This is a genomic window from Kitasatospora sp. NPDC001539 (assembly GCF_040298565.1).
GTDB lineage: Bacteria > Actinomycetota > Actinomycetes > Streptomycetales > Streptomycetaceae > Kitasatospora.
On sequence record NZ_JBEPAK010000010.1, the window covers coordinates 1 to 56,262 of the forward strand.

At 72.8% G+C, this 56,262-nt stretch carries 53 protein-coding genes; 24 read left to right on the top strand and 29 right to left on the bottom strand.

The genetic code is table 11. The features are described 5' to 3' along the window. Positions 1-893: 893 nt before the first annotated feature. Positions 894-1,487, top strand: a complete 594-nt coding sequence (locus ABT247_RS03870) for a DUF6585 family protein (protein WP_350737603.1) — start codon at positions 894-896, stop codon at positions 1,485-1,487. 240 nt (positions 1,488-1,727) lie between these two features. Here ABT247_RS03870 and ABT247_RS03875 read toward each other — a convergent pair whose 3' ends face one another. From ABT247_RS03875 to ABT247_RS03905, 7 genes are all read right to left on the bottom strand, one after another. Then, a complete protein-coding gene (locus ABT247_RS03875; protein WP_350737433.1) occupies positions 1,728-2,165 on the bottom strand; it encodes a nuclear transport factor 2 family protein in 438 nt (145 codons plus the stop codon). 322 nt (positions 2,166-2,487) lie between these two features. Continuing rightward, positions 2,488-2,733, bottom strand: coding sequence for a hypothetical protein (locus ABT247_RS03880; RefSeq protein ID WP_350737436.1), 246 nt, complete (start codon positions 2,731-2,733; stop codon positions 2,488-2,490). 598 nt (positions 2,734-3,331) lie between these two features. Beyond that, positions 3,332-3,967, bottom strand: a complete 636-nt coding sequence (locus ABT247_RS03885; RefSeq protein ID WP_350737440.1) for a LysE family translocator — start codon at positions 3,965-3,967, stop codon at positions 3,332-3,334. 248 nt (positions 3,968-4,215) lie between these two features. Further along, positions 4,216-4,722, bottom strand: a complete 507-nt coding sequence (locus ABT247_RS03890; RefSeq protein ID WP_350737443.1) for a GNAT family N-acetyltransferase — start codon at positions 4,720-4,722, stop codon at positions 4,216-4,218. A gap of 1,070 nt (positions 4,723-5,792) precedes the next feature. Beyond that, the gene (locus tag ABT247_RS03895; protein WP_350737446.1) at positions 5,793-5,990 is read right to left on the bottom strand and encodes a hypothetical protein; all 198 of its coding nucleotides are present in this window, start codon (positions 5,988-5,990) and stop codon (positions 5,793-5,795) included. Positions 5,991-6,350: 360 nt separating this feature from the next. Next, positions 6,351-7,730, bottom strand: a complete 1,380-nt coding sequence (locus ABT247_RS03900; protein WP_350737449.1) for a UDP-N-acetylmuramoyl-tripeptide--D-alanyl-D-alanine ligase — start codon at positions 7,728-7,730, stop codon at positions 6,351-6,353. A gap of 236 nt (positions 7,731-7,966) precedes the next feature. Next, positions 7,967-9,547, bottom strand: coding sequence for a serine/threonine-protein kinase (locus ABT247_RS03905; RefSeq protein ID WP_350737451.1), 1,581 nt, complete (start codon positions 9,545-9,547; stop codon positions 7,967-7,969). 816 nt (positions 9,548-10,363) lie between these two features. Between ABT247_RS03905 and ABT247_RS03910 the strand changes: the two genes are divergently transcribed. After that, on the top strand, positions 10,364-10,870 hold the full coding sequence (locus ABT247_RS03910) for a SigE family RNA polymerase sigma factor (protein WP_350737454.1): 507 nt from the start codon (positions 10,364-10,366) through the stop codon (positions 10,868-10,870). 35 nt (positions 10,871-10,905) lie between these two features. Continuing rightward, positions 10,906-12,126, top strand: coding sequence for a hypothetical protein (locus tag ABT247_RS03915; protein ID WP_350737457.1), 1,221 nt, complete (start codon positions 10,906-10,908; stop codon positions 12,124-12,126). Between the two features lie 111 nt (positions 12,127-12,237). Here the strand turns inward: ABT247_RS03915 and ABT247_RS03920 are convergent, their stop codons facing one another. The 3 genes from ABT247_RS03920 to ABT247_RS03930 all read right to left on the bottom strand — a co-directional run bounded on the left by ABT247_RS03920 (position 12,238) and on the right by ABT247_RS03930 (position 16,533). Further along, the gene (locus tag ABT247_RS03920) at positions 12,238-12,750 is read right to left on the bottom strand and encodes a hypothetical protein (protein WP_350737459.1); all 513 of its coding nucleotides are present in this window, start codon (positions 12,748-12,750) and stop codon (positions 12,238-12,240) included. Between the two features lie 16 nt (positions 12,751-12,766). Continuing rightward, complete coding sequence (locus ABT247_RS03925; protein ID WP_350737605.1) at positions 12,767-16,285, bottom strand: CHAT domain-containing protein; 3,519 nt, start codon at positions 16,283-16,285, stop codon at positions 12,767-12,769. Positions 16,286-16,389: 104 nt separating this feature from the next. Continuing rightward, positions 16,390-16,533 (bottom strand): hypothetical protein, encoded by a 144-nt coding sequence (locus tag ABT247_RS03930; RefSeq protein ID WP_350737462.1) that lies wholly within the window; start codon positions 16,531-16,533, stop codon positions 16,390-16,392. Between the two features lie 53 nt (positions 16,534-16,586). On the opposite strand from ABT247_RS03930, the gene ABT247_RS03935 reads away from it, so the two are divergent. Then, positions 16,587-16,736 carry a hypothetical protein gene (locus tag ABT247_RS03935; protein ID WP_350737464.1) on the top strand — a complete coding sequence of 50 codons (150 nt, stop codon included), beginning with the start codon at positions 16,587-16,589 and terminating at the stop codon, positions 16,734-16,736. 1,170 nt (positions 16,737-17,906) lie between these two features. Here the strand turns inward: ABT247_RS03935 and ABT247_RS03940 are convergent. After that, positions 17,907-18,869 (bottom strand): pirin family protein, encoded by a 963-nt coding sequence (locus ABT247_RS03940; RefSeq protein WP_350737466.1) that lies wholly within the window; start codon positions 18,867-18,869, stop codon positions 17,907-17,909. Positions 18,870-18,927: 58 nt separating this feature from the next. Here ABT247_RS03940 and ABT247_RS03945 point away from each other — a divergent pair, with 58 nt between their 5' ends. From ABT247_RS03945 to thrS, 3 genes are all read left to right on the top strand, one after another. After that, a complete protein-coding gene (locus ABT247_RS03945) occupies positions 18,928-19,464 on the top strand; it encodes a carboxymuconolactone decarboxylase family protein (RefSeq protein WP_502892376.1) in 537 nt (178 codons plus the stop codon). A 166-nt stretch (positions 19,465-19,630) separates the two neighbouring features. Next, positions 19,631-20,362 (top strand): leucine-rich repeat domain-containing protein, encoded by a 732-nt coding sequence (locus ABT247_RS03950; RefSeq protein WP_350737471.1) that lies wholly within the window; start codon positions 19,631-19,633, stop codon positions 20,360-20,362. Positions 20,363-20,592: 230 nt separating this feature from the next. Then, entirely contained in the window at positions 20,593-21,837 is a 1,245-nt protein-coding gene (thrS, locus tag ABT247_RS03955) for a threonine--tRNA ligase (RefSeq protein WP_350737474.1), read from the top strand. Positions 21,838-21,917: 80 nt separating this feature from the next. On the opposite strand, the gene ABT247_RS03960 is transcribed toward thrS, so the two are convergent. Beyond that, positions 21,918-22,328, bottom strand: coding sequence for a VOC family protein (locus ABT247_RS03960; RefSeq protein WP_350737477.1), 411 nt, complete (start codon positions 22,326-22,328; stop codon positions 21,918-21,920). Positions 22,329-22,443: 115 nt separating this feature from the next. Here ABT247_RS03960 and ABT247_RS03965 point away from each other — a divergent pair, with 115 nt between their 5' ends. Continuing rightward, a complete protein-coding gene (locus ABT247_RS03965) occupies positions 22,444-22,920 on the top strand; it encodes a MarR family winged helix-turn-helix transcriptional regulator (protein WP_350737480.1) in 477 nt (158 codons plus the stop codon). Between the two features lie 154 nt (positions 22,921-23,074). On the opposite strand, the gene ABT247_RS03970 is transcribed toward ABT247_RS03965, so the two are convergent. Beyond that, on the bottom strand, positions 23,075-23,716 hold the full coding sequence (locus ABT247_RS03970) for a C40 family peptidase (protein ID WP_350737483.1): 642 nt from the start codon (positions 23,714-23,716) through the stop codon (positions 23,075-23,077). A gap of 255 nt (positions 23,717-23,971) precedes the next feature. Here ABT247_RS03970 and ABT247_RS03975 point away from each other — a divergent pair, with 255 nt between their 5' ends. Beyond that, positions 23,972-24,376, top strand: a complete 405-nt coding sequence (locus ABT247_RS03975) for a RidA family protein (protein ID WP_350737486.1) — start codon at positions 23,972-23,974, stop codon at positions 24,374-24,376. 20 nt (positions 24,377-24,396) lie between these two features. Here ABT247_RS03975 and ABT247_RS03980 read toward each other — a convergent pair whose 3' ends face one another. Together ABT247_RS03980 and ABT247_RS03985 are read right to left on the bottom strand one after the other, a co-directional pair. Further along, a complete protein-coding gene (locus tag ABT247_RS03980; protein WP_350737488.1) occupies positions 24,397-24,882 on the bottom strand; it encodes an SRPBCC family protein in 486 nt (161 codons plus the stop codon). Beyond that, entirely contained in the window at positions 24,863-25,495 is a 633-nt protein-coding gene (locus tag ABT247_RS03985; protein WP_350737491.1) for an ArsR/SmtB family transcription factor, read from the bottom strand. Before ABT247_RS03985 ends, ABT247_RS03980 begins: the two co-directional genes overlap by 20 nt. 301 nt (positions 25,496-25,796) lie before the next feature. Here ABT247_RS03985 and ABT247_RS03990 point away from each other — a divergent pair, with 301 nt between their 5' ends. After that, entirely contained in the window at positions 25,797-26,543 is a 747-nt protein-coding gene (locus ABT247_RS03990; protein WP_350737494.1) for a ScbR family autoregulator-binding transcription factor, read from the top strand. A 187-nt stretch (positions 26,544-26,730) separates the two neighbouring features. Here ABT247_RS03990 and ABT247_RS03995 read toward each other — a convergent pair whose 3' ends face one another. Further along, positions 26,731-27,540 carry a MerR family transcriptional regulator gene (locus tag ABT247_RS03995; RefSeq protein ID WP_350737497.1) on the bottom strand — a complete coding sequence of 270 codons (810 nt, stop codon included), beginning with the start codon at positions 27,538-27,540 and terminating at the stop codon, positions 26,731-26,733. A 163-nt stretch (positions 27,541-27,703) separates the two neighbouring features. Next, positions 27,704-28,825: a serine hydrolase domain-containing protein gene (locus tag ABT247_RS04000; RefSeq protein WP_350737500.1), complete on the bottom strand. Its 1,122-nt coding sequence runs from the start codon at positions 28,823-28,825 to the stop codon at positions 27,704-27,706. 233 nt (positions 28,826-29,058) lie between these two features. Here ABT247_RS04000 and ligA point away from each other — a divergent pair, with 233 nt between their 5' ends. Continuing rightward, a complete protein-coding gene (ligA, locus tag ABT247_RS04005; protein ID WP_350737503.1) occupies positions 29,059-31,170 on the top strand; it encodes an NAD-dependent DNA ligase LigA in 2,112 nt (703 codons plus the stop codon). Between the two features lie 353 nt (positions 31,171-31,523). Further along, positions 31,524-32,315, top strand: coding sequence for a putative protein N(5)-glutamine methyltransferase (locus ABT247_RS04010; protein ID WP_350737506.1), 792 nt, complete (start codon positions 31,524-31,526; stop codon positions 32,313-32,315). Between the two features lie 143 nt (positions 32,316-32,458). On the opposite strand, the gene ABT247_RS04015 is transcribed toward ABT247_RS04010, so the two are convergent. The 4 genes from ABT247_RS04015 to ABT247_RS04030 all read right to left on the bottom strand — a co-directional run bounded on the left by ABT247_RS04015 (position 32,459) and on the right by ABT247_RS04030 (position 36,323). After that, the gene (locus ABT247_RS04015; protein ID WP_350737509.1) at positions 32,459-32,887 is read right to left on the bottom strand and encodes a PPOX class F420-dependent oxidoreductase; all 429 of its coding nucleotides are present in this window, start codon (positions 32,885-32,887) and stop codon (positions 32,459-32,461) included. Positions 32,888-33,067: 180 nt separating this feature from the next. Then, positions 33,068-34,465: a pyridoxal phosphate-dependent decarboxylase family protein gene (locus ABT247_RS04020; RefSeq protein WP_350737512.1), complete on the bottom strand. Its 1,398-nt coding sequence runs from the start codon at positions 34,463-34,465 to the stop codon at positions 33,068-33,070. Positions 34,466-34,596: 131 nt separating this feature from the next. Further along, a complete protein-coding gene (locus ABT247_RS04025) occupies positions 34,597-35,931 on the bottom strand; it encodes an RNA polymerase sigma factor (RefSeq protein WP_350737608.1) in 1,335 nt (444 codons plus the stop codon). Beyond that, positions 35,904-36,323, bottom strand: a complete 420-nt coding sequence (locus ABT247_RS04030) for a YciI family protein (protein WP_350737515.1) — start codon at positions 36,321-36,323, stop codon at positions 35,904-35,906. Before ABT247_RS04030 ends, ABT247_RS04025 begins: the two co-directional genes overlap by 28 nt. Before the next feature lie 467 nt (positions 36,324-36,790). Here ABT247_RS04030 and ABT247_RS04035 point away from each other — a divergent pair, with 467 nt between their 5' ends. The 3 genes from ABT247_RS04035 to ABT247_RS04045 all read left to right on the top strand — a co-directional run bounded on the left by ABT247_RS04035 (position 36,791) and on the right by ABT247_RS04045 (position 39,232). Next, a complete protein-coding gene (locus tag ABT247_RS04035; protein ID WP_350737518.1) occupies positions 36,791-36,946 on the top strand; it encodes a DUF6131 family protein in 156 nt (51 codons plus the stop codon). Positions 36,947-36,995: 49 nt separating this feature from the next. Further along, positions 36,996-38,282 carry a carboxylate-amine ligase gene (locus ABT247_RS04040; RefSeq protein WP_350737521.1) on the top strand — a complete coding sequence of 429 codons (1,287 nt, stop codon included), beginning with the start codon at positions 36,996-36,998 and terminating at the stop codon, positions 38,280-38,282. Positions 38,283-38,368: 86 nt separating this feature from the next. Then, positions 38,369-39,232, top strand: a complete 864-nt coding sequence (locus tag ABT247_RS04045) for a 2OG-Fe dioxygenase family protein (RefSeq protein ID WP_350737524.1) — start codon at positions 38,369-38,371, stop codon at positions 39,230-39,232. 76 nt (positions 39,233-39,308) lie between these two features. Here the strand turns inward: ABT247_RS04045 and ABT247_RS04050 are convergent, their stop codons facing one another. Continuing rightward, positions 39,309-40,628 (bottom strand): MFS transporter, encoded by a 1,320-nt coding sequence (locus ABT247_RS04050; protein ID WP_502892377.1) that lies wholly within the window; start codon positions 40,626-40,628, stop codon positions 39,309-39,311. Positions 40,629-40,692: 64 nt separating this feature from the next. After that, positions 40,693-41,286, bottom strand: coding sequence for a helix-turn-helix domain-containing protein (locus ABT247_RS04055; protein WP_350737530.1), 594 nt, complete (start codon positions 41,284-41,286; stop codon positions 40,693-40,695). A gap of 228 nt (positions 41,287-41,514) precedes the next feature. Here ABT247_RS04055 and ABT247_RS04060 point away from each other — a divergent pair, with 228 nt between their 5' ends. Further along, positions 41,515-42,492: an alpha/beta fold hydrolase gene (locus ABT247_RS04060; protein ID WP_350737533.1), complete on the top strand. Its 978-nt coding sequence runs from the start codon at positions 41,515-41,517 to the stop codon at positions 42,490-42,492. 120 nt (positions 42,493-42,612) lie between these two features. On the opposite strand, the gene ABT247_RS04065 is transcribed toward ABT247_RS04060, so the two are convergent. After that, a complete protein-coding gene (locus ABT247_RS04065; protein WP_350737536.1) occupies positions 42,613-43,197 on the bottom strand; it encodes a helix-turn-helix domain-containing protein in 585 nt (194 codons plus the stop codon). Between the two features lie 120 nt (positions 43,198-43,317). On the opposite strand from ABT247_RS04065, the gene ABT247_RS04070 reads away from it, so the two are divergent. Continuing rightward, entirely contained in the window at positions 43,318-44,154 is an 837-nt protein-coding gene (locus ABT247_RS04070; protein ID WP_350737539.1) for an EamA family transporter, read from the top strand. 163 nt (positions 44,155-44,317) lie between these two features. After that, positions 44,318-45,025 (top strand): B3/B4 domain-containing protein, encoded by a 708-nt coding sequence (locus tag ABT247_RS04075; RefSeq protein WP_350737542.1) that lies wholly within the window; start codon positions 44,318-44,320, stop codon positions 45,023-45,025. A gap of 88 nt (positions 45,026-45,113) precedes the next feature. Here the strand turns inward: ABT247_RS04075 and ABT247_RS04080 are convergent, their stop codons facing one another. Next, positions 45,114-46,061: an alpha/beta hydrolase gene (locus ABT247_RS04080; RefSeq protein ID WP_350737545.1), complete on the bottom strand. Its 948-nt coding sequence runs from the start codon at positions 46,059-46,061 to the stop codon at positions 45,114-45,116. A gap of 41 nt (positions 46,062-46,102) precedes the next feature. Between ABT247_RS04080 and ABT247_RS04085 the strand changes: the two genes are divergently transcribed. Beyond that, the gene (locus ABT247_RS04085; protein WP_350737547.1) at positions 46,103-46,585 is read left to right on the top strand and encodes a MarR family winged helix-turn-helix transcriptional regulator; all 483 of its coding nucleotides are present in this window, start codon (positions 46,103-46,105) and stop codon (positions 46,583-46,585) included. Positions 46,586-46,809: 224 nt separating this feature from the next. Beyond that, positions 46,810-47,553 (top strand): class I SAM-dependent methyltransferase, encoded by a 744-nt coding sequence (locus ABT247_RS04090; RefSeq protein ID WP_350737550.1) that lies wholly within the window; start codon positions 46,810-46,812, stop codon positions 47,551-47,553. Positions 47,554-47,694: 141 nt separating this feature from the next. Here ABT247_RS04090 and ABT247_RS04095 read toward each other — a convergent pair whose 3' ends face one another. Further along, on the bottom strand, positions 47,695-49,020 hold the full coding sequence (locus ABT247_RS04095) for a M1 family metallopeptidase (protein WP_350737553.1): 1,326 nt from the start codon (positions 49,018-49,020) through the stop codon (positions 47,695-47,697). Positions 49,021-49,425: 405 nt separating this feature from the next. On the opposite strand from ABT247_RS04095, the gene ABT247_RS04100 reads away from it, so the two are divergent. Together ABT247_RS04100 and ABT247_RS04105 are read left to right on the top strand one after the other, a co-directional pair. After that, entirely contained in the window at positions 49,426-50,052 is a 627-nt protein-coding gene (locus ABT247_RS04100; protein ID WP_350737556.1) for a class I SAM-dependent methyltransferase, read from the top strand. Between the two features lie 6 nt (positions 50,053-50,058). Continuing rightward, on the top strand, positions 50,059-50,208 hold the full coding sequence (locus ABT247_RS04105; protein ID WP_350737559.1) for a hypothetical protein: 150 nt from the start codon (positions 50,059-50,061) through the stop codon (positions 50,206-50,208). Positions 50,209-50,308: 100 nt separating this feature from the next. On the opposite strand, the gene ABT247_RS04110 is transcribed toward ABT247_RS04105, so the two are convergent. Then, the gene (locus ABT247_RS04110; protein WP_350737562.1) at positions 50,309-50,701 is read right to left on the bottom strand and encodes a hypothetical protein; all 393 of its coding nucleotides are present in this window, start codon (positions 50,699-50,701) and stop codon (positions 50,309-50,311) included. Between the two features lie 369 nt (positions 50,702-51,070). On the opposite strand from ABT247_RS04110, the gene ABT247_RS04115 reads away from it, so the two are divergent. Together ABT247_RS04115 and acs are read left to right on the top strand one after the other, a co-directional pair. After that, on the top strand, positions 51,071-51,844 hold the full coding sequence (locus ABT247_RS04115) for an acetate uptake transporter (RefSeq protein ID WP_350737565.1): 774 nt from the start codon (positions 51,071-51,073) through the stop codon (positions 51,842-51,844). A 2-nt stretch (positions 51,845-51,846) separates the two neighbouring features. Then, the gene (gene acs / locus ABT247_RS04120) at positions 51,847-53,856 is read left to right on the top strand and encodes an acetate--CoA ligase (RefSeq protein WP_350737568.1); all 2,010 of its coding nucleotides are present in this window, start codon (positions 51,847-51,849) and stop codon (positions 53,854-53,856) included. Between the two features lie 111 nt (positions 53,857-53,967). Here the strand turns inward: acs and ABT247_RS04125 are convergent, their stop codons facing one another. Both ABT247_RS04125 and ABT247_RS04130 read right to left on the bottom strand, forming a co-directional pair. Continuing rightward, entirely contained in the window at positions 53,968-55,056 is a 1,089-nt protein-coding gene (locus ABT247_RS04125; RefSeq protein ID WP_350737571.1) for a mechanosensitive ion channel family protein, read from the bottom strand. Between the two features lie 616 nt (positions 55,057-55,672). Then, positions 55,673-56,068, bottom strand: coding sequence for an SsgA family sporulation/cell division regulator (locus ABT247_RS04130; RefSeq protein ID WP_350737573.1), 396 nt, complete (start codon positions 56,066-56,068; stop codon positions 55,673-55,675). Positions 56,069-56,262: the final 194 nt, after the last annotated feature.

Sequence of the window (56,262 nt, forward strand, 5' to 3'; positions counted from 1 at the left end):
GACCCTGATCAACTCGATTCCGTCCGCCGTACGCAGTGACTCCATGAGGCGGAGTAGGTCAGACTGGGACAAGGCCATCGCGCACCTCTCACTCAACGAGCATGCCTACTCGGAGAGTTGCGCGATGGCTGCCTTATGACCAGGGGTTACGCCAAGATCTCTGCTACACCACTCCACGGGACGCCATCGCGCCAGGGCGAACGAAGCACCCACCAAGGTGTGACGAAATCCTCGGGCTGCCCCTCTGCGACACCTCGCCGGCCGTCTTCTGCCGCAGCCGGGCAGGCGAGCAGGACGTGCGTGCTTGAGGAATGCCGGGGTCGGACGTCATCCGCTCTGCTGTTCCGGGGTGCCTGCGGTGGACGGGGCGCGCGGTGGTGATATCCCCGAACTGATGGACATCCGGGCCCCGGACGCCCGGAGTGACCGCCCGGTCACGCCTTCGTGGTCCGGCCGAGTTAACCTGTGGCGGTGGGGACTTGGGGATGGGCCGCAGTGGTTCCGGACGGAGATGCACCCAATGGCTTCAGGGTGACCTTCAATGCTCGGCTCTTCGGCACCGAGGCCGAGGCCAGGAAGCATCTGCAAGAGCATCTCGATGCGCGCGCGGACGGGGACGGCGGGATCAAGGTCGCGGCCGAGCGGCTTCAGGCCGTCTACTTCTCGCTGCACACCCACACGCACGCCCCGGACGGTCGAGGCTGGCACGTCCTGGCCGCGGACAAGGAACTGTGCCGACTCGTCGTCGACCGCGGCGGCGTCGTGCGCCGCGTCCGCTTTCGGCGGCCCGGCTGGTCCGCCTTCGCCTCCCAATCGGCTGACGTGCCGCCCGGATCGCCCGGATCGCCGGTGAGCGGCGGCTCGGCCGGCACTGCAAGACCCTCGCCATTCCGCTGGTCGCCGCCCCCGGTCAGCAGGTCTCCGGGAACCGGGTCTACGAGTTCGAGCACGGCCTTGTTCGGCACGACCAGGGGGTCGCTCCGCTGGCGCTGCGTTGGGACGAGACGACAGAGCTGTTCCGGGACGTCACCGTCACGCGCCACCCGCAGCTGAAACGCGAGTCGATGTCCTTCTCGTACACCCTGATCGGATCGAACGGCGCGAAAATACCGATCATCGGCTCCTGCGACGAGCATGCGGAAGGTACCAATTCGCCAGCCCGCCAGTACGCCCTCCTCGGCAGGCGGGCCGAAGAACAGGTCACCCGCGCCCTGATCTCCAGCGCGCGAGCAGCGCTGGACGACGGACAGTCCCTGACCTTCGGGAAGTTCACCATCAGCGAGGCCGGGATCCGGGGAAAGCGGGGCCTCATCCCCTGGAGTGAGGCCACGGTGTCGACCAAAGGCGGCCGCGTAACCGTCAGCAGAACCGGCAAGCTCTTCTCGGCCGCTTCCGAACGAGTAGCCGACATCCCCAACGTATCGCTGTTACTCACGATCGTTGACGCGTACCGGCGAGGCGCCGACGCGCCGAGCAGCGGCGGGTAGGCCGGCTCGGTCAGAGCGGGGACCGGCGCCCGGCGGGAGGCGTATCGGTCGGCCTGCACCGAGAGCGGTGTTGCCCAGACCACGGTGGTTCTGTGGCGTGCCTCGCGGCGCAGCCGCGGCAGCGCACGCGGTGTTGGGCCAACGGGCGGCCGCCCGACTGGGGCACAGGCGTCAGCCGGGGAGAACCGCATTCCGTTGTCTCGCAAGACCTGGACAGGCCCATTCGCGAATGCGTGCGAGTTAGGAAGCACCCTTGCGCAATGACGCGATGAGACGGTCGAGATCCCCACGCGCCGTGTAAGTACGGATCGGGTCAATGTAGTCGCGTGACTCGATGATCTGACCGTCCCGGACACGCATGACGAAGACGCAGGGCACCTTGGCCACGGAGCCCTCCGGCAACGTGAACTCATAGGCGAACTCGGCGACGATCACTTCAGGATCGGTGGTCTCGTGAACGATGACATCGACGACACGCCTCTTCGGCAGGGACTCCCGAACTTCTGGCGGCACCGTGAAGTGCTCCTGGAGCGCACGCCGAGTCGTCAACGGCTCGGACTCCGGCGTCGCCATCGGATGCCGGACATCGGTGACCTCGCCGTACAGGTCAGCCAGCTCGTTCAAGTTCCCGTCGGCGACCCCATGAACGAGGTGGAGAAACACCTCGCGCGGACTCATACTCACACGACCTCCCCAAGTAGTACGCGCAGCCAGCTGTTGATCATTATTGCCTGGCTTGCGTCGGTCTCGCAGGGGTTTCGATCAGAAGCGTCCCATCCACCTCACCGACGGTCCCCCAACCGTCGCCCGGGCCGCGGGAACGGAATGCAGGCCGGTACGTCTCACCTCAGAAGTGACCCTTCGACAACAACGGCCCGGATCCTCGACAAGCTCTATCGCTGCAGCGTAAGAGAATTGCCCGCGTCTCTGATCAAACGCTAGATGGCATCCCTCGTGAAAGCCTGAGGCCCCACCTGGTGGGACGACCTAGGGTCACAAGCTACGGGAGCCACGAGGTGAGCGGGTCATGGCATTGCGACACGTCCGGCTGCTCCGCGCACTTCTGGAAGGCGCGTTCCGCAGGCAGTCGGGACAACGCGAGCATGACGAGAGGCGCCGCCGCGACAATCAGCACCGTGCCCACCACGACGATCCTCATGGCTCGGTGCAGGGCGTTGCCCTTCCTGTCCGGCGTGACCCGCCGGGGAATTCTCGCCGTCACAGGCGGTGTGTTCGACTTTCTCACGGACACAGGGTAGGCCAGGGAAGTGGTGGGCCGAACGGCAGAGCGGAACCCCGCTACCTCGCGGCGCCTTACCAGTGCAAGGTCGATCCGGTGCTCCGCTCAGAAGTGGTGGTCTCGACCGGATTGGCCGCTCCGGCTCCTGCTCCAGTGCACCGGTGCGGGCTTGGGCGGCCGCGGCCTCCGGGGGTCGTGCCAGGGGGTCGGCATCGTGAGGGGAGCGGTCCGATCGACGACACCGGCGTCTTCACAGTCACTGTCCGGGACAGTGTCGCGGGGCCTGCGGTGGAGTGTTCGGGGGAGCTCGTCCTTCGGGGTTGACTGCGGGTCTCGTGTTGCAGGGAGTGTTCGTAGCAGGTGCTGCGGGCGTGGTAGTACCGAGGCTCTATCTGCCCCGATTCCGCTGCAGCACCGGTGAGTGGTCGGAGCGTGCCAGGCGTATGCCTCGACGCACAGGGCGCAGCCCTGACCAAGGCGGAGGCCGGCCAGCAGGCCGTACAGACCCACAGCCGAGGGCCTCGGACAGGCCGGGCAGGACGCCGCCAGGCGCGCCCCGCGAGCAGGTCCCAAACGGGGCCTGTGGTTGCCGGTCGGCGAACCTCTACTTCGGTGCGGCGAGCAGGCGCACGGCCAGACCGCTGAAGATCGTGCCGCTGAAGATGTTCAGCCCTCGCGCAAACCGGCGGCTGCGGCGCAGTAGTGCGGCAAGGCGCCCCGACAGCAGCCCGACGGATGTGTCGATGGTCAGCCCGATGAGGACCATCGTCAGGCCCAGGATGAGGAACTGCACCGGGACGTGCCCCAGAGCGGGACGGACGAACTGCGGCAGGAACGCGACGTTGAACAAGATCACCTTGGGGTTCAGCACGTTCGTCAGCATGCCCTGGCCGAAGGCTCGCCACCGGCTGGGAGCCGGCGATCCCGCCCGTCCTTCCTCGCCGTCGAGCGGGGCCTTGTCCCGGAATGTCTTCACGGCGAGGTACAGCAGGTACGCCGCGCCGGCCCAACGCAGTGCGTAATACAACGTTGGGAACGCCAAGAACAGTGCAGACAGGCCCAGCATCGCTGCGAACACGTGGAGAAGGGCACCGCATGCGACCCCAACCGCTGCGAGCACCCCCGTCCTCGGACCACCGCGGCCTCCCATCGCCACGATGAACATCATGTCCGGCCCCGGCGACACGCACAGCAGAAGGGCGGCGGCGAAGAACGCGGCATAAAGACTCGAGTCAACCATGGCCCCTATGCTCACTCACCGGCTGAGGCAGCACACCTGAATTTCGAACCGCGAGACCGTCGCTGAGCGGTCCTTCACCCGACAACCACTGTTTGCCCAGAAGGGAGCCCGGAGGATTGGCTTCAGGACATCCCCCGCGGCAGGGAGGCGCGGGGAGAGCCTGCCTCGGGCAACAGCTCAGGGGCAAGCACTGTGCCGCAACCTGCGGCGCGACCGCGACGCCTACCGGCACTCGAGGCGCCGCAGCTTCAGTTGGTCGGCAGGACGCGGCGGTAGCGGAGCTTGGTGATCGGCATCCCGTCGCTGCACTCCCGCAGCACGGTGCCGTCATGCGTCCAGCCCTGGCCCTGGTAGAAGGTCCGGGCACGCAGGTTGTCCTCGAGGACCCACAACGACGCCGACCTGAATCCTGCCTCGGCCATGGTCGCCAGTGTCCGCGCCATCAAAGTCTTGCCGATCCCGGTTCCCCACACCTCGGGCAGTGTGTAGAGGGCGCCGATCGTCGACACGGTCCTCGGGTCGTCGTCAAGGTCCTCGGTCGGATAGAACCGGGAGTACCCGACCGTCCGGACCTCACCGTCAACTGCTGCCTCCGCCAGCAGCGTTCCAGAGGAAGGCCAGTTCCCCCCGGCCAGCTTCTCCTTCCAGGAGACGCACAGCCGCTCGGTGTCCAGCCCGGCCAGGTAGTCCGCGGGCAGCAACCCGACGAACGCAGCCCGCCACGAGGCGGCCTCGACTACCGCCAGACCTGCCACGTCCTCCGACGTAGCCGACCGCACATGCCCTGCCAAAGTACTCGAACCCCCATCAGCTTGCTGCTCGCACGCCGCACCCTAGTAGGGCCTGCCGTCCCCGCGCCAGCGATATCGGATGAGCCGGATGAGGGGCTCCTCGCGCCGCACAGCCCACCTCTGCGATGACCGTGAACAGCTGCGGCGGAAACCGGCAGCAAGACGGCGCGCTGCGTCCGTTCGCCGCTGTCCGCAGCCCTGACCGGAGCAGACCACAGGCTGGCGGTGCGGGCTGCCACGATCCTCCCCCTCCGTCCGGCTACGGCCGGACCTCGCAGGCGGCCGGCTGCGCCTCGGCGGCAAGGGCGTGGGTCTGGTCGATCGCCTCGCGCAGCACCGCCAGGTCGCCAGCGATGTCGTTGAGGACGACCCGCGGAGCGGACGCGGTGGTGGAGCCGACCGCGGGCAGCGCGTACCGCTCCAGGAACCTGCCGGTTGTCGACGTGCTGCTGCCGGGCAGCGAGGATGCGGATCCAGTCGGCGGCTTGCTGCCCCGTGACGGCGGCCCGGGTGAGGACGTCGCGCTCGGCTGCGCTCAGGCCGTCCGGCTCCGGGTAGTCGGGCTCGACGGCCGCGTCGGTGAAGTAGTCGTACAGGTCGTAGACGGCGGCGGGCCGCGCAGGCCGAGATCGAGGACGTGGCCGATCTCGGGCAGCGGTCCGGGCCTGGCGCAGGTGCAGGACGGACGGTGGCCCAGTCCTTCCCGCCGTTGACCATCTTGTTCGCAGCGGCGTAGCCGCGCAGGACCGCCGGCACGGTGTTCGGACCCTTGGCGGCAAGCTGCGCTTCGACGGCACCGAGAGGGCGCCGAGAACCTCGTCGGACCGCCGCCCGGAGCTGACGGCCAGGACGGTCGACACCAGGAGGTTGGCGTCCTGTGGGGCCGTCAGCTGCAGCACGGGGTTGCAAGCCGGCGCCGGGTCATCCTCGAACAGGTGCTCGGCCCAGCCCTTCGTGCGCTGCTTCCTTCGGTCGCTGGCGGCGCCGGTGACGAAGGCGTGCTCGGGGTGCTTGTTCGCATCGACGAGCGAGATCTACTGCGGCCAGTAGACGTTGGGCGCGTGCAGGATGACCGGGCCCAGGTGGCCGGCGCAGACGACCAGGTCTGAGTCGAGGTGCCGATGGATCACGAACCACGCCGGCTCGGGGCAGCGCTCACGGTCATCGGGGCCGCTGCGCTGCGCCTGGTAGAGCTCGGCCTGGGAGTGCGGTCGGCGGTTCGAGACAAGCATGGGCGTGTCGTATCCGCCCTGACACGTCACCCCGGTGATGTCATACGGTTCCACCGGAAATTCGAACGCGATGGACATGCTGGAAGACCTGCTCGGCGCGGGCCGGGTGACGGGGGCACCGCGCGATGACTCATACCACCCGCGCTGCTCGGTGATGTCCCCAGTCGGGTGCGCCGCCGGGCAGCCGGGATGACCCGGCCCATCCCTTGGCGTCGTCGACCGCCAAATCCCCGCCTACGCTGCGCAGAAGCGCGGCAGGCCGTGACCACCGACCTCGCCTGGACATCCCGTCGCGCCCGTTCGGCGGTGCGCCGGCGGGAGTCTGCCACGGTGCACCGCCGCGTCAAGCCACCCGGCCGGTCAGGTCGGCGCAGCCACCAGGTCCTTCACCAGCGCCTGCAGCCCCGCCGACAGCGATGCCTTCACGATCACCAGGTCACCGGGGCGCAGCAGGTCCTCCAGCAGGCGGGCGGCGGCCTGGCGGTTGGTCACCAGGTGGGTCTGGGCGCCGCCGTCGCGGGCGCCGGCGGCGGTGTGCGCGGCGTCGCCGTCGCCGACGGCCACGACGATGTCGGTACCGAGTTCGGCGGCCAGGGCGCCGACGGTGCGGTGCTCGCCGGCTGAGCCGGCGCCGAGCTCGCGCATCTCGCCGAGCACCGCCACGGTGCGCCGGCCGGCGCGCATCGCGGCCAGTGCGCGCAGCGCGGCGGCCATCGAGTCGGGGTTGGCGTTGTAGGCGTCGTCGATGACGGTGACGCCGTCCGGGCGGTCGTGGCGCTGCATCCGGGAGCCGGTGGAGGCCACTGCGTGGCTGAGGGCGTCGGCGATCTCGGCCGGGGCCAGGCCGGAGTGGTGGGCGACCGCGGCGACCGCGAGGGCGTTGGAGACGTGGTGTTCGCCGAGCAGCTGCAGCTGCACCCGGGCCTGCCCGGCTGGGGTGGTGAGCAGGAAGGCGGCGCGGCCGCCCTCGTCGACGCTCACGTCGGTGGCGCGGATCTGCGCCGTCTCGCAGCGGCCGAAGAAAACCACCTGGGCGCTGGTGCGGGCGGCCATCGGCGCCACCAGCGCGTCGTCCGCGTTCAGCACCGCCAGCCCGTGCGCGGTCAGGGAGGCGGGCAGCTCGCCCTTCGCCTTCGCGGTGTCTTCCTTGCTGCCGAACTCGCCGACGTGGGCTGCGCCGACGTTGAGGACGACCGCGACGTCCAGCGGGGCCATGTCGGTCAGGTAGGTCAGGTGCCCGATGCCGCGGGCGCCCATCTCCAGTACCAGGAAGCGGGCGTCTGCCGGGCAGGAGGCCACGGTGAGTGGGACGCCGATCTCGTTGTTCTGGCTCCCGGCCGTCGCGTGGGTGACCCCGGCCCGGGCCAGGACCTGGGCGAACAGGTCCTTGGTGCTGGTCTTCCCGGACGAGCCGGTCACCCCGATCCGCGTCACCCCGCGCATCCGGGCGGTCTGCCAGCGGGTCAGCTTGGCCAAGGCCGCCAGGACGTCCGAGACCAGCACCGCTGGGGCGCCGCAGGGCCGTGAACCCAGCACCCCGGCCGCGCCGGCCGCCACGGCGCCGGCCGCGTAGTCGTGGCCGTCCGCACGCTCGCCGTCGAACGCCACGAACAAGGCGCCCGGGGTGACCTTGCGCGAGTCGACGACCAGCGGACCGGTCACGATCGCGTCCGCGTCCGGCACCTGCTCGAGGCGGCCGTCGACGACCTCGGCGATCGTGCCCAGGCTCATCGGCTGCATGCGCTCCACTCCCATCCCGTCCACGGACCGTGCACCGACCGTACTCCTCCGCCGCTGCCCGGGCCGGAACCCGCACCGTACCAATGCCGCGTCAGGGTTTCCTGCTGCAGCCGAGGGTGCGTGAGCTCATTCCGATGATCAACCCGGGGCCCCCGCGCGCTCGAGCTCGCCCCATCTCCTGACTCACTCGTCCGGCCTCTTCCGCCCGGTCGGCCCGCGTGGGCGCCATCGGCTGATCAGAGCCCGTTGATCGTCAGGTTCTTTCGCGCCTGGTTGAACATGTCCTGTCCTTCGGCTGCCTGGTCGGCGGCGGAGGGGAAGGAGAGTTCCAGTTTGAAGCCGACGCCGTCCTTGCGAATCAGGTCCAGTTCCAGTGCGCGCTGGTCCTTCTGGTGCATGTAGTCCGAGTTGTCGTGGTAGGTCACGTCCAGCAGGGCGGCGTTCTTGCCCTGCTGCTGGGTCTCGGTCACGTTCCCGTTGGTTTTCGGATCCTGGCAGCAGTAGTGGCTCTCATACCAGGCCAGGTCGGCGTTGGCGACGGACAGGGCGCTGCGGTTCTCTCCGGTCCACTTGCCGAACTTGAGGACGAAGACCTGGGTCGGGTCGGTGTAGGTGACCGAATCGTCGTTCTCGCTGCGGACGTAGCCGGCCGGCGCGGCGAGCGAGGCGTCCAGCCGGGCTTCCTGGTAGGCCTTCCAACCGGCCGGCAGCGGGTCTTCGCCACCGTTGAACACCAGCACCGCCGTCACCGCCGCGGCCAGGACGGCGGCGGCCAGGGTCGCTTGGATCCGGCGGCTGCCGGTCAGTGCTCGCCGGACCCGCTGCGCCGGGGTGGCGGCCGGGGCCGGTGCGGGTAGCATCCGCGTTGCTGGAGGGGTGGTCGGTTCGGCCACGGCCCGAAGGCGCTGCCTCAGCTTGTTCGGGCTGGGGCGCGCCTGTGGTTCCTTGTTCAGGAGGGTGTCGAGCACCTCGCCCAGCGGCCCGGCGTTGGCGGCGCGTGGCAACGCGGCCAGCAGGATCGCCTGCAGGGTGGACGCGGTGGTCTGGCGGCGGAACGGCGAAACGCCCTCGACCGCCTGGTAGAGGACCACCCCGAGTGACCACAGGTCCGATTCCGGTCCGGGCCGATGTCCCAGCACCCGTTCCGGTGCCAGGTATTCGGGCGAGCCGATGAAAGTCCCGGTCTCGGTGAGCTTCTGCTCGCCCTCCACCTGCGCGATCCCGAAGTCGGTCAGCACCACGCGCCCGTGCCGTCCGAGCAGGATGTTGGCCGGTTTCACGTCCCGGTGCAGCACTCCCGCCTCGTGTGCGCTGATCAGCGCTTCCAGCACCGCCAGCCCGATCCGGGCGGCCTCCTGGGCCGGCAGCGTGCCCTCCTGCAGTACCTCCGCCAACGACCGCCCGCGGACCAGCTCCATCACGATCCACGGACTGTCCCCGACCGTGACCACGTCGTACACGGTGACCACCGACGGATGGTCGACCCGGGCCGCGGCCCGGGCCTCGCGCTGCATCCGCAGATACGCCGTCTGCCTCTCCGCGTCGGTCAACTCCTCAGGCAACCGCGGTTCCTTGACCGCGACGTCGCGGTCCACCGTCGCGTCGTGCGCCCGCCACACCGTGCCCATACCGCCGAAGCCCAGCCGCTCCAGCAGCCGGTAGCGGCCACCGATCAGCCGCCCGGAACCGGGCTGCGGTGCCGCGGTGAAGTCCACCGTGGTCTGCTCGGGCACCGCGCGCTGCACAGCAGGGCCCGCCCCCGGGCTTGCCAACCCCCAACTCGTCGGCTCGTCCGCCGACCCCCCGTCGATCGTCATGACTGCATCATGGCAGCCCATTACTACGGTTTACAGGCCAAGGTCCGCTCGCCCACCCTGCGACGAGGTTCGGGCGTCCGAGGCGCTACGGCAGGGTGCGACGAACAGGGACGGCCGCTGACATGGCGGGCGTGATGCAGGGCACACGGGGACCACAGGCGTACGTCGATGCCCGGGAGGCCTGGATGACCGTGTCCATGATGTTGCTGCTGGCTCCGCTCGCGCTCGCGCTGGTCCTGGCCGCGACCGCTCCTTCCTCCGCACCCCACGGCCGGCCCCGGAGGCCCACGGCGGGAAGGGCTGCGAAGGACGCGCACCGGCCGCGCCATGCCCGGGCCCGCTGCTGACCCCGGACAGCGATAGCGGCAAGGCCGAACAGGGAAGACCCGAAGGAGGAAGACCGTGCTCGCTGACTCGGCCGCGCTGCGCGGGACCGGCCGGTCAGCTAGTGACCGGCTGGGTTGGTGTCACGGGAACAGAAGGCGCCGGCAGGGGCGGCGCGGCATGGTGCGTGAGCGACCGCGACGCCCGCCCGCTGTCCGGGCCTGCCCGCCTGCTGACGTCGCCACGCTCGCCTGATCGCCGCCCTGACCACGTTGAAGCCGCACAGGACCCGTGGCTGGCTCACCTGACAGGGCACCCCTGACTTCTGGCAGCGAGCGTCCCGGGTTTGTGCCCTCGACTGGGTTGAACCCGTTGGAGGCCAGGTGCCAGGTGCCGGACGAACCGTTCTCGCTTCGGGGTGTGCATGAACCGGTGAGCGGCGATCGCGAAACTTCGTGCGACGTAACCTCGCGGTCAGCGCGTTAGAGAGGCATGGACCGCACAATGACGCCGGACTTCGGGGAGTTCGCCGCGGCACGGGGGCAGCACCTGATCAGGACCGCCTTCCTGCTGACGGGCGGCGACGCGCACCTCGCCGAGGACCTCACCCAGGAGGCCCTCGGCAAGCTCTACGGCAAATGGCGCCGCGTGGCGCGCCTGGACAACCCTGCCGGCTACGCCCACACCGTGCTGGTCAACACCTTTCTGTCGCACCGCCGGCGCCGCAGCAGTACCGAGCACGTGACCGACACGTTCGCCGAGTCCCCGGCCACCGACCCGGACCCCTCCCTGCGGCTGACCTTGCTGCGAGCGCTGGGCGAACTTGGCGCGCAGGACCGGGCCGTCCTCGTCCTGCGCTTCTGGGAGGACCGCAGCGTCGAGGAGACCGCGCACACCCTGCACCTGAGCGCCAGCGCCGTAAGGTCGCGCAGCGCCCGCGCCCTGACGCGGCTGCGCGCCGTCCTGGGCGCGGATTTGGACGACCTCGCCCGCTCCTGAACGGCCGTACCCCGAACGAAATGAGAAGTCACGGTATGTCTCTTGATGAGAAGTTCGCGGACCTTCTGCGCGACGCGGCCGACCTGGCACCCGCTCCACCGGCGGCCGACCTCGCCGACGGCGCCCGACGGCACCACCGGCGGCGCCGGCGCCGCCAGGCGGTGCTGGCCGGTGGCGCGGCCGTCGTCGCCGCTGTCGTCGTTCTGGCCGTACGGCTCCCCGGCGCCGGCGGCACCGATGCAGTGGCGCCCGCCGGGGGGTGGCCCGAGCAGATCACCGCCCAGTTCATGGCCGACACCCTCACCTCCGTCCTGCCGCCCGGCCAGGTCAGCGCGGCCGGTGGCTACGGCGTCGGAGACGGCCCCGTGCCCGGCCTGCCGCCCTCCGCGCACCTGCTCTACGACGACGGCAACGGAGCCGGCATGGTGACCTTGTCCACCCACCGCGTCGCCCTGCCGGTCACCGACGGCACCTGGGGCACTCAGTGTGCCGACCCGGTCGAGACGCCGAGCGAGGGCTGCGAGCGCACCGTCCTGCCGGGCGGGGGCATCGTGGTGGTCGACAAGTTGGTCCCCGACGCGCAGGCCCAGGTCCGCAAGTGGCAGGCGACCTACACCGGCACCGACGGGCGCCAGGTGAGCATCTGGGAGGTCAACTCCACCAGCTTCGGGCCCCCGCTGACGCGCCCGACCCCGCCGTTGACCACCGCGCAGCTCGTCGCCGCCGTCACCAGCAGCGCCTGGGACCCGGTCTTCGCCAAGCCCGCTCCGGGGACCGCACCAGGCGCGACCCAGAGTACCGCGGCGCCCGCGCCCGGGCAGATCCTCGCCACCGCCACCACTTTGCTCCCACCCGGCACCCGCACGGACACGGGCGCCGAACAGCACACGCCCGGGCAGGCTCACGTCGAGCTCACCCTGGACGGGCGCACCAGCATGCTCGCGGTCCACGTGCAGCCGCGCCCGAGCGACAAGGCCGCAGTGGCCGGCGAACGTGAGGCGTTTGAGAAGGACACGTCGGGCACGCTCACGCACACCCCGGACGGGTCGAGCGTTCTGGTGCGGGAGACAGGCGCGACCAAGACCGGTGGAGGTCCGACGCTGCGGTGGAGCGTGGAGGTGCTGCACCCGGACGGCACCAAGATCCTCACGTCCGAGTGGAACGGCACCAGCGAGGCCGAGGCACAGCCGGGCACCCCGGCACTCACAGTGGACCAGCTCAAGACGATCGCCACCGCGCCAGCCTGGCGGCCCTGAGCCGCCCGCGGGGTCGTCAGCCAACAGCATGGGACGCGCATCCGGAAGACGTCCGAAGGCCGACTGCTCTCAGCCAGGCGTTCAACCTCGCTGGTCAGTAACAAAGCCCTACTAGGGCTGTCGGAAGGTGGCCAGGAACTTGGCCAGTGCGCGGACCAGTCCACTGCCCGAGGTGTACACGACCTCCCGCTCGTAGCGCAGCTTCCCGTTCTCGTCCAGCTCCATCGTGGTCCGCTCCTCCGCCTTGCCCCGGGCGAGCACCACCGCCAAGCCGGCCACTGCGAGGGCGCCGACGGCGACGATCTCCAGCCCGCCGAACACGAAGGCCTTCCGACCGGCCGAGCCCACGGCGTCCGTGACCGGGGTACGCCACTCCTCGGTACCGGCCGCTGTCAGCAACAGAATCCTCGCGAGATCCTCCACGTCGGGGAGCATGGCGTACGGGTTCCGTTCGACCTCTGCCATCAGGTCGGACAGCGCCTCCTGCTCGGGGGTGTCCTCGGTCAGCAGGTCGCCGAGGGCGAGGACAGCCTCGAAGACCTCCTCGCGGTTGAGTGCGGCGATCGAGGCGGCGAATTCCGGGATGTCGGCAGCGTCGGACGGCAGGGCGGAGTCGGTGGTCATCGGTATTCTCCTTGGGTCACAGCCAGCTCCCCCTGAGCGCGAACGGCGCCCAGTGGAAGGGGTGTTCGTATCGGTCCCGGTTCTCCAGGACCGCGGCGCGGTAGTGCTGGGCGAGCGGTTGTCCGGGTTCCCGGCTCCAACGGGTGTAGAGGGATTCGACGAAGCCCAGGGCGGAGGCGTGGTCGACGTCCCAGAGCGGGGCGATCAATGACCGGGTGCCGCCCGCGAACAGGGCTCTCTCCAGCCCGATCCGGGTACCTCCGGCCCCGGGCCGGTTCCGGCCGGAGGAGCAGGCGATCGAGACGACCACCTCGGGACAGGCCGTGGCGCCGGCCAGGTCGGCCGAGTCCACCAGGAACCGCCGCAGCTCGGGCGCCTGCTCGACCGGCAGCGGCGCCGGCGGCAGCACCTTGCCGTCCGCGACGCAGATGCCCCGACCCCGGGCAGGGAGGGAGTTGGCGCCGTGGGCCAGGACCAGGAGATGCCGGACGGCGGGGAGTACCTCGAGCAGGGCGGCCTTGTCCGCCCGGACGCCGTCGAGCGGGCGGGTGGACGGTCCGAGCAGGCCGGCCAACCGGTGGGCTGAGTTGCGGAGCCGCTCGGCGAACTCCTCGCGGTCGCCCTCCTTGGGCACGGCGAGCACGGCCGAGGGGTGGACGCCCGGGCGGGGGAGCGGGCCGGTGGCCAGCACGGACTCGATGACGCCGAGATTGGGGCCGTAGCCGATCGAGTTGCGTTCCAGGAGCAGTCGGCCGCCGGGCAGGGTGGCCGCGTGCAACGGGATGCCGAGCAACTCGGCACTGGGCAGCAGCAGGAGGTGCTGCTCCCCCGCCAGATGGTCGGCGATGGATTCGCCGACCAGGCGCAGGAACTCCGCGAGCGGGGCGAGGGCCGCCCGCTGCTGGCGTGTCGTCACACAACCGGTGCCGGCGCTGACGTCGAAGGCGGCACGCAGGGAACGGAGTTCGCCCGGCAGGACAGGCAGCGTGACGGCCCTCACCACTCCGGCCGGGTCGGCGGTGACCAGCCGCAGCCCGTCCGGTGCCTCCAGGAACGTGACCAGGGCGGCGGGCACACCGTGGTTGAGGCTGAGTTCGAGGACCGCCGCCACGCGGTCGGCCATGCCCGACGGCGTTCGGTCGGGTCGCGGGAGGCGGCTGCGGACCTCGCGGCCCCCGACGAACTCCGCGACCCGCAGGAGCGCGGCCGGTCCGGCGGTGTGCCGGGCGACGGCCTCGGTCGCGCAGGTGACGAGTTCCCGCTGCACCTCCTCCTTGTCGGCGAGCCAGGACCCGACCAGGTCCGTTCCGGCGGCTGGGGCGACGATCCTGTCGTCGAGGGCGTCCAGCAGCAAGAGGGCGGCGGGCCAGCGCACCTCGGGGCCGGTCGCGTCGAGCAGCCGGAACCGTTCCCAGAGCAGTTCCCAGGGCATGCCGACGCGGCCGACGAACGGCTCGTACCGCTCCGCTGCCGCGCGGGCACCGGCCAGGTCGCCCCGGGCCCGCCGGTACTGGACCAGGCGGAGCAGGCCGAACGGATCGATCCGGCCGTTCTGCGCCGAGGTGTCCAGGTGGGACTGTGCCTTCGAGACCAGGTCGGCGTCCACCGCGGCCCGGCAGGCGCAGAAGAGGACAGCTCCGGCCACCAGGGCCCGCCGGTGCGGCAGGTTCTCGGTCAGGTCCCAGGCTTCCTGGAGCCCTGCCAGGTCGGGTTGGTCTTCCACCACGGCCGACAGCTCGCAGTACTGGACCAGGATCTGGACCCGCTCACCCGTGTGGTTGCGCGAGAGGGCGATCCCGGCCGCTTTCCGTACCACCTGGAGCGCCTCCTGGTGCCGGTTCACCGCCAGGTGGCACAGAGCGAGACTCACCGAGTACTTGACACGCATCACGGAGTCGGGGTCCTCCTCAGCCAGTGCGTCCGTGAGCAGGTCGATGGCCAGGTCGACCCGTCCGGTGTCACGCAGGACGATCGCCCGGTTGGTGCGCAGGGTCTGGAGGCCATGCGGGCTCGGCCCACCGGGTGCCCGGCCCGCCTCCGCCTCGGCGGACTCGTACGCCGCCAGGGCCTCGTCCAGCCGACCGCTGTAGCGGAGGATGTTGCCCCGTTCGTTCTCAAGGGCGCAGCGGAGGCCCGGGGACGGATTGCCGCGCAGGACCCGCGGCCTGAAGCGGATCAGCAGGCGGCGGGCGGTCCCGTACTCCCGGACCCAGGCGAACGCCGAGATGGCGCGGATGACCGCCCAGCCGAGCGTCTCCATGGCTCCCTCGGCCTCCAGCCGATTGCAGACCGTCCAGGCGAACAGCTCAGCCGCCTGCTGCCGACCGGCGGTGAGCAGTGAGCGGCACGTCGCCTCCACATGGCCCGGCTCCGCCCCCCGGACATGGGCACCGGATTCCGAATCCTTCAGGCCCGTGCGCTGCTCGGGGAAGACCATCCCGAGCAGCGCGGCGACCAACTCCGTGTCGTCCGGGATCTGATCGAAGAACCAGACGGGCCACCCGCCACTCATCTCCTGGACGAACCGCTCGGCCATCCCGATGTGGTCGAACCAGTCGGCAAGGTGCCGCCGAACGTCAGGATCGCGCCACTCCTGGAATGCCACGTCCCAGGCGCTCGCGAAGGTGATCGTACGCCGCAGGGTCGTCGCGTCCAGCAGATCGCCCGGGTCGAGGAGGCCGGGCACCCGGGACAGTCGGAAGTACAGGAAGCACAGCGAAGTCCAGATCTCTGAGCGGGGGTTGGGGACGCCGGCCAAGGCGTGGGCCAGAGCGTTCAGGTACTCCCACCGGACGGCCCGGTCCGCGGTCGCGGGATCGAGGAGATTCCCGGCGTCCGGCGGGGGACACCGGTCCGCGAGGGCCGCCAACACCTCCGGTCGGCGCAGGCACCTCAGCGGGATCCGCGCCGTCATCACCTGGGCCACCGCATCGGGGCCGCCGTGGTGGTAGGCGTAGGTGAAGCACCGGTCGACGGCCTCGACCACCGAACGGGTGAGGAGTTCGGCCGCCAGGGCCAGGCGCTCGGCGGCCTCCTGCGCAGACTCAGCAGGAGCGGCCAACCCCGCCCCGACCTCGTGGTCGATGAGCAGGAGGGCCAGCGGCGTCTGCAGCAGCGGGACCCGCTCGGAGGCATAAGGGACCCGCTCACCGGCCGACAGCTCGGACATTCCGCGCCTCAGGAGGTCATCGGCCCAGGATCGAACGGTGTTGACCAGATCTTCCAGGCGCTCGCACCGGACGAAGCGGGGAGGCCGACCACCTGGTGGGGTGATCAGCTGTTCCAGCGTATCCATGATGTCCTGTGGCACGCTCCAGGAGGCGAACTCGCGGTCGTCCTCCCGGACGACTACCAGCGGAGTGGCCGGCCGGCTAACGGCGCCGCACACCGGGCAGCGGTGCACGTTCAGTCGGCCGGTGAGCAGATCCAGCACGGCTCGGGCATCGCCGGGGAAGTGCATCACCAACCGCGACCGGGCCTTCGACCGCACCGAGCAGCGCCGGCACACGACCTCGAACTCCCGCCACGTTCTCATGGTCACGGACGAGTTGCCCCCTTGTGCTGACGTCAAGTCAAACCTTAGTGGGAGTGAGGCGCCGCGTCTCCCTCCGTGACCGGATGGCAAAAGGTCAACTGGCGTCACCGGCAGGGAATATGATGATCCATTTCGGAGTCGATCGAAGGCCCCGCCTCATGGCCGAACCACGCGTCGTCCTCGCCACCGATGGCGGCACCGGGATCGGCGCCGCCACCGCCGCCCGGCTGCGCGCCGAGGGCCACCACGTGGTGGTCTCCGGACGGCGGCCCGCCTCAGGGCCGCCGAGGAGACCGGCGCCGTGGCCCACCCCTCCGACACCACCGACCCGGACGCCGTCCAGGGCCTCATGGACACGGTGACCTCCCGCCACGGACGGCTGGACGGCCTCGTGGTCGATGCCGCCACCGGCCGTCCCGGCGCTGCCGGCGACGTCACCCCGGAAGACTGAGACTCGTCGTCGGCACCAACCTCACCGGCCCTTTTCTGCTGCTGCGCGCCGCCCTTCGGCACCTGTTGGACGCCGCCGGCGCCGTGGTCGTGGTATCGCCAGCGTCTCCGCCCTGCGCAACGGCGATGGCGATGCCGCGTACGCCGCTTCCAAGGCGGCGCTGCTCCAGCTCTGTCGCTCGCCCGCCGTGGACTACGGGCACCGGGGCTGCGACGAAAGCGATCACCGGGGTGGCGGTGACCTCGGGAGTCCCGTCACGTGCCTCGATCCTGGCGGCGCTGCGCGCTGCGGTGCGGCGCACCGGGGCGTACGGGCCTGTCGGGGGCCGGCCGGAGACGGTGCGGATCGATTGAAGGACTTCCTCTCGGCCACCGTCACCGCTGCTTTCGACGCGCTGGGCACGACCGTGGACGACCTGCCCGCCTACAGCCCCCATCTGAAGGGCAGCACCGAGCACTTCATGCCTGAGCCACGGCGGTGTCCTCCCGCCTGCGCAGCTCCCCGACCTCCGGGTTCTCGTGGGGGGGCGTTCGACCGCGTGCGGCGCTTGCCCGCGCCTGTACTGTGCCGGAGCGGCTTGCTGCCTGGCGCCGTTGTGGTCAGCGCAGGGCGAGAGCCTGAGGAGGCGTTGCTCGAGGTGGTGGAGTTGTGGCGGGTCTGGCGCGATGACCAGGTTCGACGACCATGCGCCGCTGACGGTCGGGTCGTGCATGATGACGACCCGGCGGCATTGGTTGGCGTCGTGGTCCAGGCGAGCCTTTTGCAGCCGGTCTACTCCTTGGCGAGGCTTCGAGGAGTCGCGGGCGTGGGGAGGCGGGTTTCGTAGAGCCAGACGACATCGTCGGCCCAGCGCGTTCCTGCCGACGGAGGTTTCTCGGAACGCCCGACAGGGCCCGTGCAAGGCATTCGCTGGTTCTCGCTGCGGTACCCGGCGACTGCTTCCGGAGCTCCGTGAGTGCTTGCTCCGGTCTCGTCTGATGTGCCGTCAGCAAACTCAGCACTGGGTCAGCATCAGTCCTGTCAGGCGCTGTAGTGGATGGTCGAACGGTGTCACGCGTCGAGCGCAGAGGCGAGTGTTCGACAGGGGCGCTTCGGGATGGGCGTAGGGGGACTCCGGCCCAGGGGTGCGGCGGATTCTGCTGCCGCACCCCTGATTGGCAAAGTCCCAGATCAGCGCATGTTTCCCCGGGGCTTGAGGGGGATTCCCGGGAGCTCCGGGGCGGGCAGTCGGTCACCCGGGTAGCCCTGGACCTCGCCGAACCGGGCGGGGTTCGCGGAGCTCATCCATTCCTCGCGGGCTCGGGTGATGTCCTCCTGGGACCGCCCGATGAAGTTCCACCACATGATGATCTGCTCCTCGAAGGGCGTGCCGCCGAGGAGGATGAGGCGGGCTTCGGTGTCGCCGGTGTTGGTGAGGGTCAGGGTGGTGGGGCCCGGGGCGAGGTAGCCGAGGTCGGCGGGGTTCAAGGGGGTGCCGGCGAGGCGGATGTCGCCGCGGTCGACGAGGACGCCGTGTTCGAAGGCGGGGTCGACGGCGAGGGTGACCGTGGCGCGCGGGCGGAGGGTGAGTTCGGCGCCGAGGAGGGGCGTGAAGGTCGGGACGGGGGAGGTGTCGCCGGCCAGGGTGCCGAGGAAGACGCGGGCCTCGCCGCCGTCGAGTGGGACGGGCCGGGGGGCGTGGTGGTGGAAGTCCCGGGCGGTGTCGCGGTGTTCGTCGGGCAGGGCGAGCCAGAGCTGGACGCCGTGCAGGACGGTGGTGGCCGGGGTGGAGACCTCGGAGTGGCAGATGCCGTGGCCGGAGGTCATCAGGTTGAGTTCGCCCGGGCGGACGTAGGCGTGGACGCCGAGGCTGTCGCGGTGCTCGATCTCGCCGGTGAACAGCCAGCTGACGGTCTGCAGGCCGGTATGGGGGTGCGGGGCGACGTCCATGCCGCCGGTGCGGGCGACGTCGTCGGGTCCGTAGTGGTCGACGAAGCACCAGGCGCCGATGAGCGGGCGGGAGCGCTGGGGCAGGGTGCGGCGTACGGTCATGGCGCGCGGTCCGCCGAGCGGGACGTTCCGGGCGGGCAGCACCTCGACCTGCGGGTCCTGCTGATCGGCGGCGGGGCGCGGCTCGGTCTCGGCGGTGCTCACGATGGTGGTCCCTCCCGGGGTGACGGCGGCTCGACTGGTAGTTCTAGATTCAACTATTATGGCATGGCAGAGTGGCGGACGACAGCGAGCCGGTGGAGGAGTTCAGGTGAGTGATGTGACGGTGGTTCCGACGGAGCGGCGGGTCTTCATCGACAAGCAGAGCCCGAAGGCGTACCGGGCGCTGCGGGCGGCCGCCGAGGCGGCGCGCGAGACCGCGGCGGAGGCCGGGCTGGACCGGCGGCTGGTGGAGCTGGTCAATCTGCGGGTCTCCCAGATCAACGGCTGCGCCTACTGCTTGAGCGTGCACACCCGGGCCGCGCTGGGCGAGGGCGAGACCACCCAGCGGCTGGGCGTGCTCCCGGCGTGGCGGGACACCGAGCTGTTCACCCCGCGGGAGCGCGCCGCGCTGGCGCTGGCCGAGGCGACCACCACCCCGTCGGACGCCGCGCTGCAGGAGGCGGCGTACGGCATGGCGCGGGAGGCGCTGACCGAGGAGGAGATCTCGGCGGTGATCTGGGTCGCGATCGCCATCAACGCCTTCAACCGGGTGTCGATCATGAGCAAGCACCCGGTCCGGACGGCTGCCGGGCAGTAGCCGCTCCCTCTTCTCGGTTCGGCGGGGGCGGCGGCAGTGGAGGGGGAGTGGGGAGGCGGGCATCGGCGCGGAACGCCGTGGGCCGCTCGCCGGATTCCAGAAAGGGCCACTCCGTCGCGTCGTCGACGCGGTGTTCCACCCCCCGTAAGACCGAAGGGCCTCAGACATGACGGACGTGACGCTCGACCTGTGGAAGCAGCCGCTCGGCGAGGTGCCCGCACGGCTGTGGGACCGGACCGAGCTGACCGTGCTGATCCTCGCCGAGACCGGGATCACCGAACTCCCGCCGGGGATCAGCAGGTTGAACCGGCTGCGCACCCTGGACCTGGGGCACAACCGGCTCGCCGCGGTGCCGGCCGAACTGGGCGGCCTCACCGGCCTCGGCGACTTCCTCTACCTGCACGACAACGCGCTGACCAGCCTGCCCGAGGAACTCGGCCGGCTCAGCGCCCTGCGATACCTCAACATCGGCGACAACCGGATCACCGAACTGCCCTCCCCCATCGGCGGGATGGCCGCCCTGGTCGAGCTGCGCGCCCAGCGGAACCGGCTCACCGCCTTGCCGGAGGCGATCGGTGACCTCGGTGCACTGCGTGAACTGTGGCTCCGGGGAAACGAGTTGAGCTCGCTGCCGGACTCCGTGGCCCGGCTCGTCGAACTGCGCGAGTTGGAGCTGCGGGAGAACGCCTTCACCGAGTTCCCCGCCGAGCTGGCCGGTCTCCCGCTGCTGCGCCGGCTGGACCTGCGGGGCAACCGGATCACCGAACTGCCCGACTGGCTGGCCGAACCCGCGGCGCTGCCCGCGTTGGAGAAGCTCGACCTGCGGTGGAACGCGGTACGGCCGTCGGAGCGGCTGCTGGACGCGCTCGCCGGGCGCGGCTGCGTCGTGCTGTTCTGAGCCCGGGCCGGGTGACGCCGCGAGACTGCGGGGCGCGAGGAAAGGACCAGCGGGAATGCCGAGCACCTGTTACCGTGGGCGGTATGAAGCGCGCTGCACTCGTCACGACGACGCCGGAGAGAGTCCCGGCGCGCTGACTGCTGACCTAGTCCGAAGCCCCGGGGCCGAGTGCCCCGGGGCTTCGTCGTCTCCGGATCCGCTCGGCCCGCGGAACCAGAGTGGAGACACCCGTGAACGACCTGCCCCCGTGCGACCACCGCAAGCTCGGCCGTGAGCTCGACCTGTTCGACACCGACCCGCTGATGGGGTCCGGCCTGCCGTACTGGCTGCCCGGCGGCGCCGCCGTCCGGCACACCCTGGAGGAGTTCATCCGCGGCCGCGAGCGCCGGGCGGGCTACCGCCACGTGTACTCGCCGGTGCTCGGCAAGCGGGAACTGTACGAGATCTCCGGTCACTGGGACCACTACCGCGAGGACATGTTCCCGCCGATGGAGGTCGGCTCGGAGGAGATGGTGCTGCGGCCGAGCCTCTGCCCCCACCATGCGCTGATCTTCCGCTCCCGGTCCCACAGCTATCGGGAACTCCCGCTGCGGATGGCCGAGTTGGGCGGCATGTACCGCTCCGAGCTGTCGGGGGTGCTCGGCGGGCTGACCAGGGTCCGGGCGATCCAGCTGAACGACGCGCACGTCTTCTGCACCCCGGAGCAGGCCGCCGACGAGGCCGTCGCCGCGCTGGAGTTGATCCGCGAGGCGCACGACGCGCTCGGCATCGTGCCGGTCCGCTACCGCCTCTCGCTGCCCGGGGAGGGCGGCAAGTACGTCGCCGATCCGGCCCTGTGGGAGCGGGCCACCGGGCTGCTGACCGATGTGCTGGAGCGCTCCGGGGTGCCGTTCGAGGCGGCGGAGGGCGAAGCCGCGTTCTACGGTCCGAAGATCGACGTGCAGATCGCCGACGGTGCCGGGCGTGAGTTCACCCTCTCCACCGTCCAGATCGACTTCCACCAGCCCGAGCGCTTCGACCTGCACTACATCGGCCCGGACGGCGCCAAGCACCGCCCGGTGATGGTGCACCGCAGCGTCATCGGCAGCGTCGAGCGGGTGGTCGCCCACCTGATCGAGCGCTACGGCGGGGCGTTCCCGGCGTGGCTCGCACCGGCCCAGGTCGTCCTGCTGCCGATCTCCGACGCCGAGGTCCCGCAGGCGGAGCGGCAGCGGCGACGCTGTCTGGACCTCGGCCTGCGCGCAGAGCTCGCCGGGCCGGAGCGCGGCAGTCTGGGGGCCCGGATCCGGGAGTCCCGGCTGGTGCCCTACCAGGCGGTCATCGGCGCCGAGGAGGCCGTGGACGACCGGGTCGCGCTGCGGTTGCGGGACGGCCGTCGGCTGGAGCCGATGCAGGCCGAGGAGGCCTGGGCGCGGATCGGTGCGCTGGTGGCCCGGTGCAGCTCCGAGCTGTGGGAGGACGGGGCTGCCCGGTGAGCCGGAGGCGGTCGCCTCGGCGGGGGTGATCGGGAGTCATGGGCGGACGCGGTGCGCGTCCTCGCCGCCGGGCCGTCGGTTCAGTACGACTGCAGCTCGATCAGGTGGCCCTCCGGGTCCCGCAGGTGGGCGGTGCGCAGGCCGGGCCCCCACTGCGGTCGGTCGGTGGCCGGGGCGGCGAGGGTGCCGCCGTGGTCGAGGCAGAGGGCGAGCGCCTCGTCCACGTCACCGACCCGGAACACCAGCATCGCGGAGTCCTGGGTGGGTGCGGAGGGGCGGGCGGGCAGGTCGGCGGTGCCGAGGCCGGCGGCCATCGCGGAGCGGTCGTACAGCACCAGGACGGCCTGGTCGTCGACGTCCCAGTTGGCGTACGGGCCGTCCGGCGAGCCCTTGACGAGGGTGGCGCCGGTGAGGGCCGGGAGGACCGGGCGGTAGAACTCGAAGCACTCGGCGAAGCGGGTCACGAGCAGGCGGGTGTACAGGGCGTCCACGCGGGAACTCCTGGGTCGGTCGGAAGCCGCGGAGCGGCGGCTGAGTGGAAAATAGTGGGTGGGCACCCACTATAGGGAATCGCCCACTGTGGGGACAGTCCCTAGAATGGCGGCCATGGCTCCCGACACTTCCGACCGGCCCGACGGGCTGCCGCCCACGCTGCTGGACCTCACCACCTTCCTGCTCGCCCGGACCGGCCGCACCGCGCGCGCCCGACTCGCCGACCAGCTGGCGGAGCGCGGGTTGAGGCTGTGGGACCTGGCGGTGCTCGCCGCGCTCGCCGACTTCGGGCCGCAGGCCCAGCGGGACCTGGTGCACCGGCTGGGCATCGACCCGAGTGATCTGGCGAAGGTCGCCGACCAACTGGGCGCGGCCGGCTACGTCGAGCGCACCCGCGACCAGCGGGACCGGCGGAGGGTGTCGGTGGCGGTCACTGCGACCGGGCGGGCGCTGCTGGCCGAACTGGAGGGGCGGGCGCGGGCGGTGCGGGACGAGGTGCTGGCGCCGCTGGACGCGGAGGAGCGGCGCACCCTGCACGACCTGCTGCTGCGGGTGCACCAGGGGATGGCGGAGCAGTCCGGCGGCGGGTGATCTCCGCCGGCGGGTGGTCTCCGGCGGCGGGTGGTCTCCGGCGTCCGGTGATCTCCGGCGGCGGGTGGTCTCCGGCGTCCGGTGACTCAGGGCGCGTGCGGTCTCGGGCGGCGAGTGGTCCTGGGCGTCGGGTGGTCTCCGCCGCCGGGTGGTCTCAGGAAGCGCGTGGCCCGGGGCGGCGGGCGCCGGCGAACTCGCCCGCCCAGCGCGGGACGTCGAGCACCTTCTCGACCCGGGCGATCAGCGTGCCGGTGCGTTCGGCGTGGATCATCGCGCCGTCGCCCGCGTAGATGCCGACGTGGTGCAGGGGTGCGTCGGGGCGGGAGAAGAACAGCAGGTCGCCGGGGGTCAGGGCATCACGATCGACCGGGGCGCCGAGGTGGAACTGGGCGGCGGTGTAGTGGCCGAGTTCGACGGTGCCGTTGCTGGCCCGGTACCAGCAGTAGAGGGACAGACCGCTGCAGTCGAATCCGACCGTGGACTCGCCCAGGCACTTGTCGTCGAGGTAGCCGTTCTCGTCGTCGCAGAAACCGAGGCTGGGGCCGAGCCGGTCGCCTCCGCCCCACGCGTAGGGGATGCCGATCTGGGCCTCGGCGACGGCGGCGACCCGTTGGCCGAGGGCGGTGGCGCGCTCGGACGGCGGCGCGGCGTGGGCCGGGGTCCGGGCTGTCGCTCCGGCCGCGGCCTGGGCCGCCGGGACGAGGGCGGGGGCCAGACCCGCCCCGAGGGCGAGGCCGAGCATCCGGCGCCGTCCGACCCCGGAGGCCTGGTCGCGGCTGGGCGGTGGGGACTCCATCGGTCGACTCCCGGGGTGGCTGCGGTACTGGTCGGGGCGTCCGGGGCGGGCCGGCGTGGCCGGGCGTGGCGTGCGGCGCTACGGACGGGCACCAGCATCGCGGTCCGGCAGCCCGGTGCGCCATCACCCGCAACGGTGAATCGTGGGCATACCGGCCTTGGCGGGGCCGGGAGTTCACCGTAAAAGCGTTTGACCGGCGTTCGTGAGGGGCCAACGATGGGCGCGAACGTTCGGTCGTGACCCTCGGAGGACCTCGTGAACAGCGCCGTCAAGCTGGTCCGCAGCACGCGCCTGACCCCGGCCGTCGACTACGCCTACGCGGCGGTCGTCGACGCGCCCGTCCGCTCGCTCTGGCTCGCCGGGGCCTGCCCGTTGGACGCCGAGGGGCGCACAGTGGCCGTCGGCGACTACGCGGGTCAGGCCCACCAGGTGATGCGCAATCTGATAACCGTGCTGGAGGAGACGGGCGCGGGGCTCACCGACATCGTGCGGACCACCGTGTACGTGGCCTCCGGCGACCAGGCGGACCTGGTCAAGGTGTGGGACGTCTACCGGGAGTACATGGGGGAGCATGACGTCCCGAGCACGTTGCTCGGCGTCTCGGTGCTCGGCTACCACGACCAGTTGGTGGAAGTGGAGGCGGTGGCCGTACTGCCCTGACGCGCCCCGCACCGTCGGGTTCAGTAGGCGGCGAGCAGGGCGTCCAGCTTCTGGTAGCCCTCGACCACGCCCCGCTCCATGCCGCTGGCCAGGATGGCGTCCCGGGCCGCAAGGCTGTCGACCACCGACAGCACGGTGACACGGGTGCGGCTCCCGCCGACGGGCTCGAACACGGCGGTGTCCAAGGAGACGCCGTCCGGCACGCCCTCGAAGGTGAAGGTCTGAACGAGCCGGGTGGCCGGCCGCACCTCGTGGAACGAGCCGTAGAAGCCGGCGACTTCCCGGCCCTCGCGGTACACCGAGTAGCGGTAGCAGCCGCCGGTGCGGGCGTCCCAGGTGTCGATCTTCATGTCGAGGTCCCGGGGGCCGAGCCACTGGGCGACCAGTTCCGGCTCGGTCCAGGCCCGGAAGACCTGGTCCTGCGGGGCGTCGAACTCCCGGACGATCCGGATGGTGGGAAGGGCGGGGTCCGCTTCGATCCGGGTCTCACGGTCGGTGGGGGTCATGACGGGCTCCTTCGTTCTGCTCGGCGCGGGGGTTGTCGGGCTCGCGCCTGCTGGGCTCAGGCTTGCTGGGGTCCGGCTTGCCGGGGTCGGGCTTGCCGGGGTCGGCCCTTGTGTCTCGGTCCGGGGTCCGGACCTGTCGGGGCGGGGTCCGCAGGTCTGGCTCGGCATCAGTGCCGGTGCCAGTGCCGGGTTCGGGGTCGGTGCCGGGTTCGAGGTCGGTGTCGGTGTCGGGGTGGGCACCGGGGGCCGAGGTGTTCACTGCCGCGAGGACGGCGTCCAGGCGGCTGAACCGATCCTCGGCCTGGCGGCGGTAGCGTTCGATCCAGCTCGTCATCAAGTCGAACACCTGCGGCTCCAGATGGCACGGCCGCCGCTGGGCGTCCCGGCTGCGGCTGACCAGTCCGGCTTCCTCCAGGACCTTGAGGTGTTTGGACACCGCCTGCATCGAGATCGCGTAGGACTCTGCCAGCTCGCCGACCGTGGCGTCCCGGATCGAGAGTCGGGCCACGATGTCGCGCCGGGTGGGATCGGCCAGGGCGACGAACGCCCGGGAGAGCGGATCGACGGCCACCGCACACCTCTGTTCATCCTCAACCGATTGGTTGATGACCACGTTACTCCTGCCAGGGGCACTGTCAACCGATCGGTTGAGGAGGGGGCGCCCGCCGGTGTTCACGCGGCCGGCGCGGCGAAAACCGGTCGCTCGGTATTTCTTGGTGGGGCGGCTCAGGGCCTTCATTGCGGAGGCGGCGGGGCCTCGGAACCCTGTGGTTGCCCGGCGCCCACCCCTGGCGCACCTGGGACGACCGGGAGGAGGGGTGAACGGTTGGGTGGGGAGCGGACGAAGTTTGCAGCGATTCCCTCGGCCGCGCGGTTCCCGGACCTTCGGTAGCTAAGATACGGGGTATTTGGTTTTGTTTGCGGAAGCTCAGGGCGGGGTGGTGGCGGTGGTGCGGCAGGAGCGGGCGCGTCGGACGCGTCGGCTGATCCTGGAGGCCGCGGCGTCGGTCTTCGACGAGTTCGGCTACGAGCGCGCCACGATCGGGGAAGTGGTCTCCCGGGCCGGGGTCACCCGGGGCGCGGTGTACTTCCATTTCGCCTCGAAGCGGGATCTCGCCAGAGGAGTGGTGGAGGAGCAGTTCGGCCAGGACGGTGTGCCCGAACGCAGCTGCAAGCTCCAGGAGTTCGTGGACACCGGCATGGTGGTCGCCCACCTGATGCCGCGTGACCCGCTCCTCAGCGCGGGTGCCCGGCTCTCGCTCGGCCAGGACCTGTCCGACGATCTCGGTGGCGGTGCGATCCGTACCTGGATCGACCGGACGGAGGCGCTGCTGGTGGCCGCCGGCCAGCGCGGAGAACTGCTGCCGCACGTCGTCCCGGCTGACACCGCGTGGGTGATCACCGCGGCCTGGACGGGCGTGCAGATCCAGTCCCAGAAGCTCTCCGGTCGCGCCGACCTGGAGCAACGGGTGTCCGGACTGTTCCAGCACCTGATGCCGAGCATCGCGGTGCCCGGCGTGCTGGGCTCGCTCCAGATGGGGCCGGACCGCGGCGCCCAGGTGGTCGCCGAGGCCGCGGCGGGCCGTTCGGCCCCGCACGGGGGCGAGGAGTCGACGGACGCTCGCGCCGGGACTGCCGAACGGGTGGCGGCCGGTTTGTGACCGGCAGGGGTGACCGGAGCCGGTCCTGGACGGCCGCCCCGGCTGCCCGGTCCGTGGTAGCCGGTCCTGCGCGGAAGGCGGCTACGAGACGGGAACCCACGCCGCTCCCGGACGGGCGCGGCCGCGGAAGCGAACGGAGCGTTCGGGCCCGCGCGTACGGGCGGGCGGCTGAGGCCGCTGGGGCACGTCACCTCCGCTGACGGTGCGGAACCGGCACCTCTGCCGAGCGGTGGGGGGCAAGAACCCCCGCCGAGCGGAGTCTGGCCTCGGTGAGCGCCGTCAGCCGGGCCGAGACCGGCGCCCGTTCCTCCCGGTGATGGTTGATCAGCCGGTACTGGGCAGAGGCCCTGGTCCAGGCCCGCAGGCTCGCGGGATCACCCAGCAGGGCGGGATTGGCGAGGTAGCGGTCGGCCATGGCGGCGGCGAGTTCCTCGATCCTCGGGTCGTCCGGTTCCCAGTCCTCGGCCTCCTGGCCGCGCTTGGCGAGATCGACGAACTCAGGGTCGTCGAGGCAGTGTTCGAGCTGTGCCACGAAGCCGTCGAAGCCCTCCGGCACCAGGGCCCGGGCCAGCACCAGCGCCTCGCGCTGTGCGGCCACGTAGTCGGGGCTCAGCCCGAGGCCGGGCATCCGGTCCAGGACGGCGCAGGCGCGGTCGGGCAGCAGCGCCCGATCGCCGTCGGCGAGCCGCTGCAGCGTGTCGCGGCGCGCGGTCAGCTCTGCGATCCGGTCGTTCAGCCGCCGCTCGACATCGGCCAGGGCGGCAGTGAACCGCTCGGCGTCGGCGTCGAGCAGGGGTCCGATCTCGGCGAGCGGTACGCCGGCGGCGGCCAGTGTCCGGACCTGTACCAGCCGCAGCAACTCGTCCGAACCGTACCGCCGGTAGCCGGATCCGTCGCGCCGCGGTTCGTCGACCAGCCCGAGCTGGTGGTAGTGCCGCACCGTCTTCACCGTGACGCCGACGAAGGCCGCCGCCTGCCCGATGGTGACTCCGTTCATCACTGCTCAGCCTGTCCTTCTCCGGCCTGGCGGATGCGCGGCCCCGCCAGGCCGTGGGTGAACGGACCCCGCCGGCCTGACCGGCTCGGCGTGGCCCCGGTGTCTTCTGCGCGGGGCGAGTTCGGAAGGAGCCCCCGGTCCCGCAGGGTACGGCCTTCGGCGGTCAGCTCCTCGGCCGGGCCGGATCGGTCCGCCCGTCCAGGAACACCGCCTGGACGAGCCGCTGTTGGGCGTTCTGGAACGCCGGCGCGATGGACAGCTCGGCGTCGTCCACGTAGTTCAGGCCGGCGGTCATGGTCGTGCCGCCGTCGGCGGTGCTGTACATCAGCGCTGCCGAGCCGATGGTCGCGCCGTTGTGGTGGAAGAGGGTGGGGCCGCCGGGGCCGGTGTCCTGGACGAACACCCCGAGGCCGTAACCGACGGTCGCCTCCGGCGTGCGCATTTCCGCCAGTAGAGCGGCCGGCAGCAGCCTGCCGCCCATCAGGGCGGAGAAGTAGACATGGAGGTCCTGGGTGGTGGTGATCATGTCACCACCGGCCGAGACCCAGGAGGGGTTGTGGCGGGTGACGTCGACCGTCCGCTCTCGCCCGGCGTCCCGGTAGCGGTAGTAGCTGCGGTTGTGGGGCTCGGGGACGTCCGGCGAGGCGCCCGGTGCCACGGTGCCGGTCAGGCCCAGCGGTCCCAGCACGAGCCGCTGCAGCTCCTCGGCGAACGTGCGGCCGGTGACCTGCTCGATCACCAGGCGGGCCAGCACGTAGTTGGTGTTGGAGTAGCTCCAGCCCGTCCCCGGCGCGAACCGGCCCGGCCTGGACAGGGACAGTCGGACGAGGTCCTCGGGCCGGTAGGTGCAGAACCGGTTCCTCACCCACTCCTCGCCCTGCCAGGGCACCCCCGGCTCGACCGTCCCGTCCTCGCGGAGCTCGCCGGTGTGGTTGAAGATCCCGCTGGTGTGCTGCAGCAGCATCCGCACCGTGATCCGCCCGTCCAGGCCGAAGCCGGGGAGGTGCTCCTCGACCGGCGTGTCCAGGCCGATCCTCCCCTCCGCGACCAGCATGAGCGCCGTGGTGGCGACGAAGCTCTTGGTGGTGCTGCCCGCGCGGAAGTGACCGTCGGTGTGCGCCTCGGCGCTGCGGCCCGACTCCCTGACCCCTGCGCCGCCGACCCATGTGCCGTGCTCGTCGTTCACCCGCAGCTGGACTCCGAGGAAGCCGGACTCGGCGATCTCCTCGATCGCCCGCCGCAGCTCCGGTCGGTCCTGCCGCCGGTCGGTCCGGGTGGTGGACATGCCGCTCCTCCGCGTCGTGGTGCCCGGTGCCTGCCCCGGGCCGATGCGACGACCCTCCACCCTGCCCCAGGGGCAACCTCAACCGTGTTCCGGATCACATGTGCCGCCCGCCTGACCTCACCGCACCCTTCCCGGGGCCGGGCCCGCCGGTCCGTCCCGGTGGGCCGCGCCGTCGCGCGGGGGCGCCTCCGGCGGCAGGATCGAATGTCAGTGCTGCTCGACATGATGGGGCCATGAAGGACGCAGCCACGACGGCTTCCCCCGCAGCTCCCGCCTGCCCGGCGGCCCCGGCCTCCCCGGCAGCCCTCGCCTCCCTCGCGGCCCTGGCCTCGCCGGCGGCCTACGCCGAGGCCGTCGCCACGGCCGTCCGCGCCGCCGCCGCGTACTACGCCGACGGTGCCACCCCGCTCGGGGACGACGAGTACGACGCCCTGGTGCGGGCCATCGAGGCCTACGAGCGCGAGCACCCCGGCGAGGTGCTGCCCGAGACGCCCACCGGCAAGGTGGCCGGCGGCGCGGCCGTCGGAGACGTCCCGCACAGCGCGCCGATGCTCTCGCTCGACAACGTGTTCTCGGCCGAGGAGCTGGAGTCCTGGGCCGCCGGGCTGGAGCGCCGGCTCGGCCACCCGGTGGCCGCCTGGTGCGTCGAGCCGAAGCTGGACGGGCTCGCCGTGGCCGCCCGCTACCGGGCCGGCCGGCTCACCCGACTGCTCACCCGGGGCGACGGCCTGGCCGGCGAGGACATCACCCACGCCGCCGACACCGTCCTCGGCCTCCCGGCCCGGCTCGCCGAACCGCTCGACGTGGAACTGCGCGGCGAGGTGCTCCTCACCCACGAGCAGTTCGAACGGGCCAACGCCGTCCGCACCGCCCACGGCGCCACTCCCTTCGCCCATCCGCGCAGCGGCGCCGCGGGCACCCTGCGGGCCAAGGACCGCGCCTACCGGCTCGAGCTCACCTTCTTCGGTTACGACGCCCTCGGCCTGCCCGGCCTCGACCACGGCGACCTGCTCGCCCGGCTGGCCGAACTCGGCGTCGGCACCGCCGCCGGTACGCAGGCGGCGCCGCGTCGCTGCGCCACCCTCGCCGAGGTGGAGCAGCGGATCGGCGAGATCGCCGGAATGCGCGCCGCGCTGCCGTTCGGGATCGACGGCGTGGTGGTCAAGGCGGACGCGGCGGCCGATCAGGAGCGGGCCGGCTCCGGCTCCCGGGCCCCGCGCTGGGCGGTGGCCCGCAAGCTGCGGGCCCAGCACAAGGTGACCCGGCTGCTCGGGGTGGAGTGGAACGTCGGGCGCACCGGCATCATCGCGCCCCGGGCTGTGCTCGAACCGGTGGTGATCGACGGTGTCACCGTCACCTACGCGACGCTGCACAATCCGGCCGACATCGAGCGCCGCGGCCTGATGCTCGGGGACCAGGTGTTCGTCTACCGGGCCGGGGACGTCATCCCGAGGGTGGAGGCCCCGCTGGTCGACGAGCGCACCGGCGCCGAACAGCCGATCGCCTTCCCCGAGGCCTGCCCGCGCTGCGGCGACGCCATCGACACCTCCGAGCAGCGCTGGCGCTGCGTGCGGGGCCGCGGCTGCCAGACCGTCGCCTCGGTGATCTACGCGGCCGGCCGCGACCAGCTGGACATCGAGGGGCTCGGCGGCACCCGGGCCGTCCAGCTGGTCGAGGCCGGTCTGGTGACGGATCTCGCCGACCTGTTCACCCTCAGCCGGGAGCAGCTGCTCACCCTGGAGCGGATGGGCGACACCAGCGCGGACAAGCTGCTCGCCGCCATCGAGACCGCCCGCACCCGGCCGCTGAACCGGGTGTTCTGCGCCCTCGGCATCCGCGGGACCGGCCGCACCATGTCGCGCAGGATCGCCGCCCACTTCGGCAGCATGGCCGCGATCCGCGCCGCCGACGCCGAGGCGCTGGCGGCCGTGGACGGCATCGGGGTGGAGAAGGCGGCCGTGATCCTGGCCGAACTCGCCGCCGTGGGGCCGCTGTTGGACCGGCTGGCGGCGCAGGGGGTGGGCGTCGGGGTGACGGAGCCGGCCGCTGCCGTAACAGCCCCTCCGACCGCAGCGGACCAGGGCGGTTCGGTCGGCCCGCTGGCCGGGCAGAGCGTCGTCGTCACCGGCAGCATGACGGGTGCTCTGGCCGATCTCTCCCGCAACGCGGTGAACGAGCTGATCGAGCGCGCCGGCGGCAAGGCCTCCTCGTCGGTGTCCAAGCGCACCACGCTGCTGGTCGCCGGTGAGAAGGCGGGCTCCAAGCGGGCCAAGGCGGAGGAGCTCGGCGTGTCGATCACCACGCCGGAGGAGTTCGCGGTGCTGGTGGCCGACTTCCTCCCCTGACCTGCCGGCCCGGCCGGACCTGGCCCCGCCGGACCTGGCCCCGCCGGACCCGGCCCGCGGATCCGCCGGCCCTCCGGTGTGCCGGCCCGCCGGCCCGCCGTTTCCCGGGTCGCGCCGGGTACCAGAAAAGGCCTGATCACCGGCGGCGCCGGTGCGGTAAGGTGACCGACGCCGCATACGACCGTCACGCAGGGAGGTGAGACCCATTACCGGTATGTCCGAACGGGTGCTCCCGGAGCGCGGCCGTGCGGGCGCCCCGCGCGCGTAGCGCGGACGCGTCGACGCGGCGTCGGCCCTGGCGGGAGCCCCGACGGAGTCCTCCGTTGTCCTCCTGTCCTGCCCAAGGGGTCCCTTTGCCGGTCTTTCCCTCCACCGCTCTCCGTTCCTCGGTCGTCGCCCGGCTGCGTGCCGCCGGCTGCGTGTTCGCCGAGGACGAGGCGCGGATCCTGCTCACCGCCGCCGCCACACCCTCCGGACTGGCTGCCATGGTCCGGGCCCGCGCCGAGGGGCGGCCGCTCGAACACGTCGTCGGCTGGGCGGAGTTCGCCGGGCTGCGGATCGCCGTCGACCCCGGCGTGTTCGTGCCGCGCCGGCGCAGCGAGTTCCTGGCCGCCGCTGCCGCCCGGCTGGCCCGCCCCGGTGCGCTGGTCGTCGACCTGTGCTGCGGCAGCGGTGCGCTCGGTGCCGCCGTGGTGGCTGCGGCCGGCCACCCGGTCGAGCTCTACGCGGCCGATCTCGATCCGGCCGCCGTCCACTGCGCCCGGCGCAACCTGGCGGGCACCGGCGCGCGGGTCTTCGAGGGCGACCTGTTCTCCGCCCTGCCCGACGCGCTGCGCGGGCGGGTGGACGTGCTGATCGCCAACGTCCCGTACGTTCCGACCGGTGACATCGAACTGCTGCCCACCGAGGCCCGGGTCCACGAGGCCCGGCCCGCACTGGACGGCGGCACCGACGGGCTGGACGTGCTGCGCCGGGTGGCCGCCGGGGCGCCGGGCTGGCTGGCCGCCGGAGGGTCGCTGCTGTTCGAGACCAGTGACCGGCAGGCGGCGGGCGCACTGGCCGTGGCCCGGGCGGCCGGCCTGGCGGCCGTCGCCCGCCGGGACGACGAACTGGACGCCACGGTGGTCGTCGCGACCAGGCCGTGAGTGAGGACCGCCCCGGTCACCGCACCCCCGTGACGGTGGCCGGGACGGTCGGGACAGTCGGACCAACTCCCGAGCCAGCGCCCGGTCAGCCCTCGGACCAGCGCCCGGACCGACCCCCGGTCCAGCCCCGCTTCGGCCCGTCCTCAGATGGTGGTCCCGTACACGTGGTCCACGGGGATGGTGAGCAGCACCCGGCGGTCCGCGACCATCGCCTGGCGGTACTCCGCCCAGTCCGGGTGCTCCCCGGCGGCCCGGCGGTAGTAGTCCACCAGCGCCTCGACCTCGGGCCCGTGCGGGTCGGTGCCCGGGCCGGTGAGGGTGGCGACGCCCTCGGCGGTCGCCCAGGAACGGCCGTCCGGTCCGGTGACCTCCAGGCTGACCCGCGGATCCCGGCGCAGGTTCGCCGTCTTGGCGAGCCCCTCCCGGGTGGAGATCAGGATCGCGTTCGCCTCCCGGTCGTAGTAGGGCATGACGGGGGAGAGTTGGGGACGGCCGTCCGCCTTGATGGTGGCGAGGATGCCCAGGCGGCTCTGGGCGAGGAGCGCGTACGGGTCGTAAGCAGTGGTGGTCATGGGACCATCATCGGGCTTCACACCGGTGTCAAGGTCAAGGGGTGGCAGGTGTGTTGCGCAGCGGGTGCGCGCGGCGGACGGCGGACGTCCGCCGCGCCGCCCCGTCGCCCCGCGTGTGACCGACACGCCCAGGAGTCTCCACGGCGACGGGGCGCATCCGCAACACGCCGCTCGCCGCGGTCAGTTCGGCGCCAGCTTCCGGACGGCGCCGGACAGCGCGGTCGCGGTGCGGCGCACGTCCGCGTCCGTGGTGCGCCAGTTGCTGAAGGCCGCGCGCAGGGCGGCCTGCCCGCCGTAGCGGGTGGGCGTCAGGAAGGCCTCGTCGGAGACCTCGGCCGCGAGCGCGGCGAGCCGCTCCGGGGTGGGGTCCTCGGCCAGCGTGAAGCAGACCACGTTGAGCCGGACCGGGGCGAGCAGGCGCAGGCCGTCGGTCGCGTCGACGGCCTCGCCGAGCGCGCGGGCGCCGGTGACGCAGCGTTCCACGATCTCCCGGTGCCCGGCCCGGCCGTAGGCGCGCAGGGTGAACCAGGCGGCGAGCGCGCGCAGTCGGTGCGAGTTCTCCGGGGTGAGGTGGACGAGGTCCGGGTGCTCGCCGAGGGGGCCGAGGTAGGCGGCGGCGTTCCGGAAGACCTTCGCCTGGAGGTCGCGGCGGCGGGTGAACTGCACGGCGCTGTCGTAGGGGACGTTGAGCCACTTGTGGAGGTCCACGCAGACCGAGTCGGCGAGGTCCAGGCCGGCCACCAGCCCGGCGTGCTCCGGCACGAGGGCCGCGAAGGCGCCGAAGGCGGCGTCCACGTGCAGCCAGAAGTCGTGACGGTCCCGGAGGGCCGCGATCGCGGTCAGGTCGTCGAAGTCGACGGTGTTCACGGTGCCCGCGTTCGCCACCACGACGCACGGGCCTTCGGCCTCGGCGAGTGCCCGCTCCAGCGCGGCGACGTCCACGGCCTCGCGGCCGGGCAGGGTGGGCACGGCGGTCAGTGCCCGGCGGCCCAGGCCCAGCACGCTCAGCGCCTTGGACACGCTGGAGTGCGCGCTGCCCGACAGCACCCGCACCCGGCCCAGCGCGGCGGCCCCGTCCTCGGCCACGTCCACGCCGAGCCGCTCGCCGAGCCACTCCCGGGCGATCGCCAGACCGACGGTGTTGGACATGGTCGCACCGCTGACGAAGGTCCCGTCGTGCGCGGGGGAGAGGCCGAACAGGTCGCGCAGCCAGCCGACGGTCTCCGCCTCCAGGTGCTGACCGGCCGGATCCAGCGAGGAGTTGGAGTTCTGGTCGGCGGTGGAGGTCAGCCAGTCGCCCGCCAGCGCGGCCGGAGTCGCGCCGCCCGTGACGAAGCCGAAGTAGCGCGGGCCGGCGCCTGCCGACAGCCGGGGCTGCCAGCGTTCGCCGAACGCCGCCAGGGCGGCTCGCAGGCCCTCGCCCTCCTCGGGAAGCGGCTGGGCCGGTGTCGGCGGATCCGGGTGCCGGGGGACGACCGGGCGGTCGGCGAGGCCGGCGAGGAACGCGGCGGCCTGCCGTCGGGTCTCCTCCAGCAGGGCGGGCAAGTGGGCCAGGTCGGCGGCGAGTTCGGGGTGCATGGGGCTTCTCCGTTGATCGGACGTCAGCCCGACGGTAGCGGGACGGAGAGACGGTGTCGCGGGCCAATCCGACCCGAGTGGCCTGGTCGGAGGAGGTGCGCCGACCGCCGGGGGCGGGACCGGCGCCGACCTCACTCCAGCGCGGACGCCTTGCGCAGCAGCACCGACCGCTCCCGCGCATTGCCGCACAGGCGGGCGGCCAGCTCCAGCTCGGCCCTGGCCTCGACGGTGCGGCCGAGCCGGACCAGCAGCTCGCCGCGCACGGTCGGCAGCAGGTGCGAGCCCGACAGCCGGCCGGCGGCGACCAGGTCGTCCACCAGGCTCAACGCCTCCTGCGGACCGCTCGCCATCGCCACGGCCACCGCCCGGTTGAGCTCCACCACCGGCGAGGGGGCCACCCGGCCGAGCGCCTCGTAGAGGAGCACGACGCGCTCCCAGTCGGTCTCCCGCACGGAGGGCGCCACGGCGTGGCAGGCGGCGATGGCGGCCTGCAGACCGTACGGGCCGAGCCCCCGCCGCAGGGCCGAGGCCCGGCCGAGCGCAGCCAGACCGCGCCGGATCGCCGACCCGTCCCACAGCCTCCGGTCCTGGTCCTCCAGCAGGACCGGCTCGCCGTCCGGCCCCGTCCGGGCGGGGAAGCGCGCGGCCGTGAGTTCGAACAGCGCGAGCTGCCCGTGCACCTCCGGGTCGGCGGGCAGCAGCGCTGCCAGCATCCGGGCCAGCCGGACGGCCTCGTAGGCGAGGTCCGGGCGCAGCAGGCGGTCGCCGGTCGTCGCCGTCGACCCCTCCGTGAAGATCACGTACAGCACGCTCAGCACGGCGCCGAGTCGCTCGCGCCGCTCCTCGGGCGGCGGCAGCTCGAAGGGGACGTGGGCCGCGGCGAGCGTCTTCTTCGCCCGGGTGATCCGGGCCTGGACGGTCGGCACCGGCACCAGGAACGCCCGGGCGACCTCCTCGCTGGACAGGCCTCCCACCACGCGCAGAGTGAGCGCGACCCGGGCCTCGGGCGAGAGCACCGGGTGGCAGGCGGTGAACATGAGCGCGAGGACGTCGTCGTCGACCCGGTCGGGGTCGAACGGCAGGTCGTCCTCCGGCCGCTCGGGCGCGGCCGCCGCGCCCGAGCTGAACTCACCCTCGACCAGCGGGCCCGCGAGCGCCGCGTACCGCTCGTCCAGCGCCGACCTGCGGCGGAAGGCGTCGACGGCCCGCCGCCGTGCGGTCGCCAGCAGCCACCCCACGGGGCTGGCGGGGGCGCCGTCCCGGGACCAGGACACCAGCGCCTCCGCCAGCGCCTCCTGGGCGACGTCCTCGGCGAGCGCGAAGTCCCCGGTGTAGCGGGCCAGCGCGCCCACGATCCGGGCGGACTCGATCCGCCAGACGGCCTCGACGGCCCGCCGCGCCGACTCGGCGACCGGCGGGCCGTCGGGGACACCGGACGTCACAGCTGGCCGGTCCGCTCGCGCCAGGCCCGCTCCTTGACGATCCACTCGTTGTCCTGGGGGAACTCGTCGATGCCCGGCACACGGCGGACCTCGCACTTCGAACCCGGGACGGCCGGGAGCCGCTTGGCCCACTCGACCGCCTCCTCCTTCGAGGCGACGTCGATCAGGTAGAAGCCGCCGAACAGCTCCTTCGTCTCACCGTACGGCCCGTCGGTGACCACCGGGGTCTCCCCGCTGAAGTCGACCACCACGCCCTGGGACGGATCGTCCAGCCCCTCCGCGGCGACGAGCACGCCCGCCCGGATCAGCTCCTCGTTGAAGCGGCCGACCGTTTCGAGCATCTCCTCGAAGGGCGTCTCCATCATCTTCGCGACGGACTCGTCCGTGCCGCGCATGATCAGCATGTACTTGGCCATCTTCGCTCTCCTCGATCAGGGGCCGTTTCTCGACCCTCTCAGACCTAGGTCGAACGGGACCAGCCCGGGATCGACACGAGGGACGGATTCGCAGGAATTTTTTTTCACGGGTGCCCCGGACGCCTTGGAGTGCCAGGTCAGGCCGGTGCCCCGCGGTGGGTGCTGCGTCGTGCACGCGAGGACGCGGTGGACACTGCGTGGCGCACGCGAGGACGCGGTGCGGTGCTGCGTCGTGCACGCGAGGGAGCGGTGCCGTGCCGCGCCGTGCGCATCCGGTCCGGGCGCGCCGGTCGCTTCCGCGGGGAAACCGGGCGCCCACGAGGTTTGGCCCGCCCGAACGGCGGTAGACGCGTGTCTCGGGTGGAGCCGAAGGACGGACGGTCCCACTTCAGGGGACGGCCCCGGACGCCGGACCGGTCCACCGCCCCGTTTCGACAGCCGTCCCGTCAACCAACCCGGAGGGCACCGTGATCGTCGTCGGCGTCATCCTGCTCATCATCGGCTTCGTCACCGGGATCTCGATCCTGTGGACCATAGGCATCGTCCTGCTCGTCATCGGCCTCATCCTCTGGATCGCGGGCGCTCTGGGACACGCTGTCGGTGGACGTCGCCACTACTACTGACCGGTCCGGTGCTTCCGACCGGTCCCGTCCGGCCGATGGCGGGTCCGCGGTGACGGACAACACCCGGACCGTGAACGCGGCGACCCGGGCCCTGCGGCCCGGGCCGTTCGCGACCCCGGACGGCGCGGAGCCCGAGGACCGCAAGCCCCAGGACCGCATGCCCCAGGACCGCACGCCCGAGGAGCGCGAGCCCGAGGGGGGCCCGCCGACGGTCGGAGTCGAGGAGGAGTACTTCCTCGTGGACGCCGGCACCCGCGCCGTGGTGCCGGCCGGTCCGCAGCTCGCCGCCCGGGCCGCCGGTGTGCTCGGCGCGTCGGTGTCGGGGGAGTTCACCGATCTCCAGATCGAGGTGCGGACGACACCCTGCACCACCATGGACGAGCTGTCCGCCCAACTGGCCCGGTTGCGCCGGGAGCTGGCCGCCTGCGCCGCCACCGCGAACCTGAGGGTGTGCCCGAGCGGGACGCCCGTGATCGGCGGCGGCGCCGGTGCGGTCCCCGTGGGCGACCACCCCAGGTACCGCGAGGGCGTGGACCTGTTCCGCACGATGATGGACGACTTCGCCGTCAGCGCGCTGCACGTCCACGTCCACCTGCCCGACCGCGAGGTCGCGGCCCTGGCCGGGAACCACCTGCGGCCCTGGCTGCCGTTGCTGGTCGAGATGAGCGCCAACTCGCCCTTCCACGCCGGACGGGACACGCGGTACGCCAGCTGGCGGTCGGTGCTGCGCCTGCGCTTCCCGAGCCTCGGGCCGCCGCCGTGGGTCGACTCCTTCGACGGCTACCGGCAGGTCGCCACGGCCATGGCGGACGTCGGGGGCATGTCCTTCGCCGAGCTGCCGTTCTGGGACACCCGCCCCCACCCCTGCCTGCCCACCCTGGAGGTGCGCTGCATGGACGTCCCGGCCGACGCCGCCGACTCCGTGGCGCTGGCGGCCGTCGTGCGGGGCCTGGTGGTGACCTCCGCCCGCCTCGCCGAGCAGGGTGACAAGGGCCCGCGGCTTGGCGGCGAGGTACTGCGGGGCGCGTACTGGTACGCCACCCGGGACGGCTGGCCGGGGGAGGGCGTGGACGCGCTCTCCGGCCGGAGACTGCCGGCTCCCGAGCGCGCCCGGCGGCTGGTGGCGCACATCGGTGCGGCCCTGGAGGAATACGGCGACCTGGAACGGGTCGACGCCTTCCTCGACCGGCTGGCTGCCCGGGGCAGCGGCGCCCACCGCCAGCGCGCCGCCTACCGTTCGGGCGGTCTGCCGGCCGTCGTGGACGACCTGGCGGCCGGCATGACCGCCCCCGACACCGCCCGCACGGCGGATCACGCGGCGGCGCCACCGCCGTAGGCGTGCCAGGTTGAAGGGGCGCGACCGGAGCCGAGCGGGGAACGGACCCCGCCGACGGCCGCCCGTGAACTCAGGAGGAGGAGCCGATGGACACGATCCTGGACTCAGACGGCCGGCCGGCCGCCACCGGTGCGCCCGGCACCGCCGACCGGCCGCCCGAGCCCCCGACGGTCGAACAGGCCGTACGGGTGCGCCGCGACGGCTACGCCCGGCTGGGCGCCGCCGACCTCGGCGTCGACCTCGAGGCCATGGCGGACGACTTCGCGCGGCTCGCCGGCGCCTACGACGACCTGCCCCCGGACCCGTACGCCAAGGAGACCAACCGGTTCCGCCGCTACTCCCACGCCGTCTACCTGCCCTGGACCGGTGAACTGTCCTACATCCCCGGCGCGCCCGACGACGAGTTCGGCACCGTCACCGAGTACTGGCAGGACGAGCACAACCCCGAGTACCCGAGGGTGCGCCGTCGGCTGCCCGACATCCCGACCGCCCTGCACGGCAACCGGCTGCTCGACGCACTGATCCGGGCCGACCTCGAGCACGCCCTGTGGCTGGAGGGCCTGCACCGCGTCCCCGTCTACGTCGGCATCCACCTGATCGCGCTCGGCGTCCGGGACCGGGACCAGGTAGCGGTGTCCTCGCCGAACTGCCTCCACCAGGACGGTGGTTCACCGGCGACCTTCACCTTCGCCCACCTCGTCGGACGGCGGAACATCGAGGGCGGCGAGAACGTCATCGCCACCCCAGAGAGCGCCGGCCGGCAACCCGACGCACTGCCCCCCGAGGCCGTCCACGACCGCTTCGTCCTGAGCGACCCGCTGGACGGGTACGGCGTGCACGACTGCCGGGTCAGCCACTACGTCGGCCCGGTCCGACTCGGGGACGACGGCCCCGAGGGCCGGCGCGACATCCTCATCGTCGGCGTCGCCCCCTACACACCCGGGCTGTAGCCCGACCCGACGGCGCGGCAGGGGACCGGGCCACCGGCCCGGTCGCCCCGCCCTCGCCGGATACCCGCTGCGGGCGCTACCGCCGGGGCAGCTCGGCCCGGCGGACCGCCCGCGAGGCGAACGCGAGGGCCGCCCCGAGACAGGCCAGGCCGCCGCAGCCGGCGAAGACCGGCGCCGCGCCCCAGACTCCGATGGCGGCGCCGACCACCGGGTAGCTGAGGGGCGCGAGGCCGACCATGGTCAGCATCGCGACGGAGGTGACCCGGCCGAGGTAGGCCGGGTCGGCGGCGGTCTGGATCAGGGCACTGTCCAGGCTGCCGAAGACGCCCGCGCCCAGCCCGACGAGCGCGCCCAGCAGCGCGGCCGCCCCCAGGCTGGGAACCGACGCCATGGCGGCCGCACCCACGCTGCCCGCCGCCAGCGTCGCCACCATCGTCAGACCGGGCCGGGGGAGCCAGCCGACGACGGCGACCAGCGCGGCCCCGGCGGCAGCACCTGCGCCGAAGCAGGCGACGATCCAGCCGTAGCCTGACGCGCCCCAGCCGCGTTCGGCGTTCAGCAGCACCAAGCCCACGTTGAGGATGCCGGACAGGCCGAGCTCGCTGACGGCCCCGGCGGCGACCAGCGGGCCGATCAGCGGATGGCGGCGGATGTAGCGCAGTCCGTCCAACAGCTCACCCCGGGCCTCGACCCCGCCCTGCGCCTGCTGCTCACGGCGGTCGGACGGACCGGACGGACCGGACGGCTCGGACCGCTCGGACGGCGCATCAAGGCGGCGGATCCGCACCGTCAGCAGCAGCGGTAGGGAGACGGCGAAGAGCAGGCCCGCGAGGGCGAAGGCGACGGCCGGACCGCCGAGCCCCATGGCCAGGCCGCCGAGCGGCGGCCCGGCGACCTGGCTGACGCGCATCACCAGCGAGCGCAGACCGGCGACCCGGGCCAGCTGGTCCGCGCCGGTGATGCGCGGCGGGAGGGCGCCGACGGCGGGAACGAAGAGGGCGTCCACCGCCCCGAAGACCACTGCCACCGCGGCCAGCAGCCAGAGTGCCGGTGCCGTGACGGCCACGGCAACGGCGGCGGCGAGGATCAGCAGGCAGCGCACGGTGTCGCTGCCGAGGATCACCCGGCGGGGGTCGAACCGGTCGGCGGCCACGCCGCCACCCAGCATCAGGACCGCCCGGGGCAGCGCCCCCGCGGCCATCACCATGCCGACCTCGGTGGGCCCGGCGGTCTTCTGGGCGGACCAGCCGAGGGCCAGGAAGTAGACGCTGTCGCCGACCAGCGAGGCCGTGTAGGCGGTGAGCCAGCGCAGCACGTTGGCATCGCGATGGGCAGGGGCAGGGGCAGGGGCAGGGGCAGGGGGGAGCAGGGGCGGTGCGGTCTCCACGGTGGCCAAGGCGGGCTCCAACTGGTCGGTGACGGCGCGGTGGTGGCGGACGGTGGCGGTGCGCGGAGCCGGGTCAGGGGCGGAAGGGGAAGCCGTACACGTGAACCGACACGTGCTCTCGGCCTTCGGTGTCACCGGCGGCCCGCGCGGCCTTCCCGCGATCCCGCCAGCGCCGCGACAGCGCCTGCAATTCGTCAGCCAGCTCGGCGAGTTCGGCTGAGGTGAGGTCGAGCATCCACTCGGTGCCGAAGGCCGCGTCAGTCCACTGTTCGCCCCAGGCGGAGCTCTGGTCGAGGTAGGCGCGGTACTGCGCGACGCGATTGTCGGCCAGGCCGCGGGTGACCGCGCTGACGGCGGCCGCGCCCTCTGGCGTGGCGGAGAGGTCCGACTCGCGGAAGCCCCAGCCCGCCTCCGACGCGACCTGCCACCACCGCTCCCGACCGTCGGCGCTCTGGGCGGGCGCCTCGGTGATGAATCCGTGCTCGGCGAGCTTGCGCAGGTGGTAGCTGACCAGGGAGGGCACCTGATCGACCTGCTCGGCGAGCTGGGAGGCGGTGGCGGTGCCCGCGGCGTAGAGCAGGCGGTACAGCTGCATGCGCAACGGGTTGGTGAATGCCTTCAGGCGGGACAGGTCGGTGATTCGCTCGGGTTCGGGGTGCTGAGGCATGCGGCCACCGTAGGTGTGAAAGGAAAATTTCGCAATAAAAATTTCCCACCTGCCGGTGGGTGGGCGTTTCCGGAAGGAAGGGAGGTGACCCGGGGTCAGGGGCTTTGCCGGAACAGCAAATCGGCTGGGCCTCCTGGCGGGTGCTCGCCCAGGATCGTGGGCGGAGCCCGCAGTGCGGGCAGGTGGCGCCGCTTCCCGCGCGCGCCGGGTCGAAACCTCGGAGGACGCATGCCGCAGCAGGACGCACTCACCCACCGACTGGTCTCCACCGGCGGCCGGCGGATCCATCTGGTGGAGCAGGGCTCCGGGCCGTTGGTGCTGCTGGTGCACGGCTTCCCGGAGTCCTGGTACTCCTGGCGCCACCAGCTCCCCGCCCTCGCCGCGGCCGGGTACCGCGCGGTCGCCCTCGATGTGCGCGGCTACGGCCGCTCCTCCAGGCCCGCCGACCCGGCGGCCTACCGGATGCGTGAGCTGGTCGAGGACAACGTCGCCGTGGTGCGCGCGCTCGGCGAGGCGTCGGCGGTGGTGGTGGGCCATGACTGGGGAGCGACGATCGCCGCCGACAGCGCGCTGCTCCACCCGGAGGTGTTCAGCGCGGTGGGGCTGCTCAGCGTCCCCTACGCTCCGCGTGGCGGTCCGCGACCCGGCGAGGTGTTCGCCGGGCTGGGCGGGGAGGAGGAGTTCTACGTCTCCTACTTCCAGCAGCGGGGGCGCGCGGAGGCCGAGATCGAGCCGGACGTCCGAGGCTGGCTCGCGGGCTTCTACGCGGCACTGTCGGCCGACACCATGCCGGCGCCCGGCTCCCCGGACCCGCACTTCGTCGCCACCGGCGGCACGCTGCGCGAGCGCTTCCCCTCCGGACCGCTGCCGGGGTGGCTCAGCGAAAGTGATCTGGACTTCTACGCCGGGGAGTTCGAGCGGACCGGCCTGACCGGGGCGCTGAACCGCTACCGGAACATGGACCGGGACTGGGAGGACCTCATGGCCTACCACGGTGCCCCCGTCACCCAGCCGGCGCTGTTCGTCGGCGGCACCCAGGACGCCTCCACCACCTGGCTGGCCGACGCGATCGCGGCCTACCCCGACACCCTGCCGGGGCTGACCGGCTGCCACCTCCTCGAGGGCTGCGGCCACTGGATCCAGCAGGAGCGGGCCGACGACGTCAACCGGCTGCTGGTCGAGTGGCTCGACGCGCTTCGGGGCTGAGCGCCGCGGTGTGCGGGCCGTCCTGTGCGGTGGGGCCGTGCGCCCCCTCGCCGCACGGCGATGCCGGGCCCGGCGAGGGGGAGGAGCGCGGCGCCCGGCGTCGAGGGGGGATCCCGCGGGTCAGGCCGTGGTGGCGGGGCCCGGTGGCAGGTGGACGGTCATGATCAGGTGGCAGGGCCCGGATCCGGCGCCGCGGTAGGTGTGCGGGGCGTCGCCGTCGAAGGTGGCGGTCTGGCCGGCCTCGACGGCGTGTTCGGTGCCGTCGACGACCAGGGTCATCCGGCCGGAGGTGACGCTGACCGTCTCCACGACGCCGGCCTGGTGCGGGTGGCTCGGGTACTCCTCGCCCGGTTCCAGCTGCCAGCGCCACACCTCGACCGGGGCCGGGCCGGAGGTGGTCAGCATCAGCCGGGCCTCACCGCCGTGCTCCCCCGTCCACAGGGGTGCGACGGCGTCGGCCGCGACGACGCGCACGCGGCCCTCGGGTCGGCCCTGCATCAGCGCGGACACCGAGATGCCCAGGGTGTCAGCGAGGCGCACCAGGGTGGCCAGGTTGGGGTTGCCCTGGGCCTTCTCCAAACCGACCAGGGCGCCCTTGCTGACCTGGGCGCGTCGGCTGAGCTCTTCCAGCGACAGCCCCGCGCGGACGCGGGCGGCCCGGACGTTGTGCGCGACCGTCCGCAGTGCTTCGGCCGTCTCGGTCACCTGATCACCATCCTCACTCGGACCACTCTAGTGCACCGCCCGGTCGGTTCGTTGGCACGCGACGGTCGGTTTGATGTACGTTGTGGTCGTTCCATTGTAAGTCCGCGAGGGATGTACCACGTGATCGCTCTGCTCCTTGCCCTCGGCAGCTCCCTCGCCTACGGGTGCGCCGACTTCCTCGGCGGTCTCGGGGCCCGCAAGGCCCACGTGCTGCGGACCGTGCTCATCGCCGCCCCGGCCAGCCTCGCCGTCGAACTGCTGCTGTGGCCCTTACTCGGCGCCTCGTTCGGCGCGGGAGCGCTCGGCTGGGGCGCCGCCTCGGGTGTCGCCTCCGCCGCCGCCTTCGCGCTGCTCTACCGCACCCTGGCGATCGGACCGATGAACGTGCTGTCCCCCGTGACGGCCCTGGTCTCCGCCGCGCTGCCGGTCGCCGTGGGACTGCTGCAGGGCGAGCACCTCGGCGCTGCCGGAGTGATCGGCCTGCCGCTCGCCCTGGTGGCGATCGTCCTGGTGAGCGCCGGCCAGGGTGCCGGCGCGGCGCGCCCCTCGCGCACCGCCCTGCTGCTCGCCTTCGGCGCGGGCGCCGCCATCGCCCTCCAGCTGGTCTGCCTGCACCAGGCGCCGACCGGCAGCGGCGTGGCGCCGCTGATCGTGGGCCGTGCGGTCTCCTCCGCGGTCACCCTGGCCGCGGCCGGGGCGATGCGCCGCAGGCTGGGCGCGGAGCGGCCCGCGTACGCGATGTCGGCCGCCGCCGGAGTACTGGACTCGGTGGCGAACCTGCTGTTCCTGCTCGCCGTGCGCAGCGGGGACCTCACGGTCGTCGCCGTGATCACGGCGCTCTACCCGGCCGGTACCGTGCTGCTCGCCCGCGGCGTGCTCGCCGAGCGCATCCACCGCGGCCAGGTCCTCGGGCTCGGCGCCGCCGCCCTCGCGGTCAGCCTCCTGGCCCTGGCCTGAGCCGCCGCCCTCGCGGTCAGCCTTGCGGCGCCGGCCCGAGCCGCCGAAGGCGGGCGCCGCCGAACCCCGGCGCTGCCGGAAGCCGGTACCGCCGCCGCGCCGGGCCGCCGATCACCTCCGGCGACCACGGCACGCCCCCCACCACCACAGGAAAGGACCGCCCATGCCCCGCCTCCGGCTCGACCCCGCCGTCGCCCACGCCTTCCCCGACACCCGCATCGCCGTGCTCACCGCCACGGGCCTGCGCGGCCAGGAGCCCTGGCCCGGCACCGACGCCGCACTCGCCGAACTGGAGCGAGGGCTCGCCGACGGCAGCCGGCGACCCGCCGACGAGACCGACCCGCGCATCGAGGCCTGGCACGCCGCCTACCGCTCCTTCGGCACCAATCCCCGTCGCAGCCGCCCCAGCGTCGACGCCCTCGGCCGACGCCTCGTCAAGCGCGGCACCCTGCCCCGCATCGGCCCCGCCGTCGACTCCTACAACGCCGTCTCCGTCCGGCACGGCCTGCCCGCCGGCGCCTTCGACCTGGACCGCGTCATCGGTGACATCACCATCCGCCACGCTGACGGCGGCGAGGCCTTCACCCCGCTCGGGGAGCCCGGCACCGTCGAACACCCCGCGCCGGGCGAGGTCGTCTACGCGGACGGCGACGGCGTGCTGACCCGCCACTGGAACCACCGCGACGCCCACCGCACCCGCGTCACCGAGGAGTCCGCCCGCGTCCTCTTCCTGCTGGAAACCGTCCGGGCCACCCGGGACGGGCACCTGCTCGACGCGGCCGCCGAGGAACTGCGGGGCCTGCTCGACCCCCACGCGGACCGGGTGGGGGTGCAGTTCCTCGGCCCGGAGCACCCGGACGTCCTCGTCTGAGCGTCGGGCCGGTGGGCCGTACGCTCCGGCGGGCGCGATGCCGTTCGGCCCTGCGCGCCGTTCGGTCCTGCGCGCCGTTCGGCCCGCCCTACGCGCCCGAGGTCCGCGCGGCGGCTCCGGCGCGGATCCGCTGACGCAGGAAGAGGGCGGCACGGTCCAGCGCCTCGTCCGCCTCGTCGAGGACGCCGGCGAACGCCTGGAACACGTGCGGCACGTCGGCCGTGACGTCGAGGATGACGTCCACGCCCGCGGCCCTCGCCCGCGCGGCCAGGCGAGTGGAGTCGTCCAGCAGCACCTCGTTGGAGCCGACCTGGATCAGCATCGGGGGGAAGCCGGTCAGGTCGGCGAGGACGGCCGGGCTGAGCAGCGGCTGGTGCGGGTCCGCTCCGGCGAGGTACATGGCTCCGGTGTGGTCGAGCGCCGCGCGGGTGAAGATGGGGTCGATGCCCTCCTTGGTGTCCATGCTCTCGCCGGTCCGGGTCGCGTCCAGCCCGGGGGAGAAGGCCAGGATCGCGGCGGGCAGCGGTAGGCCCGCGTCCCGGGCGGCCAGGCAGGTGGTGACGGCCAGGCCGCCGCCGGCGGAGTCCCCGGCGAACACGAGGGCCGAGGGGTCCGCGCCGCTGTCGAGGAGGGCACGGTAGGCGGCCACGCAGTCCTCGATCGCGGCGGGGAAGGGGTGTTCGGGGGCGAGCCGGTAGTCCAGCGAGTACGCGCCGAAGCCGGTCCTGGCCACGAGGTTGCCGGTGAGCGAGAGGGCGGTCTCGGGGGAGCCGAAGACCCAGGCGCCGCCGTGGAAGTACAGGATCGTTCCGGAGCCCGGGCCGTCCGTCCCCGCCTGCGGTCCGGGGTTCGGTTCGACGCGCAGGGCGGGCCGGTCGCCGAGCGTCGTCGGTGCGGTCCGGATGCGGTCGTGGGGCACGATCATCTGCGCCATCAACTCCCGGAAGCCCGCCCGGATCTGCTCGACCGACTGGGGGCCCTGGGGGTGCGGCTGCCGCAGAAGCCGGTCGATGCGTATGCGCTGGTCCCTGCTCATGGGCACACTCCTCGCAAGTAGCTTCCGGTACACTATATGCCATGGAATATACATCGGGTGGCGATCGGCATGCGGGCGAGCTCGCCAAGGTCTTCGCCGACCTGGTCCGCTGCGAGACGCGCGTGTACAACGCGCTCAACGACCGCCTGCGGGACGGGCACGGGATCGTCACCTCCCAGTACGAGTTCCTGAGCTACCTGCGTGACCACCCCGGGTGCCGGGTGGCGGACCTGGCCGGCGAGTTCGCCATCGGCGTCGGGGCGACGAGCAAGGGCATCGACCGGCTGGAGAAGCAGGGGTGGGTCGCCCGCCGGCCGAACCCCTCGGACCGCCGGTCCTCGCTGCTGGCCCTGACCGACGACGGCGCGCGGCTCGTCGAAGAAGCGGAGCGGACCTTCACCGGTGGGCTGGCCGAGCTGCTCGGCGGCAATCTCGACGGGCCCTCACTGTCGGCGGTCGCACAGGCCCTCTCGGCCCTGCGGTCCGCGCTCGAACGCGACCAGGTGGGCACGCCGATCGGCTGACGGGGGGGCGGGGTGACCTGACGTTCCGACAGGCCGCGCGTCGTCCGGGGATTGGGCGATGGCGGGCACCCGCCCCGGGGCGCCGGCCGAGTTCTTTGTGTCATCTGCCAGTACGGCGGCCGGGCCGGGGGCGGGAGACTTTCCGCCACGGCCGCCGCCCATCAGCACGTTCGGAACGGGGGGCGGCGGCCGTCCACAGGATGACGACACGGGAGGGGCGGCGCATGGGCGCGCAGCAGTACGACGAGATCGGTGAGGCGTTCGAGGGGTTCAAGTCGCTGCCGTTGATCCGGTACGGGGAAGTGCCCAGCTTCCTGGGCCTGGTCGGGGACGTGAGCGGGAAGTCCGTCCTCGACCTGGCGTGCGGCACCGGCTTCTACAGCAGGGAGTTCATGCGGCGCGGAGCCAAGGAGGTGCTCGGCGTCGACATCTCCGGTGAAATGATCGCCGTCGCCCGGGAGTTCGAGCGGCGGGAACCCCTGGGGGCGCGCTACGAGGTCGGTGACGTGGCCGAACTCGCGCCGCTCGACCGGCGGTTCGACATCGCGCTGGCGGTCCAGTGCCTCAACTACGCGCAGTCCCGCGCGGAGCTCGAACGGATGTGTCGCAACATCCACCGCAACCTGGTGCCCGGTGGGGAGCTCTTCGTGTTCGCCCAGAAGCCCGACTACCGGTTCGACTGCGCCTCCCTCGAGAAGTACGGGTTCCGCTGCGAGCCGACCGGCGAGGAGATCGAGATCGGCCCGCGGGTGCGGGTCACGGCGCTCCTCGACCCGCAGCCCATCAGCATCCTCGGCGTGGTTCCGCGCCGCGAGGTCTACGAGGAGTCCCTGCGGGCCGCCGGGTTCGGCGAGCTGGAGTGGGTGCCGCTGCAGGTGTCCGAGGCCGGTGTCCGCGAGTACGGCGAGGAATTCTGGGCGGACCTCCTCGCGAGCCCGCCGCTGGAACTGCTGCGCTGCCGCGCCTGAGGCCCTTCCCGGCTCGCCTCCCGCCCAGGGGGGGCGAGCCGCACCCGGCCGTGCGGACAGGGGGCACGCCGGCTGCGCCCGGCCCGGCGCCTTCGGCGGACTCCGGGCCGGAAGGGGCGCGCCGGCTCCTCCGGCGGTGGTTCAGTCGAGCCGGTGCTCGTGCCAGAAGGCGCTCAGGTCGACGGAGGTCGCGGCCTGGGCGGCGGCCTTGAAGTCGGCGGTGGTCGAGACGCCGAACCAGTGGGCGCCCGCGTAGTCGTGGAGCAGGGCGGCCATCGTCCCGGCCCCGATCAGACGGCGGAGTTCGTGCAGGGCGCAGGAGCCGCGGTCGTAGACGACCGCTTCGTAGCGGTCGGGGTGGGCGTCCCAGTAGCTCATCGCATTGGTGAGGCGTTCCTCGGCGGACCGCCAGGGCGTGGCGGCGGTGCAGCCCTCGCCGAAGTCGCCGAGGGCGAGGTCCATGGCGTACTCGGCGAAGGACTCGTCCAGCCAGGGCGCGCGGTACTGGTCGTCGCCCACGATGCCGTACCACCACTGGTGCGCCAGCTCATGGATGACGGCGGATGGCCTGATCCGGTCGAGGACGAAGGCCGGGTACTCCATGCCGCCGAAGTCGAAGGCGTCGTCCAGGACCAGGGCCAGCTCGCCGTACGGGTAGGCCCCGTAGCTTCTGGAGTGGGCGTCGACCGTCCGCAGGGAGAGGTCGAGCATCGCGCGGGCGTCCTCGGCGCGGATGCCCGCGGCCGCGTAGACGGCGATCCGGACGCCGTCGGCCGAGCGGCCCGTCATGCGACGGAACGGCCCGGCGGCCCAGGCGAACCTTCGTACCCGGCGGGCCGTGGCCCGGGTGAGCGTACGGCCCGGCTCGCCGGGTGCGTCGACGGCGGTGCCGGTGGCGGGGACCAGCAGGTCGGCGGGATGGTCCAGGGTGACGGCGAAGTCGGACGCCAGCGCGTAGAAGGACTCACCGAGGTCGCTGTACGGGTCCAGGTGCCAGCCCTCCCCGTCGTGGACGGCGAGGACGGGCAGGGCGTTGCCGAGGAAGCTGAAGGCACCGTCGCGGCCGAAGCGGTCGACGCGGTCCGGGACGTCGACGGCCAGGTCGAACGCCACGCTGCCGGAGGCACCCTGCGGCAGCGGCCGGGGCAGGGCGACGCGCAGCGCGGTGCAGCCGACGGAGTACGGGCCGTCCAGGCCGGACACCCGGACGGGCGGCGCGGCGCAGCCGCCGTGCGCGTTGCCCCAGAGCCGCAGGTACACCTCGCGCAGCGGTTCGGCCGAGGCGTTGCTGAAAGCGATCCGCTCGCGGCCGCGCCAGTGCGCGCCGGTGGCGTCGCTGCGCAGCTCGACGGTGTAGGCGGGCGCGCCGGGGGTGCGCGGCGGATCGGCGCCGTCGTGGCCGGGCGGTGCGGCGGCGACCGTGAGGAGCACGGCGAGGAGGGCGAACAGGCGGAGCAGGCGTCGCATGCCGTGGACTCCTTTCCGGATGGGGATCGTTTCGCTCCGCCTTCGTACCAGGCGGGTCCGACGACGCGGGTCCACCGGTGAGGGGGTGGCCCGACCTAACCACCCGCCCAGGTGAAAACTGGGATGCCGGAGTTGACGGACCGGCGGGCGGCGGGGCGGCGGCGACACCCGGGCAGGAACGTCCCTGCGTCCGGTCGGGGCCGCGCCGCGGTGCAATGGGGACGGCCGCGCCGCGGTGCAATGGGGACGGCCGCGCCGCGGTGCAACGAGGGAAGCCGTACCGCGGTGCAAGGGAGCGGCCGCTGAGACCGCACCGCTCGGCCGTCCCGCACCACCTCCGCCGCGAGCCCTCCGCCCGCGGCTCCCCTTCCGAGCCCCCGCACACACCACAGGAGACGCTCCCCGATGGAGCCGACGACCACCGACACCGTTCCGGTCCGCGTACTCGACGTCTCGGGCGCCGACTACCGCCGGGCCTTCGAACTCTTCCTCGCCGGTACCGACGAGAAGCCCCGCACCCACGCCCGGCTGAGCGAGATCGCGGCCGCACTCCCGCAGCGCCGGGTCCTGCTCGACCTGGGCGCCGGCGAGGGCCGCACCACCGCCCACCTGGCCCGGTCCTTCGACCGCGTGATCGCCGTCGAGCCCAGCGCGGCCATGCGGGAGAAGCTCCGCGCCGCCTGCCCCGAGGCGCTCGTCCTCCCGGAGCCGATCGACCGGGCCCGGCCGCCCGAGCCGGCCGACCTGGTGCACCTCTCCCACGTGCTCTACTACGTCCCGGAAGGCGACTGGCTCTCCACCGTCTCCAGGGCCCTGGACTGGACGGCTCCCGGGGGCGCCCTGCTGGTCGTGCTGCAGAACCCCGACAGCCCGTGCATGCGGATGGCCGAGCACTTCACCGGCGCCCGCTACGACCTGCGGCCCCTCCTCGACCGCCTCCGCACCGCGCACCCCGCCCACGACTACGCCCTGGAGACCCTCGCCCTCCACTACCGCACGCCCCACCTCGGCGAGGCCGTCGACGTCGCCTAGTTCATGGTGAACGTCGCCGACCTCGCGACCCTCGACGCCCGGCCCACCCGCGCGGCCCTCACCTCCTACGTGCGCGAGCACTTCACCCAGCCCGACGGCAGCTACGCGATCGGCCACACCCAGGACATGCTCATCGTGCGCCGCGCCCAGGCCTGACCCCGCCCAGGCCTGACCCCGCCGGGCCTGACCCCGCCGACCCCGGCCTCGTCCGCCCTGCCCCGGGGCCCGGGTGCACCGGACGGGGTGGGGCGGCCCGTCACGGCCAGCCGGGCGGCCTCGTGCTGGTCGTGGCGGTCGGCGTGGCCGAGGCGGCGACGATCGAGTCGCAGGCACGGCGGACCTCCGTGGCGGCCCAGCCGGAGGGCAGGGGACCGCGGGCCCTCACGGCGGTGGCCTGCCGTTGGAGCTCCCGGAGTGCACCGCCCTGGGCGTTGGAGAGGCCCATCTCCTGGTAGTCGCCGGGATCGGTGCCGCCGTCCAGGTAGGTCCGCAACCAGGGCAGGACGCTCAGCACGCAGTCGGTCACCCGGTCGGCGGAGGACGGCGCGGCCGCCACGGAGGGCGGCGCCGAGGGAGGTCCACCGCACCCCGACGGCGCCAGGGCCGCCACGACCGAACCCAGCAGGCCCGCCACGCGCCGTGTCCGCATGCCCGCATTGTGGCCGCCACGGGTCGGACGCACCAGAGCGCGGCCCGGCGCACCGAAGAGTGCGCCGATCAACGGGCCGAAGAGCGGGCCGAAGAGCGGGCCGAAAAGCGGATCCAAGGGCGCACCGATCAGCGCACGTCGAGCGTGCCGGAGGCCTCGGCCCCGAAGGCGCCCCGCCGGCCGTTTGAGCGGGTGCGGACCGGAAAGGCGCGCTCGGTGCGACGGGCTGCCGCGCCGCGGAGCCTTCCGGCCGGCAGCACCACCGCCGATCAGCGGGTGCCCGGAACACACCGCATCCCGTTCGGCGCCGTGTCCGACGTCGGGCACGGGCGGGCGGCTGCGGCCGGCACGCCGTGGAGAGGAGTCATCGTGGCAGTTCCCGGCCGGACCGATCCAGGGTCCGTACTTCCTCCCAGACCGCCGGCCCCGCCGGCCCCCAGCACCGTCGCCGATCCGGGTGCCCTCGGCCTCGGGGCCTTCGCGATGACCACGTTCGTGCTGAGCTGGTTCAACGCGGGCCTGATCAACGAGTCCGTGGCGGCCGTGGTGCTGCCGCTGGCCCTGTTCTACGGAGGCATCGTCCAACTGCTGGCAGGAATGTGGGAGTTCCGGCGCGGCAACACCTTCGCGGCCACCGCCTTCGCCTCCTTCGGCGCCTTCTGGCTGGCGTACTGGGGCTTCGTGCAGGCCGTGGTCCCGCACCTGCTCCACGCCCACCAGCTCTACCAGGCGACGGGCCTGTTCCTGTTGGCCTGGACGATCTTCACGGCCTACATGACGATCGCCGCCCTGCGGACGACGGCAGCGGTGCTCGCGGTGTTCGTGAGTCTGACCCTGACCTTCCTGCTGCTGACCATCGGTGCTTTCGCCCAGTCCGACGGCTGCACCAAGGCCGGGGGCTGGCTGGGGCTGCTCACCGCCCTGATCGCCTGGTACGCCTCCTTCGCGACCGTCACCAACGGCACCTTCAAACGGACCGTCCTCCCGGTGTGGCCGCTCGGCGGCGCCGCTGCGCCCGCCGGTCCGGGCGGTACCGCTCCTCCGGCCGGTACCGTCCCGCCGGGCGGTTCCGTTCCGCCCGCCGGGCCTTCGGACCCCGGGTTCGGGGAGGCCAGAGGATTCCCGGACCGCCCCGGGGAGTAGCGATGACTGACGAGACTCCGTCCAACGAGACGCTGTCCAACCTGTCGCACGAGGAGCGCCGATTCCCGCCGCCCCCTGAGCTGGCCGCGTCCGCCAACGTCACGGAGCGGACGGTGCGCGAGGCGCAGCGGGACCGGCTCGCCTTCTGGGCCGCGCAGGCGCAGCGGCTCAGCTGGGCCGAGCCGTGGACCGAGGTGCTCGACTGGTCGGACGCGCCGTTCGCCCGCTGGTTCGTCGGCGGCCGTCTCAACGTCGCCCACAACTGTGTCGACCGGCACGTCGAGGCCGGACACGGTGACCGGGTCGCCTTCCACTGGGAGGGCGAACCCGGTGACACCCGGACCCTCACCTACGCGCAGCTCAAGGACGAGGTCTGCCGGGCGGCCAACGCGCTGACCGAACTCGGCGTGCGGGAGGGCGACCGGGTGGCGATCTACATGCCGATGATCCCGGAGACGGCCATCGCCATGCTCGCCTGCGCCCGGATCGGGGCGCCCCACACCGTCGTCTTCGGCGGCTTCTCCGCCGACGCCCTCAGGGGGCGCATCATCGACTGCGACGCCCGGGTGGTGATCACCGCGGACGGCGGCTACCGCAAGGGCTCCGCCTCCGCGCTCAAGCCGGCCGTCGACGACGCCGTGGCCGACTGCCCGGAGGTGCGCACCGTGGTGGTGGTGCGCCGCACCGGTCAGGAGGTGTCGTTCACCCCGGGCCGGGACGTCTGGTGGCACGACCTGGTGGACCGGCAGTCGCCGCACCACGAGGCGCAGCCCTTCGACTCCGAGCACCCGCTCTACATCATGTACACCTCGGGGACGACCGCGAAGCCCAAGGGCATCCTCCACACCTCGGGCGGCTATCTGACGCAGGTCGCCTGGACGCACTGGGCCGTCTTCGACCTCAAGCCCGAACGGGACGTCTTCTGGACGGCCGCGGACATCGGCTGGGTGACCGGCCACTCGTACATCGTCTACGGTCCGCTGGCCAACGGCGCCACCTCGGTGATGTACGAGGGCACCCCGGACACCCCGCACCAGGGCCGGTGGTGGGAGATCGTCGAGAAGTACCGGGTCAGCATCCTGTACTGCGCGCCGACGGCGATCCGGACGTTCATGAAGTGGGGCGAGGAGGTGCCGGCCGCCTGGGACCTGAGCAGTCTGCGGATCATCGGCTCGGTCGGCGAGCCGATCAACCCGGAGGCCTGGATGTGGTACCGGCGCACCATCGGCGGCGACCGGTGCCCGGTGGTGGACACCTGGTGGCAGACCGAGACCGGTGCCCAGATGATCAGTCCGCTCCCGGGCCTGAGCGTCTGCAAGCCCGGGTCGGCGCTCCGCCCGCTGCCCGGGGTCAGCGCCGAGGTGGTCGACGACCACGGTGTGCCGGTCCCGAACGGCGCCGGCGGCTACCTGGTGCTCACCGAGCCGTGGCCGGCCATGCTGCGCACCATCTGGGGGGACCGCCAGCGCTACCTCGACACCTACTGGTCGCGGTTCCCGGGGGTGTACTTCGCCGGGGACGGGGCCAAGAAGGACGAGGACGGCGACATCTGGCTGCTCGGCCGGGTCGACGACGTGATGAACGTGTCCGGCCACCGGATCTCCACCACCGAGGTGGAGTCGGCGCTGGTCTCCCACCCGAAGGTGGCGGAGGCAGCGGTGGTCGGCGCGGCCGACGTGACGACCGGGCAGGGCATCGTCGCGTTCGTGATCCTGCGCGCGGACGCGGCGACCGGTGCGGGCGACGGCGGCCGCGACATCGCCGAGGAACTGCGCGCCCACGTCACCCACGAGATCGGCCCGATCGCCCGGCCCCGCCAGATCCTGGTGGTGCCGGAGCTGCCGAAGACCCGCTCCGGGAAGATCATGCGCCGCCTGCTGCGGGACGTCGCCGACAACCGCAGTCTCGGCGACGTCACCACGCTCACCGACAGCTCGGTGATGCAGCTCATCAAGGACCAGCTGCCCGGAGCGGGAGAGCCCGGGGCCGGCAGCGGTCGGGACGAGGGCTGACGGACCGCCGACGCGACGCCGGCGGTCGACGTCGCGTCGGCGGTCCGTCAGCGTCGCGTCGGCGGAGCCCGGGGGAGGGGCGCGGCCAGCGGCAGGGCCCCGGCAGGCGGGTCAGGGCATGCGGCCGCGGGGCATCGTGACGTCGCCCTCCCGCAGCTGCCCGGGGACCCGGTCCGACGCTGCGTCCGCGACCGGGACGCGCGGCAGCGCGTAGGGGTGGTGGTCGCGCAGGTAGCCGATCAGGTGCTCACGAAGCCTGCACCGGAGTTCGAACGCGTCGTCGGCGTTCGCCGCCGTGGCGAGGGCCCGGACGACGATCGTGGTCGGGGTGGTGTCGACCACCTGGAGCGCGCTGCCCTGGCCGTCCCAGAGGTCGCTCTTGGCCAGGAAGGCGTCGAACTCCTCCCGCAGCAGCCCGACCGGGGTGTGGTGGTCGAGGTGGAGCAGCGCCGTCCCGGTGATCCGGCTGGTGCGGCGCGACCAGTTCTCGAAGGGGCGGCCGACGAAGTAGGACATCGGCATCACCAGCCGCCGCTGGTCCCAGGTCGCTATCACCACCGCGGTCAGGGTGATCTCCTCGACCGTCCCCCACTCACCGGCCACCACGACGACGTCGCCGATCCGGGCCAGGTCGCCGAAGGCCATCTGCACCCCGGCGAACACGTTGGCCAGCGTGCTCTGCGCCGCGACACCGGCCACCACGCCGACCAGCCCGGCCGAGGCCAGCAGGCTGGTGCCGACCCCGCGGACCGCCGGGAAGGTCATCAGCACGGCTCCGAGGGTGGCGACGGCGACCACCGCCTGGCAGATCCGGCCGAGCAGGCTGGCCTGGGTGCGGGCCCGGCCGGCCCAGGCCGCGTCGCGGCGGTGCACGGCGAGCCTCAGCGCGCTGTCCACCAGCAACGCCACCACCCGGGCGCACAGCCATCCGCCGGCGGCGATCGAGAGGATCACGAGGAGGTGCCGCAGCTCCTCGCGGGTGGCGGTCGGCGGGTCGATCCACGGCTGTGCGGCGGAGAGCAGCAGGCACGCCGTCAGCGCCAGCACCGGGCGGCGACACCTGCGTACCATCCGCGGGACACCCTCGGCACTGCCCTGGATCGTCAGCCGCCGCGCCACCAACTGCATCATCCGGTCGAGGCCGTAGGTGAAGAGGGCGGCCGCGACACCGACGACGGCGAGGCGGAGCAGACTCCACATGTGCCGGTCTCCTTCCTGTCTGCGGGAGTTGGGCACGGTGACGCCCGGTCGCGGGAGGCGGTGCCACCACGCCGACGGACGCCGCCCGGGGGAGCTGGGCGGCGTCCGTCGGCCCGTGACCGGGCTCGCTGACCGCCGGTCAGTCCGGCGGCTCGGGGGGATGGGGATGCCCCGGTCGGGGCGCGGCCGGGCCGGGGGCCGGCCGGACGGGGCCGGGCGCCGGTGGTGGGTCCGGCGGCGGGACGGGCGAACCGGGTGGTGGCGGCGGGTCGGGGACCACGGGCGGGCCGGGCGGCCGGGCCGGTTCCGGGGGCACCGGCATCGGCGGCCCCGGCGGTTCGTCGGGCTGCGGCAGGACGCCCGGCTGGGCGGGTGCGCTGGTCATGGGGGCTCCTCTCGGTCGTTCCGTGGGTTCGGTGCGTGAGCCGGGTTCACCGGCTCGGTCCGTGGGCTCGGCGCGTGAGCCGGGTTCGCGAGGCGGGTCCGTGGGCTCGGCGCGTGAGCGTGGTTCGTGGAGGCTCGGTCCGGGAGGCCGGTCTCGCGGGGGCGCGGTCCGGCGGGCCGTGGGGTGGATGACGCCGGGCCCCGCCCGCCGCCGAGGGCAGGGCCCGACGGCTCAGGCGGCCAGCAGGTCCTTCAGGCCCTGGTCCCAGTCGATCCGGGTGTGTTCGCGCCCGGGCGGAACCATGCCGGCCGTGGCGGCCAGGAAGCGGGCGACCGGCTCGGCGGAGGCGGCGAGCAGGGCCACGCCCTCGCGGCCGCCGAGTGCCACCAGCACCCGGTCGTTGTCGTAGGGCGTCACGTGGACGTCGCCCTCTCCCGCGGGGCGGAGCAGGCCGGTGACGAGGAGGTCGCGCGAGAGCGTCCACACCGTGCCCGGCTGGTAGGACGAGAAGTCCAGGTCCACCGCGTGGGGATCGTCGGCCCGGTAGGACCAGCCGACCTCCAGGTCCCGGCTGCGTTCGTCCCCGGTCATCAGCCGCATCGTGATCCGGGTGGTGAGACGTTCCATCGAGCGGGTTCTCCTTCCCGGTTCCGTCCGCAGCGGGACGGTCGCGGCCGGTCCTTCCGTCGGTCTGTCGCGGTCAGTCCCGTCCGGTGCTGACCCGTGGGGGTGCTCGCCCGGCCGGTGGCGCCGGCCCCTCCGGTGGTGCCGGCGTCTCCGGCGGGGCCGACCGGTCCGGCGCGGTTTCCGGCCGCTGCCGG

Bases quoted from the DNA above. Each gene is read 5' to 3' on its own strand.
- ABT247_RS03875 (WP_350737433.1), bottom strand. From the start codon at position 2,165: ATGAGTCCGCGCGAGGTGTTTCTCCACCTCGTTCATGGGGTCGCCGAC.
- ABT247_RS03885 (WP_350737440.1), bottom strand. From the start codon at position 3,967: ATGGTTGACTCGAGTCTTTATGCCGCGTTCTTCGCCGCCGCCCTTCTG.
- ABT247_RS03895 (WP_350737446.1), bottom strand. From the start codon at position 5,990: ATGCTTGTCTCGAACCGCCGACCGCACTCCCAGGCCGAGCTCTACCAG.
- ABT247_RS03900 (WP_350737449.1), bottom strand. From the start codon at position 7,730: ATGCAGCCGATGAGCCTGGGCACGATCGCCGAGGTCGTCGACGGCCGC.
- ABT247_RS03905 (WP_350737451.1), bottom strand. From the start codon at position 9,547: ATGACGATCGACGGGGGGTCGGCGGACGAGCCGACGAGTTGGGGGTTG.
- ABT247_RS03910 (WP_350737454.1), top strand. From the start codon at position 10,364: ATGGACCGCACAATGACGCCGGACTTCGGGGAGTTCGCCGCGGCACGG.
- ABT247_RS03915 (WP_350737457.1), top strand. From the start codon at position 10,906: ATGTCTCTTGATGAGAAGTTCGCGGACCTTCTGCGCGACGCGGCCGAC.
- ABT247_RS03920 (WP_350737459.1), bottom strand. From the start codon at position 12,750: ATGACCACCGACTCCGCCCTGCCGTCCGACGCTGCCGACATCCCGGAA.
- ABT247_RS03925 (WP_350737605.1), bottom strand. From the start codon at position 16,285: ATGAGAACGTGGCGGGAGTTCGAGGTCGTGTGCCGGCGCTGCTCGGTG.
- ABT247_RS03945 (WP_502892376.1), top strand. From the start codon at position 18,928: ATGGCATGGCAGAGTGGCGGACGACAGCGAGCCGGTGGAGGAGTTCAG.
- ABT247_RS03950 (WP_350737471.1), top strand. From the start codon at position 19,631: ATGACGGACGTGACGCTCGACCTGTGGAAGCAGCCGCTCGGCGAGGTG.
- ABT247_RS03965 (WP_350737480.1), top strand. From the start codon at position 22,444: ATGGCTCCCGACACTTCCGACCGGCCCGACGGGCTGCCGCCCACGCTG.
- ABT247_RS03970 (WP_350737483.1), bottom strand. From the start codon at position 23,716: ATGGAGTCCCCACCGCCCAGCCGCGACCAGGCCTCCGGGGTCGGACGG.
- ABT247_RS03980 (WP_350737488.1), bottom strand. From the start codon at position 24,882: ATGACCCCCACCGACCGTGAGACCCGGATCGAAGCGGACCCCGCCCTT.
- ABT247_RS03995 (WP_350737497.1), bottom strand. From the start codon at position 27,540: ATGAACGGAGTCACCATCGGGCAGGCGGCGGCCTTCGTCGGCGTCACG.
- ABT247_RS04000 (WP_350737500.1), bottom strand. From the start codon at position 28,825: ATGTCCACCACCCGGACCGACCGGCGGCAGGACCGACCGGAGCTGCGG.
- ligA (WP_350737503.1), top strand. From the start codon at position 29,059: ATGAAGGACGCAGCCACGACGGCTTCCCCCGCAGCTCCCGCCTGCCCG.
- ABT247_RS04015 (WP_350737509.1), bottom strand. From the start codon at position 32,887: ATGACCACCACTGCTTACGACCCGTACGCGCTCCTCGCCCAGAGCCGC.
- ABT247_RS04020 (WP_350737512.1), bottom strand. From the start codon at position 34,465: ATGCACCCCGAACTCGCCGCCGACCTGGCCCACTTGCCCGCCCTGCTG.
- ABT247_RS04030 (WP_350737515.1), bottom strand. From the start codon at position 36,323: ATGGCCAAGTACATGCTGATCATGCGCGGCACGGACGAGTCCGTCGCG.
- ABT247_RS04045 (WP_350737524.1), top strand. From the start codon at position 38,369: ATGGACACGATCCTGGACTCAGACGGCCGGCCGGCCGCCACCGGTGCG.
- ABT247_RS04055 (WP_350737530.1), bottom strand. From the start codon at position 41,286: ATGCCTCAGCACCCCGAACCCGAGCGAATCACCGACCTGTCCCGCCTG.
- ABT247_RS04060 (WP_350737533.1), top strand. From the start codon at position 41,515: ATGCCGCAGCAGGACGCACTCACCCACCGACTGGTCTCCACCGGCGGC.
- ABT247_RS04075 (WP_350737542.1), top strand. From the start codon at position 44,318: ATGCCCCGCCTCCGGCTCGACCCCGCCGTCGCCCACGCCTTCCCCGAC.
- ABT247_RS04080 (WP_350737545.1), bottom strand. From the start codon at position 46,061: ATGAGCAGGGACCAGCGCATACGCATCGACCGGCTTCTGCGGCAGCCG.
- ABT247_RS04085 (WP_350737547.1), top strand. From the start codon at position 46,103: ATGGAATATACATCGGGTGGCGATCGGCATGCGGGCGAGCTCGCCAAG.
- ABT247_RS04090 (WP_350737550.1), top strand. From the start codon at position 46,810: ATGGGCGCGCAGCAGTACGACGAGATCGGTGAGGCGTTCGAGGGGTTC.
- ABT247_RS04095 (WP_350737553.1), bottom strand. From the start codon at position 49,020: ATGCGACGCCTGCTCCGCCTGTTCGCCCTCCTCGCCGTGCTCCTCACG.
- ABT247_RS04100 (WP_350737556.1), top strand. From the start codon at position 49,426: ATGGAGCCGACGACCACCGACACCGTTCCGGTCCGCGTACTCGACGTC.
- ABT247_RS04110 (WP_350737562.1), bottom strand. From the start codon at position 50,701: ATGCGGACACGGCGCGTGGCGGGCCTGCTGGGTTCGGTCGTGGCGGCC.
- acs (WP_350737568.1), top strand. From the start codon at position 51,847: ATGACTGACGAGACTCCGTCCAACGAGACGCTGTCCAACCTGTCGCAC.
- ABT247_RS04125 (WP_350737571.1), bottom strand. From the start codon at position 55,056: ATGTGGAGTCTGCTCCGCCTCGCCGTCGTCGGTGTCGCGGCCGCCCTC.
- ABT247_RS04130 (WP_350737573.1), bottom strand. From the start codon at position 56,068: ATGGAACGTCTCACCACCCGGATCACGATGCGGCTGATGACCGGGGAC.